Raw genomic sequence first — 56,775 nt, forward strand, 5'->3', positions numbered from 1 at the left:
GTCTGGTAGCTCGTCGGGCCCATAACCCGAAGGTCGTAGGTTCAAATCCTGCTCCCGCAATTGGTCGCATGGTCTAGCTGGTTAGGACGCCTGCCTGTCACGCAGGAGATCGCGGGTTCGAGCCCCGCTGTGACCGTTCATTGGAAGCAATGAGATGGCTCTGTAGCTCAGTTGGTAGAGCAATGCATTGAAGCTGCATGTGTCGGCGGTTCGATTCCGTCCAGCGCCATAGGGAGATGATCCCGAAGAAAAGCTTGCGAATGTAGTTCAATGGTAGAATTCCAGCCTTCCAAGCTGGCTATGCGGGTTCGATTCCCGTCATTCGCTTTTGTCTATGTAAGAGTGGGCAAGGGGAATAAGGGCCATTAGCTCAGTTGGTTAGAGCGCTGTGTTGATAACGCAGAGGTCCCAGGTTCGAGTCCTGGATGGCCCATTAAGATTAATAAGTAGGAGAGGTGTTCCTCTCCTTTTTTTGTTGCCTTTTGACAGATAATGGGTTAAAATGAGAACATCAGTTACCATAAGTAGCGCATTTTAGAAAATCATTGGTTGATGGAAAATGATACGCGTGAAACTCCAGTAACAAACAGTTTAGCGGGTAATGCTGCTCGGAATCACCGTTATCGATAATGAAGTGTTATGGTTTATTTATGATCATAAAAATTGGGTGGTACCACGGAAATGCGTTTTTCGTCCCTTGTTTAGCGACAAGGGAAGAACGCGTTTTTTATTTTATGAAAAAGAGGATATATTAAATGTTAGACATACGTTATATGCGTAAAAACAGCGCAGAAGTCAAGCAACGTTTAGAAAATCGTGGTGTTAACTCAGAAACAATTGACGAGTTATTGGAACTTGATCAAAAGCGACGGGATTTGATCCAAAAAGTTGAGTCTCTTAAGGCACAACGAAATGAAGTATCAGATAAAATTGCTTTTGCTAAGCGTCAAAAAGAAGATGCCAGTGAAGCAATTTTGCAAATGAAACAAGTTGGGGCAGATATTAAGAGTCTTGATAATGAGCAAACATTGCTGGATGAACAAGTTCGAGAAATTGCTGCTCATTTGCCAAATATGGCTGCTGTTGATGTACCAGTTGGCCCAGACGAATCTGCTAACGTAGAACAACGAAAGTGGGCCCCAGAGGAATACGGATCACGTCCTCATGCCTTAGAAGAAACATCGTGGGTTAAAGCTCATTATGAAATTGGAGAGAAGCTGGGGATACTTGACTTTGAGAGAGGCGCAAAAGTTTCTGGTGCCCGCTTCCTATACTACGTTGGCGATGGGGCAAGGCTTGAACGTGCTGTGTATAACTTTATGTTGGATGAGCATAGGCAAGAAGGTTACACTGAAATGATCACGCCAATTGTGGTGAATGATTCAGCAATGTTTGGAACGGGACAATATCCAAAGTTTCAAGATGATGCTTATCGTGTAGAAGGATTGAATCAAACATATATCCCAACAGCGGAAGTCCCTTTGACTAACTATTATTCAGGTGAAGAATTGCCAAGTGAGGACTTACCAATCAAGTTCACTGCGTTGTCACCTTCTTTCCGTAAAGAAGCGGGATCGGCAGGTAAAGATACGCGTGGATTAATCCGTTTGCATCAATTTAATAAGGTTGAAATGGTTAAATTTACCAAACCAGAAGATTCTTACAAAGAATTAGAAAAGATGACACTAGATGCGGAAAGTATTTTACAAAAATTGAATTTGCCTTATCATGTGATTGTATTGTCAACAGGTGACATGGGATTCTCAGCAGCAAAAACATATGATATTGAGGTCTGGATGCCACAACAAAATGTTTATCGAGAAATTTCTTCAGTATCAAACACTGAAGATTTCCAAGCTCGCCGAATGCACATTACTTATCGTGATGCAGATAATAAGTTACAGCTAGTGCACACATTAAATGGTTCTGGCCTAGCAGTTGGGCGAACAGTAGCGGCTATTTTAGAAAACTACCAAAATGAGGATGGTTCAGTAACTATTCCAGAAGTTTTGCGACCTTATTTAGGCGGACAAGAGAAGCTTAAACCAACTCCACACCATTAATTTACAGGAAGGGTCTATATTTTGGACTCTTTTTTTGGTATAATTAATCATATAATACACATATTTCGCAGTAATATACAAAAAATAGATTTCAGAGGAGAAACGAGCGAACTTACTACTCGCACGTTAAAAGTAATGGCCAATCCAATACGTAAATTAGTTGATAATTCAAAGCAACAACTAAAGAAATTAAATAAAATTGCCGATCAAGTCGAAAGTTATGCAGACACCATGGTTAGCATGTCAGATAGCGAATTACAGGCTAAAACTGGAGAATTCAAGTCAAAAATTGCTGATGCAATTGATGGTATTGAGGACAAGGATAAGCAAAATAAGGCTTTGGCAAAAATTTTAGATGAGCTGTTACCGGAAGCTTTTGCTGTGGCGCGGGAAGGAGCTAAACGAGTTCTTGGTTTGTATCCTTTCCATGTTCAAATCATGGGATCCATCGTATTACACGGTGGAAATTTAGCTGAAATGCGCACAGGTGAAGGTAAAACCCTGACAGCAACAATGGCTGTCTATTTAAATGCATTATCAGGTCGTGGTGTGCATGTTGTTACAGTGAACGATTATTTATCCGCCCGAGATGCGGAGCAAATGGGTCAATTATATAATTGGCTTGGATTGACAGTCGGTGTCAATGTTGGTGATGCGCCAGCAGAAGAAAAGCGTGCTGCTTACAACGCTGATATCACTTATTCTACCAACTTTAACATTGGGTTTGATTATCTACGTGACAACATGGTACGACGCGCAGACGAGCGTGTTATGCAACGAGGATTGAACTTTGCACTTATCGATGAAGCAGATTCAATTTTGATTGATACGGCTCGTACACCTTTGATTATTTCTGGACCAGGTTCAGGAGTCTCTCAACTTTATGCTCGTGCTGACCGTTTCGTGAAAACTTTGCAACGTGATGAGGACTTTAAGGTTGATGAAGAAGCCAAGGCGACTTTGTTAGCACCTGAAGGAATTCACAAAAGCGAAATATTCTTTAACTTGGACAACTTATATGATGCCGATGATACAGCCTTAACGCATCATATTGACCAAGCCTTGCGGGCTAATTTTAATTACATTAAGGATAAGGATTATGTTGTTCAAGATGGCGAGGTTAAGTTGATTGATCAGTCAACGGGCCGTATTTCTGAAGGAACACGTTTATCAGATGGCTTGCATCAAGCTATTGAAGCTAAAGAAAACGTTGAGATTCAAGAAGAAAATAAATCAATGGCGCAAATTACTTATCAAAATTTGTTCCGTATGTATAAGAAACTTTCAGGTATGACTGGAACCGCTAAAACTGAGGAAGAAGAATTACGCGAAATTTACAATATGGAAGTAATCAGTATTCCTACGAACCGTCCTGTTAGACGTGTCGATAAGCCTGATTTACTTTATACATCTATTCGTGCCAAATATAATGCGGTTGTAAAATTGATTGTTGAATTGCATGAAAAGGGACAACCCATTCTAATTGGTACGGGCTCTGTCGAGGATTCAGAATTGTTATCAAAAATTTTGATGACAAAAAATTTGCCTCATAATGTTTTAAATGCTAAAAATAATGCTAAGGAAGCTGAAATCATTGCCAATGCCGGACAACGTGGTGCAATAACAGTAGCTACAAATATGGCAGGCCGTGGAACAGATATCAAGCTTGGACCCGGTGTTGCAGAACTCGGCGGGTTAGTTGTTATTGCCACAGAACGTCATGAATCACGACGCATTGATAATCAGTTACGTGGTCGTGCAGGACGTCAGGGAGATGAAGGTTTTTCACAGTTCTTTCTTTCATTGGAAGATGATTTGATGATTCGTTTTGGTGCTGAACGTGTCCGCCTGATGATGCAGAGAATGAATTTGGATGAAGACACAGTGATTACCAATAGGTTTATTACTCGTTCTGTCGAATCAGCCCAAAAGCGTGTTGAAGGAAACAACTATGATACACGTAAAAATGTTTTACAGTACGATGATGTTGTACGTGAACAACGTGAATTGATTTATCATGAACGTGATATTGTTATTGACGAATCGGAGTCATTGGAATGGGTTTTGATGCCAATGGTTGAACGTACTATTAACCGTGTCGTGGATGCTCAAACAAAAGATAAAAAGTCTTCTGAATGGAATTTTCCACAAATTGTTGCTTTTGTTGGCAATGCCCTAGCACATGATGATGCCGTTACAGTGCAACAATTGCAGGGATTGACTCGTGATGAAATCAAAGCAAAATTATTAGAGTTAGCGAAGTTGAATTATAAAGAAAAGCAAAGCCAGCTTTATGATCCAGAACAAATGTTGGAGTTCGAGAAAGTTGTTATTTTGAGAGCTGTTGATCAACATTGGACAGATCATATAGATTCTCTTGATCGCTTGCGTCAAGGTGTTGGTTTACGTGGATATGGACAATTAAATCCACTCATCGAGTATCAAAGCGAAGCATTTGCGAACTTTCAAAAGATGATTGCAGATGTTGAATATGACACAACACGTACATTTATGAAAGCTGAAATTCGTCAGAATTTACGTTCTTAATATACAAATAAAAGCGAACTTTGTTCGTTTTTATTTTGAAAGGAATTAATATGGAAATTATCGATGCGAAGCATGCCGTTAGTGATATGCAGGAGAATATCGAACGTTTTCGCGGAACGCTCGATATGGAAGCACTTACGGAAGAAATTGCTGATTATGAAAATCGTATGACGGAACCTGATTTTTGGAACGACAATGAAAAAGCGCAAAAGGTTATTGAAGAAAATAATGTTTTAAAAAATCGTCGTGATTCATTTTTGAATTTGACAAATCAAGTTGAAGAATTAGAACTATTAATAGAAATGGCTGTGGAAGATCCTGAGGATGAGGACACGCTGGGTGAACTTGAATCAGGGGTTGAAAATGCGCAAAAAGATATTGATGCTTATAATTTAGAGCAACTATTAACTGAGCCGTATGATGCAAATAATGCCATTTTAGAAATTCATCCAGGATCTGGCGGTACTGAGTCGACAGACTGGGGTGCTAACCTATATCGTATGTACATGCGTTGGGCACAACAACATGATTTTCAAGTTGAAACCTTAGATTATCATGCAGGTGATGAAGCGGGTATTGATAGTGCAACGATTAAAGTAACTGGACACAATGCCTATGGCTTTTTACGAAGCGAGAAAGGTGTGCACCGTTTCGTAAGAATTTCTCCTTTTGATAGCGCTGGTCGACGTCATACGAGTTTCGTATCAGTTGATGTAATGCCTGAGCTAGATGATTCAATTGAGGTTGAGGTACGTGATGATGATGTTAAAATGGATGTGTTCCGTTCTGGTGGCGCCGGTGGACAAAATGTCAACAAAGTTTCCACAGGTGTTCGTTTAACGCATGAACCGACAGGGATTGTTGTTTCGTCAACTGTAGAGCGTACTCAGTATGGGAACCGTGATTATGCTATGCGTCTGTTAAAAAGTAAGTTATACCAGTTGGAATTAGAGAAAAAAGAAGCTGAGCGTGCGGCGCTGACCGGTGAAAAAATGGAAAATGGTTGGGGATCACAGATTCGCTCTTACGTTTTGCATCCCTATCAAATGGTTAAGGATCATCGAACAAATTATGAAACTAACCAACCACAAGCAGTGCTGGATGGCGATTTAGATCCTTTTATCAATGCGTACTTGCAGTGGCAGTTATCGCTTAAAAATCCTAATTAATAATTAGTCGAAACATTACTGTTTCGACTTTTTAAATTTTATAAGTATAAATAGACTAAACAAAAAAATTTCCTAATAAATGTTTAATAGGTTATAATATAAGTCAATATAAGACGTAGGCAGCCTAATTTTAAGGAGGCAAACATGGATAATAATTATACACCAAGTGCGCAGAATGTATTGGTTTTGGCACAGGAACAAGCAAAGTATTTTAAGCACCAAGCTGTGGGAACAGAGCATCTTTTACTCGCCCTAGCAATAGAAAAAGAAGGCATCGCTAGCAAGATATTAGGTCAATTTAATGTTATGGACGATGATATTCGTGAGGAAATTGAACACTTTACAGGATATGGTATCACTAGTCGTTATGATAAAAACATCTATTTACCTTATTCACCAAAAGCGGCAGATATTTTACATCAAGCGAGTGAAGAGTTGCGTGCTTTAGCACAATCAAAAGTTGGAACAGAGCATATTTTGTTAGCTTTATTACAGGATGAAAGCATACTATCTTCACGAATTTTACTAGCATTAGACGTTAATTTACAAGATATGCGCCGGGCAATTCTTCGAAAATTAGGCATTACTGATGTACGGAAGCAAATGAAGCAACAGGAGAAGCAGCAAGCATCAGCGGGAACACCTACTTTAGATGGATTGGCACGTGATTTGACTCAAATGGCGCGAGACAACAAAATTGATCCAGTAATCGGTCGCCCCAAAGAGGTTCGTCGCGTTATACAAATATTATCCAGACGAACAAAGAATAATCCTGTATTGATTGGAGAACCTGGCGTTGGAAAAACTGCCATTGCTGAAGGATTGGCACAAAAAATCGTAGATGGTGAAGTGCCTGAAAACTTAGCCAAAAAACGGTTGATGGCATTGGACATGGGGTCACTGGTTGCAGGAACAAAATACCGTGGAGAATTTGAAGACCGATTAAAAAAAATCATTGAAGAAATTTATAATGATGGTGAAGTTATTCTATTTATCGATGAGTTGCATACATTGATTGGTGCCGGTGGCGCTGAGGGCGCTATTGATGCATCGAATATTTTAAAGCCAGCATTAGCACGTGGTGAATTGCAAACTTTAGGTGCTACAACATTTGATGAGTATCAAAAATATGTCGAATCCGATGCAGCTTTGGAACGCCGCTTTGCATCAGTAACAGTTGATGAACCAACTCAAGATGATGCTATTGCTATCTTGAAAGGAATTCGTTCTCATTTTGAGCAACATCATCAAGTTCAAATTGATGATGCAGCTATTGAAGCGGCTGTGAAACTTTCAGCTCGCTATATTTCGGATAGATTTTTGCCTGATAAAGCCATTGATTTGATGGATGAAGCTGGAGCAAAAGTACGTATTGATGCCACTGGGAAAGCGACGCCAATATCGAAAGCCAAGGTTCGTTTTGCAGAAGTTCAAGCGGAAAAAGAAACTGCTATTACGTCATTGGATTTTGAAAAGGCAGCCCTGTTGCGCATTGAAGAAATGAAATTGAAGCAGAAACTGGCAAAGTCAGAAGCAAAAGATACTCAAAAAGAAACTACTGAACGATATTTGCTTCATGTTACAGAAGAAGATATTGCTGAGGTCATTTCACAACAAACTGGTGTCCCTGTTACGCAAATGGAAAAGAATGAGCAACAGCGATTGGTCAATTTGGAGTCAGTTTTAGGACGTCGTGTTATTGGACAAAAGACAGCTATATCCGCAGTGGCTAGAGCAATTCGTCGTGCTCGTTCTGGATTAAAAGACCCTAGTCGCCCGATTGGTACATTTATGTTTTTGGGACCAACTGGTGTTGGGAAAACTGAACTGGCTAAAGCGTTGGCTGAAGCAATATTTGGCAGCGAAGATAACTTGATTCGAATCGACATGTCAGAGTATCAGGAACGTTGGTCATCTAGTCGTTTGATTGGTTCAGCGCCTGGATATGTTGGTTACGACGAAGGTGGCCAATTAACAGAGCAGGTTCGTAATCATCCGTACTCTGTTGTCTTATTGGATGAAGCAGAAAAAGCACATCAAGACATCTTTAATTTAATGTTACAGGTGTTTGACGATGGTTATTTAACAGATTCAAAAGGACGAAAGGTTGATTTCAAAAACACCATCATCATTATGACTTCTAATCTTGGCGCGACACGATTACGTGATGAAAAATCGGTAGGGTTTGGTGCGGTTGATTTGAAAGACGATCACGAAGCAGTAGCTGCAAAAATACGTGAAACCTTAAAAGAAACATTCCGACCAGAATTTATTAACCGACTAGATGAAGCTATTGTGTTTGAAAGTTTGACGAAGCCTGAATTGCATGAAATTGTAAAGCTAATGAGTCGTTCGGTTCTACAGCGTGTCGCTGAACAAGGTATCAGTGTTAAGATAACGCCAGCAGCAATTGACGTAGTAGCTTCAGCGGGATTCGATCCTGAATATGGTGCGCGTCCAATTAGGCGTGCACTCCAAACTAAAGTTGAAGATGCATTAAGTGAAGAATTACTGCGAGGCAATATCACAACTGATGATGCGGTAACGATTGGTGCCAAAAATGGTGAAATCAGAATTAGCACAAAGCCATTAAAAAAAGATACGACAAAAGCATAATTTTTTAAAGTAAAAATAATATGTAAAGATTAGTGATTACCCAACCACCGCTTAAAAACGGTACAAAGGGTAATCTTTTTTGTTTTGAGTATAATAGATAGAGTAAAGCCAGACAACAACCGATAAGTAAAGTACAAGAAAAAATAACAGGTGTGTTTGATAGTACTAAACTTAGTAGTACCGGCATATCGCCACTACCTAATGTGCGTCGATGTTTTACGAGAATTATAGATAGTATTAAAATGAGAACTGTTAAACATAGATGTTCGGTATCATGATGAAGTACAAGTAGATAGCCTATCCAAGGGAATAAAATATTCGCGTGTATGCTTTGTTTCGAATAGTCTTCTAACGATAAAAATAATAATAAAACTCCTGTAACCCAAGTTACAGGTGCAGCCCATAGTAAGGTGCCGATTAATATGCAAAACAATTCGAAAATAGCATAATAGCGACCAAAAGGAGTATGGCAATAGCGACATTTATTGTGTAGAATACATGCCGAAATAACTGGTATAATATCAAACCAAGCCAAATTACGCCCGCAATAGAAACAAAAAGAGCGTTGGATTTTCAAAGAGACACTGTTGGACAAACGATCCGCGGTACATATAGTAGATGAGACGATAATGCTATTAAATAAAAAGATAAGTATATTTTCCATAACTTATCATACGTTGTCGCAATCATTTTTTCATTTAACATGGAAAGTTGTTAAAACCTATTGACACCACGTCTCAAAATGGTATTATATTGAACGTGCTTTTAAGTAATCTGTTCTGTGACATCGTCACACTGTGCTGAACGGCGCTGTAAAGGCAATTGTCAGCAGATTTTCAGTGTTTCGCTTTTTGAAAATATAAAAATGATACACCTGGAACTGTGAAATTAATGAAAATTTAAAGGAGACTGTAGCATGCCTACAATTAACCAACTGGTTCGTAAGCCACGTAAGTCAAAGGTTTCTAAGTCAAAATCACCTGCTTTGAACTTTGGCTACAACTCAATGAAGAAAAAGGCAACTAACAATGCCGCACCACAAAAGCGTGGTGTTGCTACTCGTGTTGGAACAATGACACCTAAGAAGCCTAACTCAGCTTTGCGTAAGTACGCCCGTGTGCGTCTTTCAAACTTATATGAAGTAACTGCATATATTCCAGGTATTGGACACAACTTGCAAGAACACTCTGTTGTTTTGATTCGTGGTGGCCGTGTTAAGGATTTGCCTGGTGTACGTTACCACATTATCCGTGGAGCTTTGGATACTGCGGGCGTTGATGGTCGTATGACTTCACGTTCAAAGTATGGCACAAAGGCACCAAAGAAGTAAGAAGGAGACTGACTAATGCCACGTAAAGGTTATACTAAGCGTCAGGAAATTTTGCCTGACCCAATTTACAACTCAAAGCTCGTTTCACGTTTGATCAACAAGTTGATGCTTGATGGTAAGCGTGGTACAGCTTCAACAATCTTGTACGACGCTTTTGATCGTATCAAGGAAGCAACTGGTAACGATCCATTAGAAGTTTTTGAACAAGCTATGGAAAACATCATGCCAGTATTGGAAGTTAAAGCACGCCGTGTTGGTGGTTCTAACTACCAAGTGCCAATCGAAGTTCGCCCAGATCGTCGCTCAACTTTGGGGCTACGTTGGTTGGTTAACTATTCACGTTTGCGTAACGAACATACAATGGATGAACGTTTAGCTAAAGAAATCATGGATGCTGCTAATGATACTGGTGCGTCTGTTAAGAAGCGTGAAGATACGCACAAAATGGCTGAAGCTAACCGTGCATTTGCACACTACCGTTGGTAAAAATTTGATACTAAGGTTAGTAGATAATGCTACCCTTGGTATGCAGATAGTGTACAATTGTCATAGACGGTGTTTGTAACACACAAGCATCGTCAAAAAGCGAACACAACTATGTGTCGCTTTTTGTTGCATATAGAACTAAACCAGGAGATAACTCACAATGGCAAAACGTGAATACCCACTAGAACGTACACGTAATATCGGAATCATGGCCCACATTGATGCGGGTAAGACAACGACTACTGAACGTATCTTGTACTATACAGGTAAAATTCACAAAATTGGTGAAACACATGATGGTGCTTCACAAATGGATTTCATGGAACAAGAAAAGGAACGTGGAATCACTATCCAATCAGCTGCTACAACAGCTGTATGGCACGGTTTCTTTGACCAATTCGCGAAAACACCTTATCGTGTGAACATCATTGATACACCAGGTCACGTTGATTTCACAATCGAAGTTGAACGTGCATTGCGTGTTTTGGATGGTGCCGTAGCGGTTTTGGATGGTGCTGCTGGTGTTGAACCTCAAACTGAAACAGTTTGGCGTCAGGCAACCACATATGATGTACCACGTATCGTATTCGTTAATAAGATGGATAAGATGGGTGCTGATTTCCAAATGTCAGTGGATTCAATCCATGAGCGTTTGCAAGTTAATGCTGAAGCTATTCAATGGCCAATTGGTGCCGAAGATGACTTCGAAGCTGTTATTGACTTGATTACACAAGAAGCATATTATCCTGAAGATGATTTGGGAGAAAAGTGGGCACCTCGCGAAATTCCTGCAGAGTTAAAGGAATTAGCAGAAGAAAAGCGCAATACATTGATTGAAGCTGTTGCTGATGTTGATGATGATTTGATGGAAAAGTATCTTGAAGGTGAAGATATTTCAATCGAAGAATTAAAAGCTGCAATTCGTCGTGCTACTTTGGCATTACAATTCTACCCAGTACTTGCAGGTTCTGCCTACAAGGATAAGGGTGTTCAAATGATGTTGGATGCGGTTGTTGACTATTTGCCAGGACCTTTGGATGTTAAGCCATATATTGCTAACGATCCAAAGACTGATGAAGAAATCGACTTAATTGCTGATGATTCAAAGCCATTCGCTGCTTTGGCATTTAAGATTATGACTGATCCATTCGTTGGTCGTTTGACATTTATGCGTGTGTATACTGGTACTTTGAAGTCTGGATCATACGTACAAAACACATCTTCTGATACTCGTGAACGTGTTGGTCGTTTGCTACAAATGCACGCTACTTCACGTACTGAAATCGAAGAAGTGTTCTCAGGTGATATTGCTGCTGCGATTGGTTTGAAGAATACCACAACAGGTGATTCATTGACAGATGTTGGTCATCAATTGATTCTTGAATCAATGGAGTTCCCAGAACCTGTTATTGAATTGGCTATTGAGCCAAAGACAAAGGCTGACCAAGACAAGCTATCAAATGCTATTCAAAAGTTAGCTGAAGAGGATCCATCATTCCGTGCAACCACAAACCAAGAAACTGGTCAAACTTTGATCGCTGGAATGGGTGAATTGCAATTGGATATCATGGTTGATCGTATGCGTCGTGAGTTTAACGTTGAAGCAACCGTTGGTGCGCCTCAAGTTGCTTATCGTGAAGCGTTCACTAAGACTGTTCAAGCACGTGGATTCTTCAAGCGTCAATCTGGTGGTAAGGGTCAATATGGTGATGTTTATATTGAATTCGCACCAAACGAAGAGGGTGCTGGCTTTGAATTCGAAGATGCTATTGTTGGTGGTGTTGTGCCGCGTGAATACATCCCTTCAGTTGAAGCTGGTTTGAAGGATGCATTAAATGCTGGTCCTTTGGCAGGATTCCCATTAGTTGACTTGAAGGCTAAGTTGTATGATGGTTCATATCACGATGTCGATTCTAGTGAAGCTGCCTTTAAGATTGCTGCATCATTGGCTTTGAAGGAAGCTGCAAAGACGGCTGGTGCGGTTATTCTTGAACCTATCATGGCTGTTGATATTGTTGCACCTGAAGACAACCTTGGTGATGTTATGGGACACGTCTCAGCTCGCCGTGGTATGATCGAAGGTCAAGAATCACGTGGACCTGTATTGGCTGTTAAGGCTAAGGTTCCTTTGTCAGAAATGTTTGGTTATGCAACTACTTTGCGTTCAGCTACGCAAGGTCGTGGTACATTCCAGATGGTATTTGACCACTATGAAGCTGTTCCTAAGAACATTCAAGAAGAAATCATCAAGACACACGGTCAAGAAGATTAATTCTAATATTTAACTGACAGATGGTTCAGTATAAACGGCGTCACTCAATATGAGTGACGCCGTTTTAATAGGAAAAATAAAATGTTGAAAAACAATAAAAATCATAGTAAATTTTTAGTACCTGGGATAATTGTTGTGGGAATGGTTTTACGCTTACCCTTCACGTCTATTCCACCGATATTGGGGAATATTGCGCGTTCATTGCATGTACCGGTTTCTAGTCTAGGAATCTTAACAACGATACCTTTACTGGCGTTCGCCATTTTTTCAGTTTTTGCGCCAAAGGTAGCACAAAAGTTGGGGTTAGAACGTGCTTTCACACTCATGCTTGGATTGCTTATTATTGGTTCGTTCATTCGAATCTTAAATACACCGCTTCTCTACATTGGTACTGCATGCATAGGAGTTGCGATTGCACATATGAACGTTTTATTACCTAGTGTGATTCGAACGTATTTCCCGCAAAAAGTTGGTTTTATGACTTCGATATTTACGTTTAGTATGATGCTAGCGACTGCTGTAGGGGCAGCGCTTTCGGCACCTATTACTGCTGTAACTGGTTGGCATACATTTATAATTTTGTTAACAGTTCTACTAATAATCGCATTATTTGTTTGGTTACCTAATCAAAATTTTGTTCATAATAACCAAACAACAGTTAAAACAAAATCTGAGAATGTTTTGAAACCCAGTATTTGGCGAAATAAGTATGCTTGGCTATTGTTGTTTTTTAGTGGTGTACAGTCAATTATGTTTTACATTCTATTAGCTTGGGGACCAACGATGGCAGTGCAGACTGGTTTGTCGGCTGCTACAGCAAGTTTGTTTGCTGGCTTGAATTCATTGATTGGTTTGCCATTTGCTTTGTTTATTCCATCAATTGTTGCCAGACTTAATAGTGTGCAACGGCAGTTGCTAGTGGGGACGTTCTCAATATTGGGCACTTTAGGGTACATGTTGTTACTTTTCCCGCAAGGAACGTTTACCTATTGGCTGATCGTTAACTTATTAATTGGGGTTGGTACGTCAGCATTATTCCCATACTTAATGACAACGCTTAGTCTAAAAACTAGTAATGCAGAACAAACAGCACAGTTGTCTGGCATGGCACAAAGCGGTGGTTATTTATTAGCTGCAACTGGGCCACTGTTATTTGGTTATGCATATGGTTGGTTTCATTCTTGGATTCCGCAAATTATTATGCTAATTATATTATTTATTTTGATGACAATTGCAATATTAATTGTGGAAAATCAAGATAAAATTTTGGATTAAAAAAGCGCAAGTCATCGCGCTTTTTTTGTTTTTATAATTAGTGTAAAATGTATTCTATTGAAAAGATTCGAGGGTGAGCAAGTGAGTGAGAAACAAGTACCAATTATTGCTTTTAATCAAGTGGATTTGTCTTTTGGAGATACACATGTTTTAAATAATGTTGATTTAGAGATTGAAGCTGGTAAATTTTATACTTTACTTGGACCATCTGGTTCAGGAAAATCAACTATTTTAAAACTGATTTCTGGACAGCTAACGGCTGACTCAGGAGATATATCTTTTGAGGGTCAACGTGTTAATGATGTACCTGCGGAAAAGAGAAAAGTGAATACTGTATTCCAAAATTATGCATTATTTCCAAATATGAATGTTTTTGATAACGTTGCTTTCGGTCCGACTTTAAAAGGAATGAATAAAACGGAAATTAAGAACAAAGTGAAAGAAATGCTTAATCTGGTCAAGTTAAGTGATTTTGTTGATCGCGAGATTGATGAGTTATCAGGAGGACAACAGCAACGCGTTGCGATTGCGCGTGCTTTGGCTAATGACCCAGAGGTTTTATTACTTGATGAGCCTTTGTCAGCTTTAGACTATAAGTTACGTAAAAGTATGCAATATGAACTTCGAGAAATTCAACAGCGCTTAGGGATTACATTTGTTTTTGTGACACATGACCAAGAAGAAGCATTAGCAATGTCTGATTGGATATTTGTAATGAATGATGGTGTTATTCAGCAAAATGGTTCACCAGAAGATATTTATGATGAACCAATCAATCACTTTGTTGCTGATTTTATTGGTGAAAGCAATATTGTTGATGGCATCATGAAAGCAGATTACGTGGTCCATTTTGTGGGTAAAGATTTTGAAAATGTTGATGCAGGAATGCGCCCCAACGAGAGAGTTGAAGTAGTGTTACGACCCGAGGACTTAGATTTGACGTCCATTGAAAATGGTAAATTAGTCGTTACTATTGAAGACCAATCGTTTCGAGGAGATTATTATGAAATTACGGCTAGAGATGATGATGGCAATGAATGGCAAGTTCAGGCAACAAATTCGGCAATAATTGGTGCTAGAGTAGGTTTAACATTTGATCCTGAGGATATCCACATTATGCGATTTAATGAGTCTGAGGACGATTTTGATGCGCGCTTGGAGAGTTATGAGGACGATGATGAAATCTAAACAACAACGTCAAATATTTTATATTGTTCCTTACGGCATCTGGTTATTACTATTTGTTATTGCGCCATTGATATTAATGTTATTTCAGTCATTTACTACTGCTAGTGGACATTTCACATTTAGCAATTATGCGACCTATTTTGGCAGTGGGACATATTTGCGAATGACATTCAACTCAGTATGGTACGCATTTTTAATAACAATGATTACTTTAGTGATCAGTTACCCAACAGCCTATTTATTGAATCAACTAAAACAAAAACAATTCTGGCTATTATTAGTCATATTGCCTACATGGATTAATTTACTGTTAAAAACGTATGCTTTTATTGGACTATTGTCCAAGACTGGGACTGTGAATAATTTTATTTCACTTTGGGGCATTGCGCCACAACAGCTCTTGTTTTCTGACTGGAGTTTTTTGCTGGTAGCGGCTTATATCGAAATTCCTTTTATGATTTTGCCCATTTTTAATTCGTTATCGGAGATTGATTCAAGACTTTCTCAGGCCAGTCACGATCTAGGTGCTAATAAGTGGCAGACACTTCGCTACGTTATTTTTCCGTTGTCGATGCCGGGTGTTAAGGCCGGCATTCAGGCAGTGTTTATTCCTAGTTTGTCATTATTTATGATTACACGCTTGATTGGAGGTAATCGAGTGATTACTCTAGGAACCGCGATTGAAGAGCACTTCTTGGTCACGCAAAATTGGCAAATTGGTTCAACGATTGGCGTAGTTTTGATTGCTGCAATGATTGCTACAATGCTGCTGACACGTGATCGTGCACGTAAAAATCTAAGAAAGTGAGGTATGGCTAATCATGCATAAAAAATTTAGATGGTCTAATTTGTATTTAGTTTTTGTATTTGTTTTGTTGTACTTACCTATTTTCTTTTTGATTATTTACTCCTTTAATGCAGGAGATGTTATGCAAGGATGGGATGGCTTTTCATTGAAGCATTACGCCGAGCTCTTTGTCGACACAAGAATTTTAGAGATTGTGGTTAACACATTTCTAGTTGCGTTATTATCTTCACTATTGGCTAGTGTGATTGGCACAGCAGGGGCCCTGTATATCTATAATCAGCGTCATCAATTAGCGAAAAATATTTTCTTATCACTTAATAATATTTTACTTGTTTCTCCGGATGTTATTATTGGCGCCTCATTTTTAATTTTATTTACCGTTGTTGGTTTTACACTCGGTTTTACTTCTGTTCTACTTTCGCATATTGCTTTTAGTATACCGATTGTTGTTTTGATGGTATTACCTCGTTTACAGGAGATGAATCCTTATTTAGTCACCGCAGCCAAGGATCTTGGTGCCAACAATTTTCAAATGTTGTCTAGGGTAGTATTACCGGTTATTTCACCGGGGATATTAGCGGGATTTTTTATGGCGTTTACTTACTCGCTGGACGACTTTGCAGTGACGTTCTTTGTAACAGGAAATGGTTTTTCAACTTTGTCAGTTGAAATATATTCTCGTGCGCGCCAAGGGGTTAGTTTAGAAATCAATGCGTTATCGGCAATGATGTTCTTGGTTTCACTACTATTAGTATTGATTTATTATTTTATTTCCAACAGATCTTCTAAAGGCAAAAAGCGCGGCGGAACAAACCTTGTAATGCCGGCTACGGAGGGACTGTAAAATGAAAAAATTATTATCCAGTGTAATGGGGATATTAATTGTTGTTGCTTTACTCATTAGTGCGCAACATTATTTTTCGGCACAGACAGGTACAGGAGACAAAAGTGGCAAAGTATTGAATTTATATAATTGGGGAGATTACATTGATCCCGCATTATTAAAAAAATTCACCAAAGAGACTGGCTATAAAGTTAGTTATGAAACTTTTGATTCAAATGAAGCGATGTACATGAAAATTAAGCAAGGTGGTACCTCCTACGATTTAGCGGTGCCTTCAGAATATATGATTGAAAAAATGAAAGCAGATGATTTACTATTACCACTTGATCATAGTAAATTAACTGGTTTGAAGAATTACGATAGTCGTTTTCTCAATCAATCTTTTGATAGAGGTAATAAATATTCGGTTCCTTACTTTTGGGGTACACTTGGCATTATTTACAATGACAAATATGTCAAAGCTAAAGACGTTCAACATTGGGATGATCTTTGGTCATCAAAGTTTAAAAATCAAATTATGTTAATTGACTCAGCAAGAGATGTTTTGGGCATCACCTTAATTACACAAGGGAAGTCTATGAATAACAAATCGGTAGCTGACTTAGCTGCAGCACAAGGAAAACTAACAACCTTGATGCCAAATGTCAAAGCGATTATTGCTGACGAGATTAAAATGTATATGGCTCAGGATGAAGCTGCAATAGCCGTAACTTACTCTGGTGAAGCTGCAGAAGCAATGGATAAAAATTCTCATTTGCATTATGTCGTACCTAGTGAGGGCTCGAATTTGTGGTTTGACAATATTGTGATGCCAAAAAATGCTAAACATAAAGCAGCAGCATATGCATTTTTGAATTTCATGAGTGAACCGAACAACGCTGCTCAAAATGCAGAGTATATTGGTTATGCTACACCAAATAAGAAGGCATTGGCGTTATTACCAAAATCAATTCGGGAAGATAAACAGTTTTATCCAGATGAAAAAACAATCCGTAATTTACAAACATATGATGATTTAGGACAAAAGTGGACAGAGAAGTATAATGATGCATTCTTAGAGTTTAAGATGACACAGCGATGAAATAAAGTTAATAGATTTAGTTGTGGAAATTCATTGAAAGAAGGTAATAAACATTTTTAAATTAAAAGAACAAAACCCTTGCAATGCAGGGTTTTTTTTGTTATTATATTTAAGTACGCTTTTGGAACAGTAGTAGTAAAACCCTACCGAAAGCCTAGTGTATCAATGTTTAGCGATGATGATTAAGGTTGCGACACGCGCGGCCGCGTTGCCATGGGCGCGCAAAACACAAGCAGTGTTGTCGGTTTTTAATCGAAGTTAGCTGATTTACAAAATCAACGAGGAGGCATGAAATAATGGCACAAAAGAAGATCCGTATCCGTTTGAAGGCATACGAACACCGTATCTTGGACCAATCAGCAGAAAAGATTGTTGAAACGGCCAAGCGTACGGGCGCAGAAATTGCTGGTCCTATTCCGCTACCAACTGAACGTACATTATATACAATTTTACGTTCACCACATAAGCATAAGGATAGCCGTGAGCAATTTGAAATGCGTACGCACAAGCGTTTGATCGACATTGTGAACCCTACTGACAAGACAGTTGACGCATTGCGTAAGCTTGAATTGCCATCAGGTGTTGCAATTGAAATCAAGTTGTAATCCATAACGGATATAACTTTCATGCCTTATTTGAGGCAAAATTAAAATAAGAAAAAATATTTAAGGAGATTAGTCATGACTAAAGGTATCTTAGGCCGCAAAGTCGGTATGACTCAGGTTTTTACAGAATCTGGTGAATTGATCGCCGTGACTGCTGTTGAAGCAACACCAAACGTCGTTTTGCAAGTGAAAAATGCAGAAACAGACGGATACAGTGCTATTCAACTTGGTTACCAAGACAAGCGCACAGTTTTGTCAAACAAACCTGAACAAGGCCATGCTTCAAAAGCAAATACGGCCCCTAAGCGCTACGTTCGTGAAATCCGCAATGCGGGAGACGAATTTAACGTTGGGGATGAGATTAAGGTTGACACATTCCAAGCGGGCGAATACGTCGACGTAACAGGAATCACGAAGGGACATGGTTTCCAAGGTGCTATCAAGCGTTTGGGGCAGTCTCGTGGTCCTATGACTCACGGTTCTCGTTACCACCGTCGCCCAGGTTCAATGGGTGCTATTATTAACCGCGTTTTCAAAGGTAAGCTTTTGCCAGGACGTATGGGTAATAACAAGCGAACAATGCAAAATATTGCTATTGTTCATGTTGATGTTGAAAACAATTTGTTGCTTTTGAAGGGTAACGTACCTGGTGCTAACAAATCACTTTTGACAATCAAATCAACTGTAAAAGTAAACGCAAAGCATCCTGAAGTTAAGATGGCTAATGCATCTGCATCTGCTACTAACTCAGAAGAAGCTTAATATAAATTATATAGAAAGGAGAACAATCAATCATGACTAAAGTTGCTGTATTAAAGCAAGATGGTAGTCAAGCTGCAGAAATCGAATTAAATGATGCAGTATTCGCCATCGAACCTAACAACGCCGTTATTACTGATGCAGTATTGATGCAACGTGCATCATTGCGTCAAGGTACACATGCTGTTAAGAATCGTTCTGCGGTTTCTGGTGGTGGACGTAAGCCTTGGAAGCAAAAGGGTACTGGTCGTGCACGTGCCGGTTCAATTCGTGAACCTCAGTTCCGTGGTGGTGGAATTGTTTTCGGACCTTCACCACGTTCATATGCTTACCGTATTAACCGTAAGGCATATCAATTGGCATTAAAGTCAGTTTTGTCACAAAAAGTCGCTGATAACAAGTTGGTAGTTGTTGATGCTTTGTCATTTGAAGCACCAAAGACACAAGACTTTAAGAAAGTTTTGGCAAACTTGTCAGCTGATAACAAGACATTAGTAGTTGTTGATGAAGACAACGAAAACGCAATCTTGTCAGCACGTAACTTGGCTAATGTTCAAGTTATGACAACAAAGGGTATCAACGTGCTTGATGTTGTTAATGCAGATAAGCTGGTGATTGTTCAATCATCAATCGAAGAAATCCAAGGAGGTCTTGCCTAATGGATGCACGCGATATTATCCGTCGCCCTATCATCACTGAAGCTTCAATGGCGCAAACAGAACGTAAGCGTTATGTCTTCGAAGTTGATACGCGCGCAACAAAGCCTGAAATTAAAAAAGCTATCGAAGAAATCTTTGAAGTTAAAGTTTCTGGTTTAAACACAGCAAACGTTCGTGGTAAGAAAAAGCGCCAAGGCCGTTATGTTGGTTACACACGTAAATTAAAGAAGGCAACAGTTACGTTGTCAAAAGATTCAAAAGATATTCAAATCTTTAACGAAGGTTAATCTAAATAGGAGGATAAGACATTGGCTATCAAGAGTTATAAGCCAACTTCTGCCGGACGTCGTAACATGACGACTTCAGATTTCGCTGAAATCACGAAGACGACGCCTGAAAAGAGTTTGTTGGCCAAAAAGTCAAAGACTGGTGCACGTAATGCATCTGGTCGTATGACAGTTCGCCACCATGCTGGTGGACATAAGCAAGCCTACCGTATCGTAGACTTCAAGCGTACTAAAGATGACAAGACAGCTACTGTAAAAGCTATCGAATATGATCCAAATCGTACTGCTAACATCGCTTTGTTAGTATACGAAGATGGTATCAAGTCATATATCTTGGCGCCAAAGGGATTGAAGGTTGGCGATAAAGTTCAATCTGGTCCTGATGCCGACATTAAGCCCGGCAATGCCTTGCCATTGAGTGCTATTCCTGAAGGTACTTTAATTCACAACATTGAATTGAAGCCTGGGAAGGGTGGGCAATTGGCTCGTTCAGCTGGTGCATCAGCACAAATTTTGGGACGTGATGGTAAATATATCATCATTCGCTTGACTTCAGGTGAAGTTCGTTTGGTATTAGCTACAAACCGTGCAACAATTGGTGAAGTTGGGAATGCTGAACATTCATTGATTAACTGGGGTAAAGCTGGTCGTAACCGCTGGCGTGGAAAGCGTCCACACGTTCGTGGATCAGTTATGAACCCTAACGACCACCCACACGGTGGTGGTGAAGGTAAAGCACCAGTTGGTCGTCCAAGTCCTATGTCACCATGGGGTAAGAAGACTGCCGGTAAGAAGACTCGCGATAAGAAGAAGGCTTCAACAAAGTTTATCGTTCGCGGTCGTAAGAGTAAGTAAGGGAAAGGAGACAACTAATGGCTCGTAGTTTAAAAAAGGGACCATTTGCGGACCCACACTTGCTTAAGAAGATTGAAGCGCAAGTTGATTCTGAAAAGAAATCAGTGATCAAGACATGGTCACGTCGTTCAACAATCTTCCCAAGCTTCATCGGCTTTACAATTGCCGTTTATGATGGTCGCAAGCACGTTCCGGTTTATGTGCAAGAAGATATGGTCGGACACAAGTTAGGTGAATTCGTACCAACTCGTACGTTCAAGGGACACAAGAACGACGATAAAAAGACTGGTAAATAAGGAGGAAGTGAAAAATGGCTGAACAAGTTACATCAGCTCGTGCGACTGCTAAGATCGTTCGCGTTGCCCCACGTAAGGCACGCTTAGTTCTTGACACTATTCGCCGTAAGAGCGTTAACGAAGCATACGCAATTTTGAAGTTCCTACCTAATACTTCTACTGAAGATATTTACAAGGTTTTGAACTCAGCAGTTGCTAATGCTGAAAATAACTTCTCATTAGACAGAGAAGATCTTATTGTGAAGGAAGCCTTTGCTAACGAAGGGCCAACGCTTAAGCGTTTCCGTCCTCGTGCTAAGGGTTCTGCTTCACCTATTAACAAGCGTACAAGCCACCTAACAATTGTGGTTGCTGAGAAGGAGGCAAAGTAATGGGTCAAAAGATTAACCCTACTGGATTCCGTGTCGGCGTTATTCGCGACTGGGATGCAAAGTGGTTTGCTGATAAGGCTGACTATGCTAACCAACTTCACGAAGACTTACGTATTCGTAAGTATATCGAGAAAAACTTAGCAGATGCCTCAGTTGATCGCATTGAAATTGAACGTACAACCAAGTCACGTGTTGACGTTTCTATCCAAACTGCCAAGCCAGGAATGGTTATTGGTAAGGGTGGTTCAGAAGTTGAAAAGCTTCGTACACAATTGGCAAAATTGACAGATACAGATGAAAAAGGTCGTTCAAAGCGTGTCTTTATTAACATCGTAGAAATCAAAAAGCCAGATTTGAGTGCACATTTGGTTGGACAACAAATCGCTGGTGATTTGGAACGCCGTGTGGCTTTCCGTCGCGCTATGCGTGGTGCTATCCAACGTGCTACTCGTTCAGGTGCTAAGGGTATCAAGGTTATGGTTTCAGGTCGTTTGAATGGTGCTGATATTGCACGTATTGAACAATATACTGAAGGTACAGTGCCTTTGCATACTTTACGTGCCGATATCGATTACTCATGGGATGAAGCAATGACTGCTTATGGAAACTTGGGTATCAAGACTTGGATTTACCGTGGTGATGTATTGCCACAAAAAAAGAACAGTAAGTAAGGAGGGAAGCAAACATGTTAGTACCAAAGCGTGTTAAGTTCCGTCGTGTACACCGTGGTCACATGCGTGGCGAAGCAAAAGGTGGCAAGACGGTAACATTCGGTGATTTTGGCTTGCAAGCAACAACTTCAAGTTGGATTACTAACCGTCAAATTGAAGCTGCTCGTATTGCAATGACACGTTATATGAAGCGTGGTGGTAAGGTTTGGATTAAAATCTTCCCTCATAAGTCATATACATCTAAAGGTGTCGGTGTTCGAATGGGTAACGGTAAAGGTGCACCCGAAGGTTGGGTTGAACCAGTTAAACGTGGCAAGGTAATGTTTGAAGTTGCAGGTGTTCCTGAAGCAACTGCTCGTGAAGCATTACGTTTGGCACAACACAAGTTGCCTGTACGTACAAAGATTATTGCTCGGGAGGCTGAATAATGGCTAAAGCAAGTGAATTGAAAGAATTGTCACTTGCGGATTTGCAAAAGCGCGAAGCCGAATTCAAGGAAGAATTATTCAACCTACGTTTTCAATTGGCTACTGGTCAACTAGAAAACACGGCGCGTATCGCACAAGTTCGTAAGGACATTGCACGAGTTAAGACAGTTATTCGTGCACAAGAATTGGCAAACGCCAACAAATAAGACGAAAGGAAGAAGCTGAAAAATGAGTGAAGAACGTAATACTCGTAAGGTTTACCAAGGACGAGTTGTTTCAGATAAGATGAACAAGACAATTACTGTTGCTGTTGATACTTATTTGACACATGATGTCTACGGTAAGCGTGTCAAGTACACAAAGAAGTTCAAGGCCCACGATGAAAACAATGCTGCCAAACAAGGCGATATTGTTCAAATCATGGAAACACGTCCTTTGTCTGCAACTAAGCACTTCCGTTTGGTTAAGATCGTTGAAGAGGCTGTTATTCTTTAATGATCTACCCAAAACGTCGTAATTAATTGCTAACAAGGAGGAAGAACCATGATTCAACAAGAGAGTCGTTTAAAAGTGGCTGACAACTCTGGCGCACGTGAAATCTTGACGATTAAAGTGCTCGGTGGTTCAGGCCGTAAGTTTGCTGGTGTAGGTGACATGATTGTTGCTACAGTTAAGCAAGCTATCCCTGGTGGTAACGTAAAGAAGGGTGACGTCATTAAGGCTGTTATCGTTCGTACTGTTTCTGACGTTCGTCGTGCAGATGGCTCATACATCAATTTTGATGAAAACGCCGCTGTTATCGTGAAGGACGACAAGTCACCAGTAGGTACACGTATTTTTGGTCCTGTTGCACGTGAATTGCGTGACAACGACTATATGCGTATCGTTTCATTGGCACCAGAAGTGCTCTAATACTGACAAGGAGGAGCCAAATCATGTTTGTAAAAACAGGTGATAAGGTTCGCGTCATTGCCGGCAAAGATAAGGGAAAAGAAGGCACAATCACTAAGACTGTTGCTGGAAAAGATCGCGTCGTTGTCGAAGGCGTGAACATCGTTAAGAAGCATCAAAAGCCTTCTAACGAATATCCACAAGGTGGTGTTATCGATATCGAAGCACCAATCCATGTTTCTAACGTGCAATTGCTTGACCCTTCAACTAACGAACCAACACGTGTTGGATTCAAGGTGGAAGACGGCAAGAAAATTCGCGTATCTAAAAAGTCTGGTAATGTACTAGGCTAATATTGAAAGGTGAAATCATTTTCATGGCTAATGCTTTAAAAGAAAAATATGTTAATGAAGTTCAACCTGCTTTGATCGAAAAGTTTAACTTTAAGTCATCAATGCAAGCCCCAAAGATTGATAAGATTGTCTTGAATATGGGTGTTGGTGATGCAGTTTCAAACTCAAAGAACTTGGATGAAGCGGTTGAAGAATTGAAGTTGATTGCTGGTCAACAACCAGTTATCACAAAGGCAAAGAAGTCAATCGCTGGGTTCCGTTTGCGTGAAGGTATGTCAATCGGAACAAAGGTTACACTACGTGGAGAACGTATGTATGACTTTTTAGACAAGTTGATCAACATTTCATTACCTCGTGTTCGTGACTTCCGTGGTGTATCATCAAAGGCCTTTGATGGCCGTGGTAACTACACACTGGGCATTCGTGAACAATTAATTTTCCCTGAAATTGACTTTGACAAAGTTAACCGCGTACGTGGTTTGGACATTGTTATTGTTACAACAGCGCAAAACGACGAAGAAGGTCGTGAGTTGTTAACACAAATGGGAATGCCATTTGCTAAGTAATTGGTAAATAAAAATGTTGTTGCTCTAAATGAGTGACGCGTTTTTAACTGTTATTGACAAAAATAGTCTATAATAGTTAAGAGCGTGTCATTTTGCATGATTACGTTCAAAATAAAAAGGAGGATATCGATAGATGTCTATGACTGATCCAATTGCTGATTTTTTGACTCGCGTTCGTAATGCCAATTTGGCACGTCACGAAGTAGTTGAAGCTCCAGCATCAAAAATTAAGAAGAGCATCGCTGAAATCTTGAAAGCAGAAGGTTTTATCCGTGACTTTGAATACATCGATGACAACAAGCAAGGTGTTATCCGTGTATTTCTCAAGTATGGAGAAGATCGTAATCGTGTGATTACAGGAATTCAGCGTATCTCTAAGCCTGGCTTGCGTAAGTATGCTAAGGCTGAGGAGTTACCAAAAGTTTTGAACGGTTTGGGAATTGCTATTATCTCAACTTCTGCTGGTGTTATTACCGACAAAGAAGCACGTTCTAAGCAAGTCGGTGGCGAAGTTATCGCTTACGTTTGGTAATATATCTAAGAAAGGAGACTTACCATGAGCCGTATTGGAAATAAAGCAATCACTTTACCAGCTGATGTAACTGTATCTCAAGAAGGTACAGTTGTGACAGTTAAAGGACCAAAAGGTGAATTGTCACGTGAAATCGTTTCAGCTATCACAATGACTGTTGAAGGAAACGAAGTTTCTTTCAGTCGTGATAGTGATGACAGCAAGACTCGAGCATTGCATGGCACAACTCGTGCTAACGTTGCAAATATGGTCGAAGGCGTATCTAAAGGTTTCACTAAGACATTGAAACTTGTTGGTGTTGGATATCGTGCAGCAAAGTCAGGATCAAAATTGACTTTGAGTGTTGGATATTCTCATCCTGTTGACTTTGAAGATCGTGAAGAATTGAGTGTTGAAGTACCAGATGCTTTGACAATCAAAGTTTCAGGAATTTCAAAGCAAAAGGTTGGCGATTTAGCAGCTGAAATTCGTGCCGTACGTTCACCAGAACCTTATAAAGGTAAAGGTATTCGTTACGAGGGCGAAGTTGTACGTCGTAAGGAAGGTAAGACAGGAAAGTAATTTATTACTTTTTGTCTGCCAAAACTTTATTAATAATAAACTTAAAATGGCAGTTGCCATAAGAAAAGGAAAGCACAGCTATGATTTCAAAACCAGATAAGAATAAGCTCCGCGTAAAGCGCCACAAGCGTGTTCGTGGAAAAATCTCTGGTACTGCTGCTCGCCCACGTTTGAACGTTTTCCGTTCTAATGCAAACATCTACGCTCAATTAATTGATGACGTAGCGGGTGTAACGCTAGCAAGTGCCTCAAGTCATGATGCCGAAGTAACGGGATCAAAGACAGAACAAGCAGTTAAGGTTGGTGAGTTGATCGCTTCACGTGGTAAAGCCGCAAACATCGAAGAAGTTATTTTCGATCGTGGTGGTTACGTTTATCATGGACGTGTTCAAGCACTAGCAGAATCAGCCCGTGAAAACGGCTTGAAGTTCTAAGGAAAGGAGGAATATAAAAATGGTTGAATTCGTTAATCCTAAGTCACTTGGTGAATTAGAAGAGAACGTTGTTGCTATTAACCGTGTCACAAAGGTTGTCAAAGGTGGCCGTCGCTTGCGTTTCGCAGCTTTGGTCGTCGTTGGTGATAAGCAAGGACACGTTGGTTTTGGTACTGGTAAAGCACAAGAAGTTCCTGAAGCTATCCGCAAGGCTATTGAAGATGCTAAGCGTAAGTTGATTACTGTGCCAACAGTTTCTACAACTATTCCTCATGATGTCCTTGGTGAATGGGGCGGCGGTAAGATTTTAGTTAAGCCCGCCGAAGAAGGATCTGGTGTTGCCGCTGGTGGTGCAGCACGTTCCGTTATGGAACTTGCTGGTATTGCCGATGTGACTGCTAAGTCACTTGGTTCAGCAACACCAATTAACGTTATTCGTGCTACTTTCGATGCTCTTACAAGCTTGAAAGATGCCGAAGAAGTTGCTAAGTTGCGTGGTGTTTCTTTAGAACACTTAGCTGAATAAGGAGCGATAAAATGGCTGATTTGAAAATCACTTTGATTAAGAGTGCGGTTCATCGCTTACCTAAGCAACGCGCGATCGTTAAGTCTCTTGGACTTGGACGCGTATCTAGTTCAGTGGTGAAGCCTAACAACGAAGCTACACGTGGTGCGATTTTCCATATTGCTCACCTAGTTAACGTTGAAGAAGTTAAGTAATTACACAATTAAAATAGGAGGTACCGAAAGATGAATTTGAACGAATTACAACCAGCTGCCGGTTCACGTCATGTACGTAACCGTGTTGGTCGTGGTACATCATCTGGAAACGGTAAGACATCCGGACGTGGTCAAAAGGGTCAAAAGGCTCGTGGCAAAGTGCGTTTGGGGTTTGAAGGTGGTCAAATGCCTTTGTACCGTCGTATTCCAAAGCGTGGATTTACTAACATTTCACGTAAGGAATTCGCAGTTGTTAACTTGAACAAGTTAAACAGCTTTGATGATGGTACAGAAATTACACCAACACTTTTGATTGAAAACGGTATTGTTAAAAATCAAAAGTCTGGTATTAAGATTTTGGCTGTTGGTCAACTTGAAAAAAAGTTGACTGTTAAGGCACATAAGTTCTCTGCAGCAGCGGTTGCTGCAATCGAACAAGCCGGTGGGTCAACTGAGGTACTTTAATGCTTAGCACGTTATTTAATGCAGTACGTGAAAAGGACATTCGCAAAAAATTAGGGTGGACGTTTTTTATTCTGTTTATTTACAGAGTTGGAACGCACATAACTGTGCCTGGTGTTAACCCTTCCGCTATGTCTGAGATGGCTAGTTCCGGATTAATGAACATTTTGAACATCTTTTCTGGTGGTGGCCTGACAAACTACTCGTTGTTCGCAATGGGCGTGTCACCATACGTGACAGCACAAATTATTGTACAACTTTTGCAATTAGATATCGTGCCTCGCTTTGTTGAATGGAGTAAGCAAGGTGAAGTTGGTCGCCGAAAGTTGAATAACGCTACGCGGTGGTTAACACTTGTCCTTGCGTTTGTTCAATCTGTTGGTATCACAGCTGGATTTAATTCATTGTCATCCTATGGATTAGTGAGTCAAACCAATAGCGTAATGTCATTTGTTGTAATCGGTTCTGTTATGACTATTGGAACTTTTTTTGCAATGTGGCTTGGGGAAATGATTACTGAAAAAGGCTTAGGAAACGGCGTTTCAATGATTATTTTTGCGGGTATAATCGCCCAAGCACCAGAAGGTTTCTATGAAATTTTCAAAGAAAATATTCTGCAATCAGACAGTAGTGACATACTTAATGGTTGGATATTTGTTGTTGTATTAGTTATAGCGATGATTTTAGTGGTTGCATTTACGACATGGTCTTATGAAGGAACTCGTCGTCTACAAATGCAGTATACGCGATCTGCCACATCATATGGTAGTGAAGCATATTTACCATTAAAAGTAAATGTTTCTGGCGTTATACCTGTCATATTTGCTTCATCATTTATTAGTACGCCACAAACGGTTATGTTAGCGTTTCAAGACAAATATTCATCAGCCCAGTGGTACCAAATTATGCAACAGATATTCAGTATGACGACTTTGCCTGGTGCAATTTTATATACTGCATTGATTGTTGTTTTCACATATTTTTATGCCTTTGTTCAAGTTAATCCTGATAAGTTATCAGAGAATCTACAAAAGCAAGGTGCATATATTGTTGGTGTTCGTCCCGGTGCAGAAACAAAAGCTTTCGTTTCAAAACTCTTGTTAAATTTGAGTTTTGTTGGATCAATTTTCTTGGGCGTTGTTGCGTTGGTTCCTTTGATTGCATCGGATGTCTGGGGACTTAATGAAAAGATAGGTCTTGGTGGTACAAGCCTGTTAATTTCAATAGGTGTCGCTTTGGATTTGATTCGCCAAATTGATGGTTTGATGCAGAAAAAAAATTACGTTGGATTTATTACAAAAGATCAGTTAGCAGCTCGGGAGGCAATCAATGGCTAAAAATTTGATTTTGTTGGGTTTGCCAGGTGCTGGTAAAGGCACACAAGCAGACTTTATTGTGAAGGATTATTCTATTGTTCATATTAGTACTGGAGATATTTTCCGTGCTAATTTGGCAGAAAATACCGAATTAGGACAAAAGGCGCGTCAATTCATGGATGCGGGCGACTTAGTTCCTGATGAAATCACAAATGCTATGGTTGCTGATCGTTTAAACCAACAAGACGTTGAAACTGGTTTCATGCTTGATGGATATCCTCGTAATGAAGCACAAGCAGTATTCCTAGATAAGTATTTATCAGATAACGGTAAATCTGTATCAGCAACATTATATTTTGAAGTTGCTGATACATTGTTGCGCGAGCGTCTTTTGGGACGTGGCCGAGCAGATGATACACCCGAAGTTATTGACAACCGTTTGGCAGTTAATAAGGCGGCTAACTTGCCCTTGGTAGAGTACTATCAAAAAGCAGGTGTGTTGCACACAATCGATGGCGGTCGTGAACTTGCTGATGTGTATCATGATGTTAAGGAAGTTTTGGACAATTTAAATTAATTATTCAAAACACCATTGTTGAGAGATATCAGTTTTTCTGGTATAATTTGATAGGTTAAGCACTTATCAACAATGTTGAACATTATAAGCACAGGAGGTTAAGTGCGTGGCCAACGATGTCATTGAAATCGAAGGTAAAGTGAAAGAAACTTTGCCAAATGCGATGTTCCAAGTGGAACTCGAAAACGGAGCTGTGATCTTAGCGCATGTATCTGGTAAAATTCGAAAGAATTTTATCCGTATCTTGCCAGGTGATCGTGTTACCGTTGAAATGTCACCATACGACTTAACGAAGGGTCGTATTACTTATCGTTTCCGATAAGTAAAAGATATAATAATCAGTTAACCGAATAGGAGGAATAGATTATGAAAGTACGCCCATCAGTTAAAAAGATGTGTGATGCTTGTCGTGTTATCAAGCGTAATGGTCGAACAATGATCATTTGTTCTGCTAACCCCAAGCATAAGCAACGCGCTGGAAAGTAATTTCTGCGTGTTATAAATATTGATTGAATAAAGACATAACTGTCATTTTCAAAAATACTAAAGGAGGTAAATTGTTATGGCTCGTATAGCAGGTATAGATTTGCCACGTGACAAGCGAATTGTCATTGGCTTAACTTACATCTACGGAATCGGTAATACTACTGCACAAAAGGTCTTGGCTGAAGCTGGCGTTTCTGAAGACGTTCGCGTTCGCGATTTAACGTCTGACCAAGAAGATGCCATTCGTGCAACAGTTGACAAGTTAAACTTGCAATTAGAAGGTGACCTACGTCGTAAGGTATCACTTGATATTAAATCATTGCAAGAAATTGCATCATACCGTGGCATTCGTCATCGTAAGGGCTTGCCCGTTCGTGGACAAAACACGAAGAACAACGCTCGTACACGTAAAGGCCCAGCTAAAGCAATTGCTGGAAAGAAAAAGTAATTTACTTTTTCTTGTTGTATCCTCATCGATGCGACACATGATTATCGCAACCAAAGTTGCGTAATGTTGGTTAATTTATTTTAACCCGAGAAATTATAAGAAAGTATTGAAAAGGAGGCAAATAAATGGCAGGTCGTACAACGCGTAAGCGTCGTGTGAAGAAGAATATTGAATCTGGTGTGGCTCACATCCATTCAACATTCAACAACACTATTGTAATGATTACTGATGCACAAGGTAACGCAGTTGCTTGGTCATCAGCTGGTGCACTTGGCTTCAAAGGAAGTCGTAAGTCAACACCATTCGCTGCTCAAATGGCGGCGGAAGCTGCAGCAAAAAGTGCCATGGAAATTAACATGCGTACAGTTGCAGTAACTGTTAAGGGTCCTGGCTCAGGTCGTGAATCAGCTATCCGTGCTTTGGCAGCAGCTGGCTTGGAAGTAACATCAATTAAGGATGTTACACCAGTTCCCCATAACGGATCACGCCCACCAAAGCGTCGTCGTGTTTAATTGAATTTCATTGCTCTTGCTGTGAAAGAAGGGGTAAGAATTTACAGATGATTGAATTTGAAAAGCCAAATATTCATAACATCGAAGAGGATGCCCGCTACGGCAAATTTGTTGTAGAGCCTCTTGAGCGTGGATATGGTACGACACTTGGTAACTCATTGCGTCGTATCTTATTGTCTTCGCTTCCTGGCGCAGCCGTTAATACGGTGCAAATTGACGGCGTGGTTCACGAGTTTTCAACCGTGGATGGCGTTGTTGAAGATGTCACACAAATTATCTTGAACCTCAAGAAGGTTGTGTTGGCGATTGACTCAGATGATGAACGCTCACTTGAAATTGATATTCAAGGGCCGGCAGATGTAACAGCTGCAGATTTGCAGGGTGGTGCTGATGTTGAAGTTTTGAATCCTGATTTACATATCGCTACTGTGGCAGCTGGTAAGTCATTACATATGACAGTCACGGCGGTCAAAGGTCGTGGATATACATCAGCTGATGAAAATAAGAAGCTACGTGATGAAATGCCTATTGGTGTTTTAGCCGTCGATTCTATTTATACACCTATCGAACGTGTAAACTACCAAGTAGAAAATACACGTATCGGTGCGCGTGACGATTATGATAAGCTTACTTTTGATATTTGGACAAATGGTTCTATCAAACCAAGTGATGCTTTGAGTTTGGGTGCTAAGATCTTAGCTGAGCATCTTGGTTTGTTTATGGATATTTCTCCTGTAGCTGCTGAAGCTAGTGTTATGGTTGAAGCAGAGCCTGTTGCTGCTAGTGCATCAGATTCTGCCCCAATTGAAGATCTAGATTTATCTGTTCGCTCATATAATTGTCTCAAACGGGCCGGTATCAACACTATTGTAGAGTTGACGGATCGCACTGAAGCTGACATGATGAAAGTGCGTAACCTCGGTCGGAAATCACTTGACGAAATCCAAGAAAAGCTCACTGATATGAACTTAGGATTTCGCAAGGAAGATTAACACATGTCTTTAAATTAAAAAAAGGAGGATTCACCAATGGCATATCGTAAATTGGGTCGTACATCTTCACAACGTAAAGCTATGTTGCGTGATTTGACAACTGATCTTTTGATCAATGGTCGTATTACTACTACTGAAGCACGCGCTAAAGAAGTTCGTAAGACAACTGATAAAATGATTACATTAGGTAAGCGTGGCGACTTAAACGCTCGCCGTCAAGCAGCTACTTTTGTTCGTAACGAAGTTGCGGATGTTATAGAAGATGGCGACGATGTTAAAGTGCAATCAGCTTTGCAAAAGTTGTTTGATGATGTTGCACCTCGCTTTGCAGAACGTAATGGTGGTTATACACGAATTCTCAAGACAGTCCAACGTCGTGGCGATGCTGCGCAACTGGTTATCTTGGAGCTCGTTGATTAACAATAACAAAAAAACTTGAGAATTTATTTCTCAAGTTTTTTTTTCTAATTTTTACGATTTAATAATAATGTGGCAAGATGACTTAATTTTTGGCGTAATGCATTATTTGGTAATTTATTCAGTAGATCATCAAGCTCTTGACTATATTCAGCTAAAAGAGAATTTAGACGCGACATGGCACCACTTTCAATAACAATATTGTGAATGTGTACGAGTTGATTATCAGTAATTCCATCTCTCAAAGCCAGTAGTTCTTTCAATTCTGCATTGATATCTGGATTTTCTAAGGCAAATAAGATAGGTGCTGTGTAGATGCCATTTCGAATGTCTTGACCAGCAGGTTTACCGAGTGAGAGCTGTTCAGTAATTGACTCAAAATCAAGATAGTCATCTAATAACTGAAAAGCAATGCCAAGATTCTCACCAAGTTTACTTACAACATCAAGTAATTGAGAATTTACACCCTCTGAGCTTGTGGCTCCGAATAGGACACTGAGTTTAAATAAAGCAGCTGTCTTACCGGTGATTTGAGTGAGATAGTTATCAAAAGAAGTGTCAGTCAAATATCGGTTGTGTTTTTGTGTTAACTCACCAAATAAGATATTTCTTAAAGCTTCTAATGCCAGCTTATTTGCTTGAATATTGTCAGCATCATTTAATAATGATAACATTCCAGTAAGCAAGTAATCACCAGCATAAACAGCTGTATCCTTACCAAAATGTGCTTGAATACTATCTTGTCCACGTCTCAGTTTGGATTCGTCAATGATATCATCGTGTATTAGTGTAGCAAGGTGCAAAAGTTCAACACTTGCTCCTAATACGATAGCCTTCTGATTATATGGCGCATCAGTTAATTCAGAGAAAAGTAATGTCAGTGCAGGACGAACTAATTTTCCAGCACTAGCTTGTGAACGAATGGCACTATCGATTTCTGAAAAACCAATGTGCCAACTTTCAGACATTTCTATTAATACTTTTTGAAGTGGTGGATTTAATTCTGGGAAAGTGTCCCAAATTTTTGGTAACGACGGCATTGCCATGGGAGTCTCTTTTCATTGATTATGTACAAAGTGCGAGAATAATGATCCTCGCACTTTATTATTATAACTTATTTTTCTAATTCATTATATGTTGATTTTGCTTTACCATACCAGAGGCCACCAAAAGTCTTTTGGAGTAGTGGTACAACATAAAAATCTAAACCAAATCCACGACCAGAACCGTTCATGATTGCCAAACTGCTCAACATGACAAACCAGTGCGTGAGTTCAAACGAATGTGTTGCTCCGGAAACAATCGTAAGGAGGATTGATAACAAGCCCAAAGGCCACGTAAATAGTCCAAGTAAGATGCCTGCGCCAGTGACAATTTCAATAAAGCTAGCAAGACCACTTTGCCAGAAGAAACTGTTTAAATCACCGGCATTTCCTAGTGCAACTAAAATCCAAAATACACCTAAAAACAGACGTAATGGTGTTGACCATAGGACATTGCCAAGACGTGATATGCTTCCCTTGAACGGATTGCGGCCGTCTTCTGTACGGAAGAATTCATCCAACATATAATGGAAGATAGAGTAGGCTGAACGGATTTGTGAGTAGAAGAAGAGATTGATACCGTGCTTTGCAATGCTGGCGATGAATCCTGAAAAGTTAAGACCCATCAAGCTAGCGACAGTGTAATGAGATCCAATCGAAACCGCGAAACCGTGATACTTTACCGCTTCAGAAAATGTTTTGGCTTTGCCCAGTCCAAAATCAGCAAGGATATTAGCAGACGCTGCACGAGCAGCACTTTCGGCACCTTCAACGGTTTGTGGGATTGGTCCTGTTTTTTCATCAACGTAAGAAAGCGTATCTCCAGCCACATAAATGTCCTTTTCTGGAGTGCCATCTTCTTTAGTGGCGCGCATATAATCATCAGCCTCAATACGACCACCACGACCGTATTTGAATCCCCAGTTTGATATGAATGATTTGGCTTTGACACCAGCAGTCCATATTAATGATTTTGTTGGTAATGTCGATCCGTCTTGGAAGAATACACCGTTCTCATCGACCCCAGTGACTCTTGAGTTCAATCTTATATCAACACCATTGTCTTCCATATATTTGAAAGCCTTGTCAGCTAATTTACGATCTTTTAACATATTTAGGATAGAAGGAGATGCCTCAAGCAGGACAAGCTTAATCTCGCTCTCATCTAATTTGTAGGTTTGAGCCAATACTTTACGTTGCTCGATAAATTCGCCCATCAGTTCGGCGCCCGTGAAACCAGATCCTACAACGGCAATAGTTAACATTTGTTCACGCTTGTCAGGATCAAGCTCAGCGGCTCCTTGGCCAATAATGTTTTCAATATGATTTCGAATTTTGAGTGATTCTTCCATTGACCATAATTCAAATCCGTGTTCTTTAACGCCTGGCGTACCAAAATCGTTTGACTGCCCACCAACTGCTAAAACAAGTTTTTCGTATGGAATATCACCCTGTGTTGTTGAGATTGTCTTCTTATCTTTATTGATATTTGTTACTTCTGTCGTTAATAATTTAACATTCTTATCTTGGTAGAAGAGATGTTCTAAATCTTCTTGCACGTGTTTTGGTTTAACACGTTGAGAAGCAACTTCATGTAACTCTGTCATGTATGTAAAGTATGAATGCTTATCAACTAAGATGATATTATACTCTTTATGACTTCTTAGCTTTTTAGACAATGTTTTTGCTGCGAAGACGCCACCAAAACCGGCGCCGACAATGACGATATTTTTCTCGTTCATGGGATGCTTCCTTTGTGAAATTTATTGTTTATTAGCGTTTTACCTCTTCTAGTATAGACTAGTTTATGCTAATTTACTAGGTTTATGAGAGTAGTTCTTTGTGAAAATATGGAATTTGTATTGTGAAATGGTTCCACCTATTTTTTAGAGGAAAATATGCTAAAATAAGTAGTAATGGTTAACGCGATAAAGATAGACAATTTAAAATATAGTTATGACGAACGCTCCTTATTCAACGATTTTAATTTAGAGATTGATGCTGGACAATGGGTTGCTTTGGTGGGACACAATGGCTCTGGTAAATCAACTTTGGCAAAATTGATTTTAGGGCTTTTAGTGGCAGAACAAGGTGATATTGATGTTTTTGATGAACGTCTGACTGTCGAAACTGTGCACCATGTCCGATCAAAAATTGGCATGGTTTTTCAAAATCCAGACAACCAATTTGTTGGTGCAACTGTTGCTGACGATGTTGCTTTTGGTCTAGAGAATATCCAGGTTGAAAGCTCGGAAATGCCTCAAAAAATAGATAATGCACTGACTATTGTTGGCATGCAAGAATTTAAAAATCGTGAGCCACATACACTGTCAGGTGGACAAAAGCAACGCGTTGCCTTAGCAAGTGTGTTAGCATTACAACCCAAGATTATTATTTTAGATGAAGCGACTGCAATGTTAGATCCTGATGGCCGTGCTACGGTCATGGAGACATTACAGGAATTAAAAAAGCAGTTTGGTAAAGAATTAACATTAGTGACTATTACGCACGATATGGATGAAGCAACACTCGCTGACCGAGTAGTGGTTATTAATGACGGGCAAAAAATCCTAGATGGTACACCAGCTGAAGTTTTTTCACAGCGGAAAACGCTACATGAAAATGGATTAGAACTACCTTTTGCTAATGAGTTAGCATTTCATTTAAACGAGAAACCTGATAAATATATGGACGAGAGAGAACTGATACAGTGGCTATCAACTTTGAACAAGTGAATTTTAGTTATGGTGCTGGTACAACTTTAGCGCAGCCAATTTTGCATGATATTAATGTAACGATACCGGATGGACAAGTAACGGCAATTATTGGTCAGACTGGTTCAGGTAAGTCAACTTTCATACAACATTTAAATGGTTTATTGAAACCCACAACAGGACGAGTAGTTATTGATGATTTTGTTTTGACGAGTGATTTGAAGGAAAAAAACTTGACCTCTTTGCGGGCCAGAGTGGGTATGGTTTTTCAATTTCCAGAAAATCAGTTGTTCGCAAATACAGTCTTAGAAGACGTCATGTATGCCCCAATAAATTTTGGTTATGCTAAAGCAGATGCTGAGAATGCGGCCAAAACTGCCTTAAAACGGGTGAATGTCTCTGAAAAGTTATGGCATAAATCACCTTTTGAACTTTCAGGTGGACAGATGCGTCGTGTTGCTATGGCAGGAACGTTGGCAAGTGACCCAGATATCATTGTTTTAGATGAGCCAGCTGCTGGCCTAGATCCAAAAGGGCAAAAAGAATTACTTACGATTGTGAGAGACCTGAAAGAAGCGGGTAAATTGGTAGTTTTCATTTCTCATCAGATGGATCATGTAATCGCTGTAGCTGATCATGTTATTGTAATGCATGAAGGTGGTGTTGCAGCAGAAGGAACCCCAGTTGAAATATTCAATAAGGATCTGGCATGGTTTAAAACGGTTGCTTTGGATTTGCCTAAGGCTGGACAGTTTGCGGAGCAGCTGCGTCAAAAGGGACATGTATTGCGTCATCGTCCATTATTATTGACGGAATTAGCGACTATGTTAAATGAGGAAAAACGGCATGAATAATATTATGATTGGCCGTTTTGTGCCAGGAGATTCTTGGATTCACCGTTTAGATCCAAGAACTAAAATGATTGGAACTTTTATTTTTATTTTTGTGATGTTGTGGTCAACATCATGGGCGACCTATGCATGGGCAGCGGCTTTCGTTGTTTTAGCAATACGCTTAACAAAGCAGCCATTTAGACTTTATTGGGATGGATTAAAACCAATTTTTTGGCTAATTCTATTTACAGTGATCTTACAGCTTTTTTTTACGCCAGGAACACCAGTATTATTACATGCTGGACCACTAAAAGTGACGGTTCCGGGAATTATTAATGCTATTTATGTTATGATTCGTTTTGTTTTAATCATTTTGATGTCAACAATTTTGACGTTAACAACGCCACCGACAAGTATTGCGAATGCGTTAGAATCTTTATTGAAGCCTTTGAAAAAGATCCACGTACCAGTAGCTGAACTTTCATTGATGCTATCGATTGCGCTACGTTTTGTACCACTGCTAATGGATGAAACGCAAAAAATCATGAATGCACAAAAGTCACGTGGTATGAGCTTTTCAACAGGGGGACCAATTAAAAGAGCCAAAGCTATTGTGCCATTACTTATTCCGCTGTTCGTGGGTGCATTACAACGAGCACTAGATTTAGCCAATGCGATGGAGGTTCGTGGGTTTCAAGACGCCACTCAACGAACAAAGTATCGTGTACTATCATACGGCAGCAATGATCGCATTGCGTTTATAGGATTAACCGGGTTTACGGTTATATTTATTGGTATTAAATTTTTTATAAAATGAGGCAATAAGAGGAGAAATCTATGCCGCGATATAAAGCAATTATAGCTTACGATGGTGCTGAATTCTTTGGGTTTCAATTGCAAACAAAAAACGGTGTTGAGTCTGTACGTACAGTTCAAGGAGAGCTTAATAAAGTCATCAATAAAATGGCAAAGAATCCATCACCGCAGATTAAAGTAGTAGGTGCATCGCGCACTGATACGGGAGTTCATGGTTTTGGTCAAGTAGTTCATTTTGATTTGCCATTCAATATTGATCCAGAAGGCGTGCGCAAGGGGATGAATACGTTGTTGCCATTTGATGTGGTTGTAAATCATGTAGAACATGTTTCTGATGACTTCCATGCACGATTTAATACACATTCCAAGCGGTATATTTATCGTGTATCTACGACTGACTACAAGGACCCCTTTAAACGCAAATATACAGGACATTTCCATTGGAAACTGGATATGAGCAAAATTAAAGCTGCTTTACCTGACTTATTAGGTGAGCATGATTTTGCTAGCTTTGCTGCCTCAGGAAATGAAACGGCTACAACTATTCGTTTGATTACTCGGGCTGACGTTGATGAGAAACCAGAAGAGCATGAGATAGTATTCACCTTTGAAGGGAATGCTTTCTTATATAATCAAATTCGTATTATGGTTGGTGTACTACTAGAAATTGGTACCGGAAAACGACCTGTACATGATATCGTTCGACTGATAGAAGTTAAGGATCGGGAACAAGCTAGGTATACTGCGCCAGCAAGTGGCCTATACTTGGACGAGATTGATTACAATTGAACAATATTTGTTATAATGAAACCAGTACTACTTTAAGGGGGAGTAATTATGACATTTTTTGAAGAATATATTCAAGCTTCGCGAGGGCTTGTTTTCGTGGCAACCACTAGAGATAATCAACCAAGTATTCGAATTATGGGATTTGCGGTCAGTCCAGAACGTGAAAATCTATGGTACTTTAACGTTGATCCGACATCATATAAAGTTCATGATATCGATAATAATGACAAGGTAGCTATCATTACGCCATTTAATGAAAATGGCGCACGTATTGAATCAAATAATGCAACTATGAGACGTTCTGATAAAACATGGGCAGATGTTAAACCATTATTTATTGACAACAAATCTTATATGCAGGGGCACCCAGATATCGAAAATGAGATTGTACTGGAACTCGACATTCATTCCGCTAGTCTTGCGTCATATGGGTATAAAAAAGATGTTAATTTTGAGTAAATTAATTGACATGAGACGCTTTTTTGGTTAAGATAGAAGACGGTATTGTTTACCTCACGATAAGCCCCGGAAACTTATTGTAAATGCTTAGCAAGGAACGGCTGAGTCAGTAAACAACTAATCAAAGGAGCGCAAACATGCGTACAACATTTTTAGCAAAACCAGGTGAAATCGAAAAGAAGTGGTATATTATTGATGCAAAAGACGTCGTTTTGGGACGTTTGTCAACAGTAGTAGCTTCAATTTTGCGTGGTAAGAACAAGCCAACGTTCACACCAAACGTTGACATGGGTGACAATGTCATCATCATCAATGCAAGCGAAGTTAAGTTGACTGGTAAGAAGGCCACTGATAAGGTTTATTATCACCACTCAAACCACCCAGGTGGTTTGAAGGCTCGCACAGCTGGAAACTATCGTGAATTCAACCCTGAAAAGTTGCTTGAATTATCAATCCACGGTATGTTGCCAAAGAACACTTTGGGACGTAAGCAAGGCTTGAACTTGCACGTGTATGCAGGATCAGAACACGATCACGCCGCACAAAAGCCCGAAGCACTTGACATCAACAAGTTAGTTTAAGAAAGGAGAATCTCAATTATGACTACAGCAGTACAATATGCCGGCACAGGTCGTCGTAAGAACTCAGTTGCTCGTGTACGTTTGGTTCCAGGTAATGGCCAAATCACAATGAACGGCAAGTCAATCGAAGAATATATTCCTTTTGCTAACTTGCGTGAAGTTGTTTTGCAACCATTTAACGTTACTGAAACATTAGGTAACTATGACGTATTAGTTAACGTTATTGGTGGTGGTTATTCTGGTCAAGCTGGTGCAACACGTCACGGTATCGCCCGTGCTTTGTTGACAGTAGATCCTGATTTCCGTGCAGCATTGAAGGCAGCAGGTTTGTTGACTCGTGACTCACGTATGAAGGAACGTAAGAAGCCAGGTTTGAAGAAAGCCCGTAAGGCATCACAATTCTCAAAGCGTTAATATTCTTATTATATCAGCGTTTAAAAAACACTTTTCTTTTATTGAAAAGTGTTTTTTTGATTTGCTATCACGTTGCTAATAATTAAAATATGATATACTGTTCATGAATTTAATCTTCATTTTGAAGCGCTTAAAGCTCTGTTTTTTCGTTTTTGTTTAGATACAGATAAATCATCTGAGGAGTACATCTATGAATTTTGACCAACTACTTTACGCTGAAGTTTTGGCTCAGCATAAATCTATGCAGAAAGCCGCTGATGTACTACACATCAGTAAGTCTGGACTAAGCATAGCCGTACATCAACTCGAAAATGAATTAGAAGTAACTCTTTTTGATAAATCATCATCTGGAACTAAGCTAACCTCCGAAGGAAGACAATTGTTGTCTTCTATTTCCGATATTTTACGTTTTAAAAATAATCTTGAGAAAACTGCTGCGATTGTTGCTAATCCTCAAAAGCATCAAAGGGTTTCAATTCATTACATGAACACAATGTTAAAACCTTTTATCAGCACCTTTATTGATAATTATGTCACTAAATTTGAAAATGTTCAGGTAAATATTAGTTGTCATGAATTTGAATCCATTGTTCATCGTGTACGTAGTCAAGAAATTGATGCAGGTTTTATCGCAATAAATAACATTAATGATGAAAGCATTGAAAATTTAGATTTTACACCAGTTTGTGATAGTAAGTTAGTTTTATTTTGCGCACCGGATAATCCGCTAAATGATTTGAATCGTCCGATATCTTTAACAGATTTAAAAAAACAAAAATTTAGTCTTTTCAATGATAAATTTCACGATGAAATTTTCGAAAGATTACAATTTCAGTGTGGACCATTATCACTTGTGTTAAGAGTGGATGATGCTTGGGCAATGAACCAAGCAATAATTGATTTAAACACCGTCTGTTTTGGTAGAATTGTTCAAGGAAACTTATCTAGTAATACAGATTTTTCGAAGCTTAAGATCATTGATATTGGTCATATTTTTGATGATGATTTCAAGCTCGGTTGGTTAACTAACCCAAATTATATGATATCCGAGAAAGCCCAAGAATTACTGAGAGATATTACTGCAGAAGTAAAAAAGGATGCTCAATAAAGAGCATCTTTTTAAGTTAATTTATTTTGTTCCGTCGTGTGTTACAGTGTCACCTAGCTTAACATCTGTGAGCGTTTTAAGATAGTCTATGCCAGGCATATCGAAATATGCTGTGTTTGCAAGTAGATCGATTAACCCTGGTGTTAGATGTGATTCTTTGACTGATTCTTCGTTGAATTCTAAGAAAATATGGTCAGCTTGACCTTTTTTGATTTTATAACCAATTTGATTGTCAATTAAAGTGGGGCGGCCTAAACTTACAATATCAACATATTGCAGAGCATCCTTCATTTTCTCAACTGTGTGGATACCGCCAGCAATCATCAGAAGAGCTGGATTTTTTACTCGTTCTCCGAGTAGTTGTGCATAGTTTTTATCAGAATCGGTTGGCGTCGCAGTATAGTCATTTGTTGAAAGGTGGATATAGTCAAATTCGAAATTTTCAGTCAATTGGTTAACTAGTGATTGAGCTTCGTGCCACGTATAGCCGATATTATCTTCGTGAACCTCTTCGGGGCTAATTCGATAACCGATAATAAAGTCTTTTGAGGCGTTTTCCTTGGCTACCTTGAATACTTCTCGTGCGACCTCGAGGGCAAAATTCATCCGTTTTTCAAGACTACCGCCCCAAAAGTCAGTGCGAACATTAGAATAAGCAGAAAAAAATTCTTGATGCAAATAATGATTTGCTCCGTGAATTTCTATACCATCAAAGCCACTATCAATTGCACGTTTTGTTGCGGTACCGAAATCTTTTACAATTTGCCAGACTTCATCTTCGGACAATTCGTGTAAAGGATAACTAATCCATGGAAAATCAATGTTTGAAGGTACCTCTACTTGTCCGCCGAGTGTATAGCGATACTGTGCCTCACGTCCAGAATGGACTAGTTGAAGAATAGCTTTATTGCCATCTTTTTTTAATTTCTCAGCAATTTTTTTAAATCCTGGGACAAAACTATCGTCATAAATTGCTAATTGTTCACGGTCGGGTGCCCAAGAACGTGATGGACCGCCATTAGGGCTGACACTCGTGTACTCAACAATTACCATACCAGCTGATTGTGAACGGGCATTATAGTAATCGATTGTGTCTTGTGTTACTTTTTCATTTAAGCCACTATTTGTCAGCATAGGTGACTGGGCAGTTCTAGTATCTATTGTTGCGCCATGCCGAAAAGTTACCTTGTCTGTTAATTTTTTCATTATAAGAACCTCCGTTTCATAAACAAAGTATAACACTTCACAAACTTTTGGGAATTTCTGAAAAATGAATGGATCATCAACTTTTATTGAACACAACAGAATTTGAACTTGATGCGATGTTTAATAATATATTCATTTTATATTCTTAATACATTAAAAAAATGGCTTCCTCACATGAAAAGATAGCTTTTTAAATTTTAAAATAATTATGCTTCATTCGATGTATTATGTCATTCGCTCATAAATGGTCCAAGCGATTAAGCATGTCAAAAACACAAGAATAAGCATATTTGTTAACATTACAATAACAAAAATGCTTATTCTTGTGATTTTTGTACTTATTGATAGACTGAAAAAGAATGTGGTTATGATTGTCAAAATCAAAAAAAGAGTAATGCTTGGTATGCTATTTTAAGTGTCAAACGGCTATTTTTTTCTTTCGTCACTGCTACTTAGATCAGCTGTTTTGATTTGATAGCCATCTTTCAAGCATTTTTGATACAGATGTTTGAGTAAATAAAATAATGCTCCCCTTGAAACACCAATTTTTTTTGCTAGAGATTCTTGCGTCAATTGAATCGGTTTTTTAACGAGTTGAACATTGTTATAAATTTTGATTGAGGGCTCTTGCAGTATTGAAGAGCAATCTACTTCACTTTTTTATGTAATCATAACATGTAATTATCAAAAAATGCTTGCCATGTGTCTCAGTATTTGGTATACTATTATAGTTGTTTGAGATATGGGAGTGTAGCGAAGTCTGGCTAAACGCGACGGACTGTAACTCCGTTCCTTCGGGTTCGTAGGTTCGAATCCTACCGCTCCCATTGCCGATAAAAGCTAACGGCAAAATAAATTAGCTATTGCCCCTTCGCCAAGTGGTAAGGCATCGGTTTTTGGTACCGACATGCGCTGGTTCGAATCCAGCAGGGGCAACTAATAAAGGGATCCGAAAGGATTCCTTTTTTTGTGCAAAATTTATTATAATATAAAGAAAAAAGCTATACAATTAAGTATAGCTTTTTAACGATGCAGCTGGCGGGAGTCGAACCCGCACGCCCTAAACGGGCACAGGATCCTTAATCCTGCGCGTCTGCCAATTCCGCCACAGCTGCAAATATGAATTGACAACTATATAATTATACCCATTAAATCTAATCTCGTCAATAGATATTCAATGACAGCGAGCGTGTAATTTTGATAGAATAGAAGTAATGGAGAAAATACATGAGATTTTTTAATCGAAAAAAAACAGAAGTAATCACACCAGAAATACAAGCTCATAATGAAGCTTTACAAAATGAAAATGATGATTTATTAGATCAAATTGAAGCTTTGAAATTAGATGTTTCAGAACTGAAATCGGAAAACCAACATTTGACCGAACGCCTTTCACGTAGCAAGTACCAGCAAAAGTTAACTAAAACAGGTGGCGGGCTGGCCGTTTTGTTCATTAGCTACATGTTGCTATCTTTACTTGGTGAACCTTCTCGTTATATGATTTGGTTATTATTAATTGAAGCGGTCTTTATTTTTATGATGCTTAGAGGAGACGAAAAATGAGTCAACATAATGCTTCACGAGTACCTTTTGTTGTTGCAAATTGGAAAATCAATAAGTTACATGCAGATGTAGCAGATTTTTTAAATAAAGTAAATGGTAAGGTGCCAGCCCAAAATATTGTAGAAACAGGCATTGCAGCACAAGATTTATTTTTATCAGACATGGTTCGTGCCACGGCAGACTCACCTATACATATTGTGGCCGAAAACGTCCATTGGGAAGACAGTGGTGCTTATACAGGAGAGACATCGCCAAAGGCTTTAAAAGACATAGGTGCAACTTATGTTTTGATAGGCCACTTTGAACGTCGTAAGTTTTTCAACGAAACTGATTCAACAGTTAATTTGAAAGTTACCGCAGCACTTAGAAATGGGTTGCGTCCAATCATTGATGTTGATGAAGATATGAGTACTTATGCACAGTTTATGGATGCAGAACCATCCGTTGCTCAGGTAGCCGCGGCATTGGCAGGAGTGTCTGTCGATCAAATTCGTAATGTCACACTTGCTTATGAGCCTACTTGGGCAATTGGTTCTGGAGAAGCTGCGAGTGCTGTGCAAGCACAAAAAGCGGCCCATTTGATACGACAAACACTAGCTAAGTTATATTCACCAGTTATTGCCGAACAAGTACGTGTTTTGTACGGCGGTTCTGTTACACCTGATAATGCGCGTGAAATTATGTTGCAAAAAGATATTGATGGCGTTTTGGTAGGTACATCGGCACTTGATCCAGAAAAGTTTTTGCAGCTTGTTGCAATCGCACAAGATCCTGAAGTACCTGATTTTAACATTGAAAATACATGAAGAAAGCCAACAGTTTCTGAACACTACATCTGTTTATGTGTTTAGTAAATTTTTGGCTATGACTCTTGCCCTGTGATATAATATACATGGTATATAACCGAAAACCAAAGGAGAATTAAAACATGTCTTTAATCACTGATATTATCGCACGTGAAGTCCTTGACTCACGTGGAAACCCTACACTTGAAGCTGAAGTTATCACAGAATTAGGTGGCTTTGGTCGTGGAATGGTGCCTTCAGGTGCATCAACAGGTGAACACGAAGCTGTTGAATTACGTGATGGAGACAAGTCACGTTTTGGCGGCAAGGGAACAACAAAGGCTGTTGCCAATGTTAACGATGCTATCGCTAAGGCTTTGGTTGGTAAGTTCGACGTAACTGACCAACGTGCAATCGATCAAGCTATGATCGAACTCGACGGTACAGAAAACAAGGGTAAGTTGGGTGCAAACGCTATTTTAGCAGTTTCAATCGCAGCTGCTCGTGCAGCTGCTGATGAATTAGGTGTACCTTTGTTCTCATACCTGGGTGGTGCAAATTCATACGTATTGCCAACACCTATGATGAACGTTATCAATGGTGGTGCTCACTCAGCAAACAAGGTTGACTTCCAAGAATTCATGATTATGCCTGTTGGTGCACCAACAGTTAAGGAAGCAATTCGTTACGGTTCAGAAACTTTCCATGCTTTGAAGAAGTTATTAGAAGCTGATGGTAAGGCAACTTCAGTTGGTGATGAAGGTGGATTTGCACCTGACTTCGCTGATAACGAAGAACCTTTGAAGTATTTGATCCGTGCGATCGAAGCCGCTGGTTACAAGCCTGGTAAGGACATCGCAATTGCTGTCGATGTTGCTTCATCAGAATTGTATGATGCAGAAACAAAGACATATAAGTTGCGTTGGTCAACTGGAGAAGAATTCACAACACCTGAATTCATCAAGTATCTTGAAGATTTGGCAGATCGTTACCCAATCATTTCAATCGAAGATCCTATCGACGAAAACGAATGGGAAGACTGGGCTACAATTACTGCAGAATTGGGCAAGAAGGTTCAATTGGTTGGTGATGATTTCTTCGTTACTAACACACAATACCTTGAAAAGGGTATCAACATGGGCGCTGCTAACTCAATCTTGATCAAGGTTAACCAAATCGGTACTTTGACAGAGACTTTCGAAGCTATCGAAATGGCTAAGGAAGCTGGTTACACGGCTATTGTTTCTCACCGTTCAGGTGAAACAGAAGACACAACAATTTCTGACTTGGTTGTTGCTACAAACGCTGGTCAAATCAAGACAGGTTCATTGTCACGTACTGATCGTATTGCTAAGTACAACCAATTGATCCGCATCGAAGAATTGTTGGACACAACTGCTAAGTATAAGGGTATCCATTCATTCTATAACTTGTCAGCTGCTGCTCGCGAAACAATTGAAAACAAGTAAAAAATTAAATCGGCCATTTGGCCGTTTTTTTATACATAAAATTTTGATATGAACATATGATCGGAAAGAAGAATAATATGGTCGCTAAAATAAAACGTTGTGCGTGGGTGAATAATTACCAATACTCAAAACTTATGACAGATTATCATGATAAAGAGTGGGGCCAACCAAATCAATATAGTGATAGTCAGTTATTTGAATTGTTAACGTTGGAGGTGTTTCAGGCAGGATTGAGTTGGGAAACTTCTTTAAAACGACGTTCTGCAATGATTAAAGCTTTTTACGCGTTTGATATAGATCGAGTTGCGGAAATGACCGAGAAAGATATTTTACGACTAAAAACTAATCCCGAGATTATTAATAATACGTTGAAAATTACTGCCACTATTCATAATGCCAAAATAATCAAGCAATTATCTAGTTATGCATTTGATAGCCTTTCTGACTATATGTGGTCATTTACCGATGGTCAAGTTATTAATCACCACATTACTGATAGTATCGAAGTTCCAAGTCAAAATGAATTGTCACAACGTGTTTCAAAAGATATGAAAAAGCGCGGGTTTAAATTTATTGGTCCTGTAATTGTTTATTCTTATATGCAGGCAATGGGCATTATTAACGATCACGAACAAACTTGTAGTTTTAATCCAGATCATTTTTAATCATTGTTGCCTTTACATTTTTCTAACACAACTACAATATCAAATGTGATAAACTTACCTTAGAGGGCTCAATATATGGCAAAATTACAGGGCGTTATTCTTCTGAACACTGATGCTGCTGCGTTGCAGATTGTTGATAGTCATGGGCGTCAAATTGAGCATGTTAAACGTGAGTATAGTGAAAATGACCTAGCATTGGCAAGCTTTTCTACTGAAGTCATGCAACGTGCATTGACACAATTACAACGGTTTCAACAATTACTCCGTGATTATGGTGTAGTTGACGTTAAACTATATGGAAGTGAAAATCTTTCTAAAATGCTCAATGCTATCTACTTCGTTGATCAGGTCGAGAATTTGACCGGTCTTGAATTACTTTGGCTTAATGCGAACCAAGAGAACTATTATCGGCAACTTGCATTACGTATAAATGATGAAAAAATTTTAAATGAACGATATGCTTTTGTTTTAGGTATTAGTTCTACACGAATTGATTTGTCTTATTTTGAAAATAATCAATTTAAATTTTCACAGCATTCAGCAGTAGGACCGGTTCGATTGACACAATCTATTCGAAATATGGCAGCGGAAATCACCGAAATACCTGATTTAATACCAGAATTTATTGACAGTAAATTGGCTGATTTCTGGCATATGTTACCTCCTTTTCAACCAACAGATACAGTGGTTTTACTTGGTGCAGATGTTTTAAACCATCTCTTTCTTAACAAAAAAAATAAAACGACAATCTTAAAGTCAGAGTTACAGTCATTGATTGCTAGTTTTAGCCAGATGAATAAGCAAGCTTTTGCTGAACAATATAATATTGAACCAAATGACATTTGGATGGTCTTTATGGAGGCTGTTTTGGTAGTACAGGTTATGACAGCTGTTGGAGCAAATAATCTTCATATTAGTAATTTAACTGTGTTAGATGGCTTGGTAATTAAAGATAATAATGCGCAAAACGATATTATTACTGCAGCACGAGGAATTGCCGATCGTTATATGGTTGAAGAGAAGCACCGTGAAATTGTACTTAAGTATGGTTGGCGTCTATTTGATCGATTGAAGAAAATCCATCGTTTGAACGCTCGAGATCGTTTATTATTAGGTGTCGCTGCTTTGACACATGATGTTGGCAGTTTTATTAATTCTCAAAAACACTATCAATACTCGGAAGAGATTCTCGAAGGTATTGATTTTCATGGCTTATCTACATCGGAACAACGAATAATTGCATCGATTGCACGTTACCACAGCGCTGAAACACCGGATAATGCATTAAGGTCAACTCAAGATTTTTCACCACGACAACGAATTCGTATTGCTAAAATGGCCGCTTTATTACGTTTAGCTGATGCACTAGATGATAGTAGACTTCAAAAAATAAGTAAGCTAACGGTGTCTATTACTTCAGAAAAAGTCACCGTTACAGGGCAAACGACAGCAGACCTACAGCTAGAAATTTATATATTTACCCAAAAAGCACATTTTTTTGAGGCGGTTTTCGGATTGCCAATCGTTTTGAAACGTCAAGGGAAAAGGAGCTGAGAAAATATTATGACCGATTTAAAGCAATCTAAATACTATGTGAATCGTGAAATTAGTTGGTTAGGTTTCAATAAACGTGTGCTTGAAGAAGGCCGTGATACTCAAAATCCAATATTAGAAAGAGCTAAGTTTCTAGCCATCACTCAGAAAAACATGGACGAATGGTTTATGGTTCGGGTAGCTAGTTTACAACAGCAAATGCTTGTTGGTCATGATAAGTTAGATGCGTCTGGTTTGTCTCCGAAACAACAACTGGTCAAAATTGCTGCGGTAGCGGGAGAACAAATTAAAAATCAATATCAAGTGTTAACTAGAAGTATCATTCCTTCAATGAAGAAATTGGGATTTGAAATGCTTCATGCTGATGACTTAACTGATCAACAATTTAATTTCTTAAGAGAATTTTTTGAAAGAGAACTCCGACCTGTTTTGACGCCGATGGCCATTGATAGCACACGACCATTTCCTTTTTTAGCAAACGACACCTTAAATATTGGTGTTCGTTTAAAAAAGAATGATGAACAATCAGAAAAGCATATTGCTGTGTTGCAAGTGCCTGAAACTTCTGGACGTGTTATTGCATTGCCTGAAGAAAATAAAATTATTCTAGTTGAAGAGGTTGTGCAACTATTTTTAGATGCCCTTTTCCCAGGATACACTATCAAAGAATCGAATGTTTTTCATATTTTGCGTGACATGGAGTTAGATGTTGCTGATGATGAGGATACGCCTAACATTTTGCAAGAAGTACAAACTAAGTTACAGGAACGCGAGCGAGGCCGTGTAATTCGTGTAATTGTTAGTGCTAATACTGGCAAAATGCTGATGTCAAAACTCATTAAAGCATTACAAGTTCCTGATGATCGGATTTATGAAGTAAGTGGACCAATTGATTTAACTTTTATTAATTCATGGTTAAAACTAATCGATGCTCCTTCATTAGAATATGCACCATTTCATGGCTATGAAAATCCAGATTTGTCTTCTGAAAAAATATTTAATAGTATTCGAAAACGTGATTATTTGTTGCACCATCCGTATGATTCTTTTAAACCAGTGGTTCAATTTATCAAAACAGCTGCAAAGGATGACAATGTTCTTGCTATTAAAATGACTTTGTATCGGGTATCTGGAAACTCACCCATTATTAAAGCCTTATCAGACGCCGCACAAAGAGGAAAACAAGTAACTGTTTTACTTGAGATTAAGGCTCGTTTTGATGAAGAGAATAACGTTCATTGGGCTCGTGAACTGGAACAAAAAGGTGTTCATGTTGTCTATGGTTTACGTGGCTTAAAAGTGCATGCTAAAATGGCTATGGTTGTGCGACGTGAAGATGATACAATTAGGCGCTATGTTCACTTGGCTACTGGCAATTATAACGATGTTACGGCAAACTTTTATACAGATCTTGGACTACTAACTGTTGATAGTGAGTTGGGCGCCGATGTGGCTGCGATTTTTAATATTTTAACGGGATATTCTGACCCTAGCTTTTTTCATCAATTGCATATGTCACCAAATGGCATTCGTGAGTTTATTTATGAAAAAATAAATATTGAAATTATGAACGCCAAAGCAGGTAAATCTTCGGGTATTAAAATGAAATTTAATTCTTTATCTGATGAAAGGATGGTTAGACATTTATATGAGGCAAGTGAAGCAGGGGTTCCAGTTGAATTAATTGTTCGTGGAATTACAATGCTTAAGGTTGGAATTCCAAAAATTAGTGAGACAATTAAAGTGCATTCAATTGTGGGGCGTTTTTTGGAGCACAGTAGAATCTTCATTTTCAATAATGATGATAATCCATTGGTTTACTTGTCATCAGCTGATTTAATGGCAAGAAATTTGAACCGCCGTGTTGAGTTATTGTTTCCTATTCGAAATACAAATCTGTCTCAAAAAGTGATTAATATTTTTGAGATTATGTGGGCAGATAATGTTAAAACCCGTGTGCTACAAGCGGATGGTTCGTTTGAAAAAATTGATAGAAGGGGGCTTGCCTCTGTTAATGCCCAAGAAATGTTCGTAGCAGAATCTATGGCAAAACAAATTGAATTAAAACAGCAAGAAGAACGGGAAAACGCTCAAAAAGAATTTGAGCCGATTAATAACCCGTTTATAGGAGGTGAAGAATGACTGTTATAGCAGTAATTGATTTAGGGTCAAACTCAGTACGTATGACGATTAGTAAATATCATCAAGATGGTCATTATGAAGTGTTGAGTCGATTGCAAGAGATGGTACGTCTTTCTGAAGGAATGGGTGAAAACAAAGTTTTACAACCAGAAGCAATCAAACGAACGCTAAATGCCTTAAAAAATTTTAAGAAAACACTTGAAGAATATCCAAAAGCAAACATACATGCTGTTGCTACAGCCGCTGTAAGGCAGGCCACAAATCAAGAAAACTTCTTATCAGAGTTTGAAAAAACGATGGATTTCCCACTTCAAGTTTTAACTGGTGAGGAAGAGGCACACTATGATTATGTTGGAATTGTTAACACATTAAGTATTAATGATGCTTTGATTTTGGATACAGGTGGCGCATCCGCAGAGTTGATTTTAGTTAGAAACAAAGAATCAGTACACGAAATTAGTCTTCCTATTGGCGCAGTGACGATTAGTGAAATGTTTCTTGAAAAAAATGTTGTTAACGCGGCATCATTGTTTAAGGCAACAGTTGCAATAAGACAAATGTTTGGGGATGTTTCGTGGCTGAATGATGCCATGCATTTACCTTTAGTTGCATTGGGAGGCAGCAATCGTACCTTGGCTAAAATTTCTCGACGCCAGAGAAAAATTACTGATATGCCGATTCATGGATATCATTTAAGTATGCAAGATGCGACCAACATATATCAAGAAATATTAAGCAAAAATCTAGTTGAACGTCAAAAGATGGCTGGCTTGGCTAAGGATCGTGGCGACATTATTGTTGGTGGGTTGTTACCGTTGATAGAATTACTGATTTTACTCGGTGGACAACAAGTCATTTTTTCACAAGCAGGATTGCGTGAAGGTATATTATTTGAAACAATTAGACAAGAGACAGGCCAACAAGTTATTGCACCAGAACCTGCTTCAATGACGGTAGATTAATAAAAAGCAACCAAGAATCTCTTGGTTGCTTTTTATTTTAATTAATGATCTACCCGGGAGTCGAACCCGGATTTCAAGAACCGGAATCTTGCGTGCGATCCATTACACTAGCAGATCATAACTATTCAATTATAGCTTATTTTACTGGAATTTCAAAGTAAGTTTCATCACCAACATTAAATGATACGTTCCCAGAGAACTGATTGGTCAAACTTGTTTGAAACCGAGTTAATTCTTCCTCAGATACTGGTACTACGATGTGAATATTTGTATCATATTGGGTGTCTATTATTTGATAATTATGGTTGTTTAGCCAATAATTTAGTGTTTCACCATGCTTATAATCAATGCTGATAGTAACTTTCAAACGAGTCAATCGTTCTACAAAATCAATCGATTCAAGACCTTGGGAAACTGTTCCAGAATAAGCACGAATTAGTCCGCCAGCACCTAACTTGATGCCACCAAAGTAGCGGGTTACAACGGCGACAACATCATGCAGTTCTTTTTTCTGTAAGACTTCTAGCATAGGGACACCAGCAGTACCGCTGGGTTCACCATTATCACTATAGCGTTTAATGCTATTATTGTCACCTAAAACATAAGCAAAAACATTATGGCTGGCTTTATAGTGAATTTTATTTATTTTTTCTATAAAATCTTGAGCATCATTTTCGGAAGTGACACGTGCCATGTTTAAAATGAAACGTGATTTTTTAATTTCTTTTTCCCATGTGAATGTTTTGGGCTTAATTGTGAAATATTTTACCATATAACGTATTATACAGCATGAATGATGAATATTTCTATGGTCGTCAAATTGTCCAGCCAAAAGTGGAAACAACGACTAAACATATTATTGAACCTTTTTTTGGAAAGAAGTGTCAACGGTGCGGACAGAAGAACACCGAAGAATTGCCTAACCAACATTATTATTGTAATGCTTGTTTGATATTAGGGCGAGTTAGTTCTCTTGATAATTTAGTTTCGTTACCGGAACCAAATCAATTTTCTGGTACTGCTAAAATGACGTGGCAAGGTGAATTGACGCAACAACAAGAAAAAGTTAGCAATGAACTATTGGTGACTTTGTCTCAAAAAGGGGAACATTTAGTGTGGGCGGTTACTGGTGCGGGTAAAACTGAAATGTTATTTCCGGTTATCCACAAAGCATTGTGTCAAAGACTTCGTGTAGCGATTGTTTCACCACGCGTAGATGTCATTGTGGAGTTAGCACCACGAATTCAGTCGGCATTTAAAGAAACTGAGCTAATGATATTACATGGCAACCAAAAAGAGAACTATCAATATACGCAGTTAGTTTTAGCGACCACGCATCAGATGTTGCGATTTTATCATGCATTCGATCTTCTTATCGTCGATGAAGTTGATAGTTTTCCGTTTGCAGGGGATGCCATGCTGGCTTATGCGGTGAATAAAGCCCGAAAGGGAAACAGTGCCTTAATTTATTTAACTGCGACACCAACAATAGCAATGCGAAAAAAAGCAGGTAAAAAATTACCGACCTCTTATTTGCCATTAAGATTTCACCAGCATGTCTTACCTGAAATAAAAGTAAAATTAGTTAATAACTGGCGTAAAAGGCTACCGAACGTCATCAAGAAACAAATTATTCAGCTCATTACATCTAAACAACGATTTTTAATTTTTGTGCCAAAAGTTTCTGATTTGAAACCGCTACATCAAAAATTGCATCAATTATTTCCAAATGTCCAAAGTGATTACGTACATGCAGCTGATCCATTTCGACAAGATAAAGTTAAAAAAAATGCGTAATGAAAAGTTACAATATTTAATTACGACTACAATATTAGAAAGAGGGGTTACTTTTCCAAGAATAGACGTATTAATTATAGGAGCGGACGATAAAACATTTAGTGAAAATGCGCTTGTTCAAATTGCAGGTCGTGTAGGACGTAGCGCTGACCGACCCACTGGTTTAGTACAAGCATATGTACAACATATTAATTTAAAGGTTAGGGCAGCACAAAAACAGATTGTCATGATGAATCGTCGTGGGAAAAAATTAAAGTGTAGAATGGACAGCTAAAAAAGGAGAAGCTATGCATTGCGCATTGTGTCAAACACAAATATTTGAAGTAAATTCATTTTTGCAGTTTTTTGGCCTAATAAGACATGAAAATAGTGTGTTGTGTGAAAGTTGTCGTCACACTTTTGATGCAATCAATGATCAACGTTGTCCAGCGTGCGGACGACAGCAACTAAATACTGGCACATGTTACGACTGCCAAAGATGGCAATTGAATAATAGACCCATCCTTCATCATCGGGCACTGTATCAATACAACGACGCCATGCGACTATTTATGCAACAATATAAATTTAATGGTGACTACAAACTACGTAAAATTTTTAATCGTGAGTTAATAAACTTAGTTCATACTTCAGATATGGATTTGGTAGTAGCAATTCCTGTTAGCCATCATACGATGATGACACGTGGATTTAATCAAGTAGCTAGTCTGTTAGAGGGCATTGAATTGACAGATGCCTTACAAGTTAAGGTAACGAAAAAAATGCAACAATCACATTTTAATCGTAGAGCTCGCATGAAAAGGGAACAGCCATTTTCCATAATCGACGAAAAAATTATTGAAGGACAAAGTATTTTACTTGTAGATGATGTATATACGACGGGTAATACATTGCACCATGCCGCCGACTTATTATTAACACATGGCGCTGATTCTGTGAAAAGCATTTCATTGGCACGATAAAAATGAAGAAATTGTAATTTCACGGTAAACGCTTACAGATATGTTATAATGATGATAGAACCAATATATAATAACTGACTTGATGATAATATTTAGAATTTTATCATTAAAGAAGGAAATTTGGAGGAATTAGTTTATGTTAGATTACAATGTACGTGGTGAAAATATCACAGTCACAGATGCAATTCGTGAATATGTGGAAAAGCGCTTGACGAAATTAAATCGTTATATCGAAGAAAATGCCAAGGCCAACGTTAACTTGCGCACATACAAGTCTGACAATTCTGGTAAGGTTGAAGTTACTATTGTGTTACCTTATGTAGTTTTGCGAGCTGAAGATACTAATCAAGATTTATATGCAGCTGTTGATAATGTTTCTGAAAAAGTAGAACGACAAATTCGTAAGTATAAGACAAAGATTAATCGTAAATCCAGAGAAACTGGATTTAAAGGTATTGATTCAAAGGGTGAAATTCCTGAGGAAGAGGTAGATGACTCTGCTCTACAAATTGTTCGTACTAAGCAGGTTGATTTGAAACCTATGTCACCTGAGGAAGCTGCCTTGCAAATGGATTTACTAGGACATGTGTTCTTTATCTTCAAAGATGCAGAGTCAAATACTGATTCAGTAATCTATAAGCGAGCTGATGGAAAGTATGGCTTGCTTGAAACAGCTGAATGATATTCGTCATTGTGTGTTATAAATTGCAAAGTGGGGAACATTTTTCCATAATTTAGTTAAGAAACGTAAAAGTTTATAAAGTTATCCACAAGGCCACTTCAATTGCGTATGCTATATTAAGCAGAGTTTAAATTGAAGAGGTCTTTTATGTTTGGTTGGCAAACGATATTAAAAAATAAACACAGTTTAGTTAAGTGGCTATTAGCAATGGTGATTCCAGTAATTTTAGTTGCTGGGTACCTTGGGGCAACTAGTCATGTAACACAGCATGCGAACCGTTTAAAGGTCGCTGTTGTTAATTTGGATAAGCCAGCGCGGTTTGAAGGTGAACAACAAAGCGTTGGTGCTAAATTGACTGATCAATTTAAGGCAAGTAAAAAGTTAGCGGTCAAAAATTATGGCTCAGAAAAGTCGGCTCGAGAAGCTTTAAAGTTGGGACAGGTTAGTAGCATTATTGTTTTCCCAAATAAGATGACTCAGCAGTTGGCCAATTTTAAGAGTTCAGGCAAGAACGTGAATGTTAAGCAAGTCATAGCTACTGGTAATAATCAGTTTGCTACACAATATACGAGACGTGTACTCGAAGACTTGGTTAATGAAGCCAATGTAAAGCTGAGCATGGGTATCTCAAACGATTCTACCTTGAAAAATTTAGCAAAGCAAAGCAATAGTCTAGCGGACAAAACATCCGATTTGCAAGCCAATTTACAGGCCGTTGGGAATGCTATTGATACAGATACAGCTAAAGATTTGCAAACAGATGCGAGTGATTTAGCAACACAGTTAGCAACTTATTCTGTTGAGCTTAATACGGCCATTAGTAATAGTGATACCGACAAAATTAAAGAAGCAGCAGCTAAGATAAACGACGTTTCCTACAAAATGCAAACAACGGTAGTAGGAGGAATTAGTAATATTGTTGTGAATTTGAATAATACACAAGCTTTGAGCCAGAAGTCTGGTATTATCCAAATCGAAGCTACATCCGTAAAAAATGGTCAAACTGCTGTCTCCAATAAATTAAAATCATTGCTTGGAGATAAATCCGAGACGACCACTACCTTGACGCAGATGCTTACGCTAAACACAACTGACATTAAGTCAGTTAAAAACGATGGGCAAGTTATTTTGCCACAGGTATTGGCAGTTGGTGTGACAGTAATGGCAATACTATTTGGTTTGGTATTACCAATTAAACCAGAAAAACCAGAAGCACTTGCACTTGAACAATGGTGGGATAATTTCCAAATTGCTGGCATAATGAGTGTTGTAGGGGCTTTGTTAATGACAACCAGTGTAATATTTTGGAAAATACCAATGACTCATTTTTGGCTCATTGTAGGAGTTGTCGTACTAGCTCAGTGGACAATGTTGAGTTTCGTTTGGTACTTGAAACAACTATTTGGTCAAGCAGGCTGGTGGTTAGCTACAGGAATCTCTGTTTTACAACTGATTATAGTTGCTGTTGGTTATCCGGCAATTGTACAAGATATGGTATTTAGTATTTCTAGACCATTTTGGCCGTTAACAGCATTAACAAGTGCTGTCAACCACATTACTTTTGGTGGCGAAATACAGCAAAACGTAATGATATTAGTAATTTGGTGGATTATACTTACTATCTTATTAGTCTCACAGTATCGTTTTAGACAACGAAAAAGTTTGACAGAAAAAATTGCTGAATAAAAAGCGAGCACATTTGAGCTCGCTTTTTTATTGTCAATAAATTATGAATTAAACATAGTTGAATCATCATTAAAGTTAGTAATTTTAGCATGGTCAGCAGCTAATTCAAGCTGCATAACAGCACCATTTTTAACACTAATCTTGGCAAAATCATGATAGCCAAAATAATCAGCAATAGCACGAATAGTTGTACCATGAGAGACAATTAGTACATTATCTCCATCTTGATGACGAGAAAGGATATCGTCAAAACCGTGTTGTATACGGTGTATAAACTGTTGATAATCCTCTGCGATTTTGAAAGGGTCTCCTTCACGGATCAAATCCATTGCTGCAGGCATACCATATTTAGCGATAACATCGGAAAAATCTGAGAAGGTATCATTTTTATAAGCACCAAGAGTTGTTAATGCTAAACCAGTGTGTACACCTTCAAAATAGCCAAAGTTTTCTTCACGGAAGTCTGGTAATTGGATAGCTTGATTGGGTGAATCAGATTTATTGTTGGCTAAGATATATTGTGATGTGTGGATAGTTCGTGTTAAGCCAGATGAATAAGCACCATCGAAGTGTACGTTGGCCAGCCGAGTACCGGCCGCATAACCGTCTTGAATTCCTTTTTTTGTTAAGGGTGCATCAGACCAACCTTGGAAACGATGCAAAAGATT

Annotated in this window: 64 protein-coding genes, 8 tRNA genes and 1 pseudogene (2 of these 73 only partly in view); 66 read left to right on the top strand and 7 right to left on the bottom strand. The window is 38.9% G+C overall.

Annotated features, from left to right (window positions below):
- The 9 genes from JNUCC76_RS00765 to JNUCC76_RS00805 all read left to right on the top strand — a co-directional run.
- Positions 1-60: transfer RNA gene (locus JNUCC76_RS00765), tRNA-Met, on the top strand; it begins 14 nt to the left of the window's first position.
- Between the two features lie 2 nt (positions 61-62).
- A tRNA-Asp gene (locus JNUCC76_RS00770) sits at positions 63-136 on the top strand.
- Positions 137-156: 20 nt separating this feature from the next.
- A tRNA-Phe gene (locus JNUCC76_RS00775) sits at positions 157-229 on the top strand.
- A gap of 27 nt (positions 230-256) precedes the next feature.
- Positions 257-327: transfer RNA gene (locus tag JNUCC76_RS00780), tRNA-Gly, on the top strand.
- 32 nt (positions 328-359) lie between these two features.
- Positions 360-433: transfer RNA gene (locus tag JNUCC76_RS00785), tRNA-Ile, on the top strand.
- Positions 434-755: 322 nt separating this feature from the next.
- Positions 756-2,063 (top strand): serine--tRNA ligase, encoded by a 1,308-nt coding sequence (gene serS / locus JNUCC76_RS00790; RefSeq protein WP_454155022.1) that lies wholly within the window; start codon positions 756-758, stop codon positions 2,061-2,063.
- Between the two features lie 135 nt (positions 2,064-2,198).
- Positions 2,199-4,610, top strand: a complete 2,412-nt coding sequence (gene secA, locus JNUCC76_RS00795) for a preprotein translocase subunit SecA (protein ID WP_454155024.1) — start codon at positions 2,199-2,201, stop codon at positions 4,608-4,610.
- Between the two features lie 50 nt (positions 4,611-4,660).
- Entirely contained in the window at positions 4,661-5,779 is a 1,119-nt protein-coding gene (gene prfB / locus JNUCC76_RS00800) for a peptide chain release factor 2 (RefSeq protein WP_454155026.1), read from the top strand.
- Positions 5,780-5,923: 144 nt separating this feature from the next.
- Positions 5,924-8,395 carry an ATP-dependent Clp protease ATP-binding subunit gene (locus JNUCC76_RS00805; protein ID WP_454155028.1) on the top strand — a complete coding sequence of 824 codons (2,472 nt, stop codon included), beginning with the start codon at positions 5,924-5,926 and terminating at the stop codon, positions 8,393-8,395.
- 4 nt (positions 8,396-8,399) lie between these two features.
- On the opposite strand, the gene JNUCC76_RS00810 is transcribed toward JNUCC76_RS00805, so the two are convergent.
- The gene (locus tag JNUCC76_RS00810) at positions 8,400-9,059 is read right to left on the bottom strand and encodes a prepilin peptidase (protein ID WP_454155030.1); all 660 of its coding nucleotides are present in this window, start codon (positions 9,057-9,059) and stop codon (positions 8,400-8,402) included.
- Positions 9,060-9,311: 252 nt separating this feature from the next.
- Here JNUCC76_RS00810 and rpsL point away from each other — a divergent pair, with 252 nt between their 5' ends.
- From rpsL to rplQ, 36 genes are all read left to right on the top strand, one after another.
- Positions 9,312-9,725: a 30S ribosomal protein S12 gene (gene rpsL / locus JNUCC76_RS00815; protein WP_004911305.1), complete on the top strand. Its 414-nt coding sequence runs from the start codon at positions 9,312-9,314 to the stop codon at positions 9,723-9,725.
- A gap of 15 nt (positions 9,726-9,740) precedes the next feature.
- Positions 9,741-10,211: a 30S ribosomal protein S7 gene (rpsG, locus tag JNUCC76_RS00820; protein ID WP_011679126.1), complete on the top strand. Its 471-nt coding sequence runs from the start codon at positions 9,741-9,743 to the stop codon at positions 10,209-10,211.
- A 160-nt stretch (positions 10,212-10,371) separates the two neighbouring features.
- A complete protein-coding gene (gene fusA / locus JNUCC76_RS00825) occupies positions 10,372-12,483 on the top strand; it encodes an elongation factor G (RefSeq protein WP_454155032.1) in 2,112 nt (703 codons plus the stop codon).
- 81 nt (positions 12,484-12,564) lie between these two features.
- The gene (locus tag JNUCC76_RS00830) at positions 12,565-13,758 is read left to right on the top strand and encodes a CynX/NimT family MFS transporter (protein ID WP_454155034.1); all 1,194 of its coding nucleotides are present in this window, start codon (positions 12,565-12,567) and stop codon (positions 13,756-13,758) included.
- Positions 13,759-13,839: 81 nt separating this feature from the next.
- Entirely contained in the window at positions 13,840-14,946 is a 1,107-nt protein-coding gene (locus JNUCC76_RS00835) for an ABC transporter ATP-binding protein (RefSeq protein ID WP_173674453.1), read from the top strand.
- A complete protein-coding gene (locus tag JNUCC76_RS00840; RefSeq protein ID WP_454155035.1) occupies positions 14,933-15,754 on the top strand; it encodes an ABC transporter permease in 822 nt (273 codons plus the stop codon). Before JNUCC76_RS00835 ends, JNUCC76_RS00840 begins: the two co-directional genes overlap by 14 nt.
- 13 nt (positions 15,755-15,767) lie before the next feature.
- Complete coding sequence (locus tag JNUCC76_RS00845) at positions 15,768-16,598, top strand: ABC transporter permease (RefSeq protein WP_454155037.1); 831 nt, start codon at positions 15,768-15,770, stop codon at positions 16,596-16,598.
- 1 nt (position 16,599) lies between these two features.
- A complete protein-coding gene (locus JNUCC76_RS00850) occupies positions 16,600-17,679 on the top strand; it encodes an ABC transporter substrate-binding protein (RefSeq protein ID WP_454155039.1) in 1,080 nt (359 codons plus the stop codon).
- Between the two features lie 296 nt (positions 17,680-17,975).
- Positions 17,976-18,284: a 30S ribosomal protein S10 gene (gene rpsJ / locus JNUCC76_RS00855; RefSeq protein ID WP_002816040.1), complete on the top strand. Its 309-nt coding sequence runs from the start codon at positions 17,976-17,978 to the stop codon at positions 18,282-18,284.
- A 75-nt stretch (positions 18,285-18,359) separates the two neighbouring features.
- A complete protein-coding gene (gene rplC, locus JNUCC76_RS00860) occupies positions 18,360-19,046 on the top strand; it encodes a 50S ribosomal protein L3 (RefSeq protein ID WP_025267687.1) in 687 nt (228 codons plus the stop codon).
- 32 nt (positions 19,047-19,078) lie between these two features.
- A complete protein-coding gene (rplD, locus tag JNUCC76_RS00865; RefSeq protein WP_072612946.1) occupies positions 19,079-19,702 on the top strand; it encodes a 50S ribosomal protein L4 in 624 nt (207 codons plus the stop codon).
- A complete protein-coding gene (gene rplW, locus JNUCC76_RS00870; protein WP_002816036.1) occupies positions 19,702-19,989 on the top strand; it encodes a 50S ribosomal protein L23 in 288 nt (95 codons plus the stop codon). Before rplD ends, rplW begins: the two co-directional genes overlap by 1 nt.
- 21 nt (positions 19,990-20,010) lie before the next feature.
- Positions 20,011-20,844, top strand: a complete 834-nt coding sequence (gene rplB, locus JNUCC76_RS00875; RefSeq protein ID WP_454155042.1) for a 50S ribosomal protein L2 — start codon at positions 20,011-20,013, stop codon at positions 20,842-20,844.
- Positions 20,845-20,861: 17 nt separating this feature from the next.
- On the top strand, positions 20,862-21,140 hold the full coding sequence (gene rpsS / locus JNUCC76_RS00880) for a 30S ribosomal protein S19 (RefSeq protein ID WP_002816034.1): 279 nt from the start codon (positions 20,862-20,864) through the stop codon (positions 21,138-21,140).
- Positions 21,141-21,154: 14 nt separating this feature from the next.
- A complete protein-coding gene (rplV, locus tag JNUCC76_RS00885) occupies positions 21,155-21,511 on the top strand; it encodes a 50S ribosomal protein L22 (RefSeq protein ID WP_002816032.1) in 357 nt (118 codons plus the stop codon).
- On the top strand, positions 21,511-22,182 hold the full coding sequence (gene rpsC, locus JNUCC76_RS00890; RefSeq protein ID WP_002816031.1) for a 30S ribosomal protein S3: 672 nt from the start codon (positions 21,511-21,513) through the stop codon (positions 22,180-22,182). The genes rplV and rpsC overlap by 1 nt, the downstream gene beginning before the upstream one ends.
- A gap of 14 nt (positions 22,183-22,196) precedes the next feature.
- Positions 22,197-22,610: a 50S ribosomal protein L16 gene (gene rplP, locus JNUCC76_RS00895; RefSeq protein ID WP_002816029.1), complete on the top strand. Its 414-nt coding sequence runs from the start codon at positions 22,197-22,199 to the stop codon at positions 22,608-22,610.
- The gene (gene rpmC / locus JNUCC76_RS00900) at positions 22,610-22,816 is read left to right on the top strand and encodes a 50S ribosomal protein L29 (protein ID WP_002816028.1); all 207 of its coding nucleotides are present in this window, start codon (positions 22,610-22,612) and stop codon (positions 22,814-22,816) included. Before rplP ends, rpmC begins: the two co-directional genes overlap by 1 nt.
- Before the next feature lie 22 nt (positions 22,817-22,838).
- A complete protein-coding gene (rpsQ, locus tag JNUCC76_RS00905; protein WP_002816027.1) occupies positions 22,839-23,105 on the top strand; it encodes a 30S ribosomal protein S17 in 267 nt (88 codons plus the stop codon).
- Between the two features lie 48 nt (positions 23,106-23,153).
- Positions 23,154-23,522, top strand: a complete 369-nt coding sequence (rplN, locus tag JNUCC76_RS00910) for a 50S ribosomal protein L14 (RefSeq protein WP_002816026.1) — start codon at positions 23,154-23,156, stop codon at positions 23,520-23,522.
- Between the two features lie 23 nt (positions 23,523-23,545).
- A complete protein-coding gene (gene rplX, locus JNUCC76_RS00915; RefSeq protein WP_011679135.1) occupies positions 23,546-23,854 on the top strand; it encodes a 50S ribosomal protein L24 in 309 nt (102 codons plus the stop codon).
- 23 nt (positions 23,855-23,877) lie between these two features.
- Complete coding sequence (gene rplE / locus JNUCC76_RS00920; protein ID WP_002816024.1) at positions 23,878-24,420, top strand: 50S ribosomal protein L5; 543 nt, start codon at positions 23,878-23,880, stop codon at positions 24,418-24,420.
- A 133-nt stretch (positions 24,421-24,553) separates the two neighbouring features.
- Positions 24,554-24,952 carry a 30S ribosomal protein S8 gene (gene rpsH, locus JNUCC76_RS00925; protein ID WP_002816023.1) on the top strand — a complete coding sequence of 133 codons (399 nt, stop codon included), beginning with the start codon at positions 24,554-24,556 and terminating at the stop codon, positions 24,950-24,952.
- A 24-nt stretch (positions 24,953-24,976) separates the two neighbouring features.
- On the top strand, positions 24,977-25,513 hold the full coding sequence (gene rplF, locus JNUCC76_RS00930) for a 50S ribosomal protein L6 (RefSeq protein WP_454155047.1): 537 nt from the start codon (positions 24,977-24,979) through the stop codon (positions 25,511-25,513).
- Positions 25,514-25,593: 80 nt separating this feature from the next.
- Positions 25,594-25,947 (top strand): 50S ribosomal protein L18, encoded by a 354-nt coding sequence (gene rplR, locus JNUCC76_RS00935; RefSeq protein ID WP_454155049.1) that lies wholly within the window; start codon positions 25,594-25,596, stop codon positions 25,945-25,947.
- Between the two features lie 19 nt (positions 25,948-25,966).
- A complete protein-coding gene (rpsE, locus tag JNUCC76_RS00940; RefSeq protein WP_002816020.1) occupies positions 25,967-26,473 on the top strand; it encodes a 30S ribosomal protein S5 in 507 nt (168 codons plus the stop codon).
- An 11-nt stretch (positions 26,474-26,484) separates the two neighbouring features.
- Positions 26,485-26,667 carry a 50S ribosomal protein L30 gene (rpmD, locus tag JNUCC76_RS00945; protein WP_002816019.1) on the top strand — a complete coding sequence of 61 codons (183 nt, stop codon included), beginning with the start codon at positions 26,485-26,487 and terminating at the stop codon, positions 26,665-26,667.
- A 30-nt stretch (positions 26,668-26,697) separates the two neighbouring features.
- Entirely contained in the window at positions 26,698-27,132 is a 435-nt protein-coding gene (rplO, locus tag JNUCC76_RS00950) for a 50S ribosomal protein L15 (protein WP_010292117.1), read from the top strand.
- Positions 27,132-28,466, top strand: coding sequence for a preprotein translocase subunit SecY (gene secY, locus JNUCC76_RS00955; protein ID WP_454155052.1), 1,335 nt, complete (start codon positions 27,132-27,134; stop codon positions 28,464-28,466). The genes rplO and secY overlap by 1 nt, the downstream gene beginning before the upstream one ends.
- On the top strand, positions 28,459-29,022 hold the full coding sequence (locus JNUCC76_RS00960) for an adenylate kinase (protein WP_454155054.1): 564 nt from the start codon (positions 28,459-28,461) through the stop codon (positions 29,020-29,022). Before secY ends, JNUCC76_RS00960 begins: the two co-directional genes overlap by 8 nt.
- Positions 29,023-29,128: 106 nt before the next feature.
- The gene (infA, locus tag JNUCC76_RS00965; RefSeq protein WP_002816015.1) at positions 29,129-29,344 is read left to right on the top strand and encodes a translation initiation factor IF-1; all 216 of its coding nucleotides are present in this window, start codon (positions 29,129-29,131) and stop codon (positions 29,342-29,344) included.
- Between the two features lie 44 nt (positions 29,345-29,388).
- Entirely contained in the window at positions 29,389-29,508 is a 120-nt protein-coding gene (rpmJ, locus tag JNUCC76_RS00970; protein ID WP_002816013.1) for a 50S ribosomal protein L36, read from the top strand.
- Positions 29,509-29,584: 76 nt separating this feature from the next.
- Positions 29,585-29,956 (top strand): 30S ribosomal protein S13, encoded by a 372-nt coding sequence (rpsM, locus tag JNUCC76_RS00975; protein WP_002816010.1) that lies wholly within the window; start codon positions 29,585-29,587, stop codon positions 29,954-29,956.
- A 125-nt stretch (positions 29,957-30,081) separates the two neighbouring features.
- A complete protein-coding gene (rpsK, locus tag JNUCC76_RS00980; RefSeq protein ID WP_011679137.1) occupies positions 30,082-30,468 on the top strand; it encodes a 30S ribosomal protein S11 in 387 nt (128 codons plus the stop codon).
- A 47-nt stretch (positions 30,469-30,515) separates the two neighbouring features.
- Entirely contained in the window at positions 30,516-31,460 is a 945-nt protein-coding gene (locus JNUCC76_RS00985; protein ID WP_011679138.1) for a DNA-directed RNA polymerase subunit alpha, read from the top strand.
- A gap of 36 nt (positions 31,461-31,496) precedes the next feature.
- A complete protein-coding gene (gene rplQ / locus JNUCC76_RS00990; protein ID WP_002816006.1) occupies positions 31,497-31,880 on the top strand; it encodes a 50S ribosomal protein L17 in 384 nt (127 codons plus the stop codon).
- A gap of 44 nt (positions 31,881-31,924) precedes the next feature.
- On the opposite strand, the gene JNUCC76_RS00995 is transcribed toward rplQ, so the two are convergent.
- Positions 31,925-32,923, bottom strand: a complete 999-nt coding sequence (locus JNUCC76_RS00995; protein ID WP_454155058.1) for a polyprenyl synthetase family protein — start codon at positions 32,921-32,923, stop codon at positions 31,925-31,927.
- A gap of 68 nt (positions 32,924-32,991) precedes the next feature.
- Positions 32,992-34,662 (bottom strand): FAD-dependent oxidoreductase, encoded by a 1,671-nt coding sequence (locus JNUCC76_RS01000; RefSeq protein ID WP_454155060.1) that lies wholly within the window; start codon positions 34,660-34,662, stop codon positions 32,992-32,994.
- Between the two features lie 174 nt (positions 34,663-34,836).
- Between JNUCC76_RS01000 and JNUCC76_RS01005 the strand changes: the two genes are divergently transcribed.
- The 8 genes from JNUCC76_RS01005 to JNUCC76_RS01040 all read left to right on the top strand — a co-directional run bounded on the left by JNUCC76_RS01005 (position 34,837) and on the right by JNUCC76_RS01040 (position 40,634).
- A complete protein-coding gene (locus JNUCC76_RS01005; RefSeq protein WP_454155062.1) occupies positions 34,837-35,655 on the top strand; it encodes an energy-coupling factor transporter ATPase in 819 nt (272 codons plus the stop codon).
- Positions 35,631-36,488, top strand: coding sequence for an energy-coupling factor transporter ATPase (locus JNUCC76_RS01010; protein ID WP_454155064.1), 858 nt, complete (start codon positions 35,631-35,633; stop codon positions 36,486-36,488). Before JNUCC76_RS01005 ends, JNUCC76_RS01010 begins: the two co-directional genes overlap by 25 nt.
- The gene (locus JNUCC76_RS01015) at positions 36,481-37,284 is read left to right on the top strand and encodes an energy-coupling factor transporter transmembrane component T family protein (protein WP_454155066.1); all 804 of its coding nucleotides are present in this window, start codon (positions 36,481-36,483) and stop codon (positions 37,282-37,284) included. Before JNUCC76_RS01010 ends, JNUCC76_RS01015 begins: the two co-directional genes overlap by 8 nt.
- A gap of 20 nt (positions 37,285-37,304) precedes the next feature.
- A complete protein-coding gene (truA, locus tag JNUCC76_RS01020) occupies positions 37,305-38,072 on the top strand; it encodes a tRNA pseudouridine(38-40) synthase TruA (RefSeq protein ID WP_454155068.1) in 768 nt (255 codons plus the stop codon).
- A 48-nt stretch (positions 38,073-38,120) separates the two neighbouring features.
- The gene (locus tag JNUCC76_RS01025) at positions 38,121-38,531 is read left to right on the top strand and encodes a pyridoxamine 5'-phosphate oxidase family protein (RefSeq protein ID WP_454155070.1); all 411 of its coding nucleotides are present in this window, start codon (positions 38,121-38,123) and stop codon (positions 38,529-38,531) included.
- Between the two features lie 137 nt (positions 38,532-38,668).
- Complete coding sequence (gene rplM / locus JNUCC76_RS01030; protein WP_002815997.1) at positions 38,669-39,112, top strand: 50S ribosomal protein L13; 444 nt, start codon at positions 38,669-38,671, stop codon at positions 39,110-39,112.
- A gap of 18 nt (positions 39,113-39,130) precedes the next feature.
- Complete coding sequence (gene rpsI / locus JNUCC76_RS01035) at positions 39,131-39,526, top strand: 30S ribosomal protein S9 (protein ID WP_002815996.1); 396 nt, start codon at positions 39,131-39,133, stop codon at positions 39,524-39,526.
- Between the two features lie 190 nt (positions 39,527-39,716).
- Positions 39,717-40,634: a LysR family transcriptional regulator gene (locus JNUCC76_RS01040; protein WP_454155073.1), complete on the top strand. Its 918-nt coding sequence runs from the start codon at positions 39,717-39,719 to the stop codon at positions 40,632-40,634.
- A 21-nt stretch (positions 40,635-40,655) separates the two neighbouring features.
- Here JNUCC76_RS01040 and JNUCC76_RS01045 read toward each other — a convergent pair whose 3' ends face one another.
- On the bottom strand, positions 40,656-41,840 hold the full coding sequence (locus tag JNUCC76_RS01045; RefSeq protein WP_454155075.1) for an oxidoreductase: 1,185 nt from the start codon (positions 41,838-41,840) through the stop codon (positions 40,656-40,658).
- 744 nt (positions 41,841-42,584) lie between these two features.
- Between JNUCC76_RS01045 and JNUCC76_RS01050 the strand changes: the two genes are divergently transcribed.
- Positions 42,585-42,667 (top strand) — tRNA-Tyr (locus JNUCC76_RS01050).
- A 37-nt stretch (positions 42,668-42,704) separates the two neighbouring features.
- A tRNA-Gln gene (locus JNUCC76_RS01055) sits at positions 42,705-42,776 on the top strand.
- 94 nt (positions 42,777-42,870) lie between these two features.
- On the opposite strand, the gene JNUCC76_RS01060 is transcribed toward JNUCC76_RS01055, so the two are convergent.
- Positions 42,871-42,955, bottom strand: a tRNA-Leu gene (locus tag JNUCC76_RS01060).
- A gap of 112 nt (positions 42,956-43,067) precedes the next feature.
- On the opposite strand from JNUCC76_RS01060, the gene JNUCC76_RS01065 reads away from it, so the two are divergent.
- The 7 genes from JNUCC76_RS01065 to ppx all read left to right on the top strand — a co-directional run bounded on the left by JNUCC76_RS01065 (position 43,068) and on the right by ppx (position 50,980).
- Positions 43,068-43,403, top strand: coding sequence for a hypothetical protein (locus JNUCC76_RS01065; protein WP_011679147.1), 336 nt, complete (start codon positions 43,068-43,070; stop codon positions 43,401-43,403).
- Complete coding sequence (gene tpiA / locus JNUCC76_RS01070) at positions 43,400-44,209, top strand: triose-phosphate isomerase (protein WP_072612966.1); 810 nt, start codon at positions 43,400-43,402, stop codon at positions 44,207-44,209. Before JNUCC76_RS01065 ends, tpiA begins: the two co-directional genes overlap by 4 nt.
- 122 nt (positions 44,210-44,331) lie before the next feature.
- On the top strand, positions 44,332-45,657 hold the full coding sequence (gene eno, locus JNUCC76_RS01075) for a phosphopyruvate hydratase (RefSeq protein ID WP_454155077.1): 1,326 nt from the start codon (positions 44,332-44,334) through the stop codon (positions 45,655-45,657).
- Positions 45,658-45,791: 134 nt separating this feature from the next.
- Complete coding sequence (locus tag JNUCC76_RS01080) at positions 45,792-46,322, top strand: DNA-3-methyladenine glycosylase I (RefSeq protein ID WP_454155079.1); 531 nt, start codon at positions 45,792-45,794, stop codon at positions 46,320-46,322.
- A gap of 75 nt (positions 46,323-46,397) precedes the next feature.
- Entirely contained in the window at positions 46,398-47,876 is a 1,479-nt protein-coding gene (locus tag JNUCC76_RS01085; RefSeq protein ID WP_454155081.1) for a Ppx/GppA phosphatase family protein, read from the top strand.
- Positions 47,877-47,885: 9 nt separating this feature from the next.
- Positions 47,886-50,018: an RNA degradosome polyphosphate kinase gene (locus tag JNUCC76_RS01090; RefSeq protein WP_454155083.1), complete on the top strand. Its 2,133-nt coding sequence runs from the start codon at positions 47,886-47,888 to the stop codon at positions 50,016-50,018.
- A complete protein-coding gene (gene ppx / locus JNUCC76_RS01095; protein ID WP_454155085.1) occupies positions 50,015-50,980 on the top strand; it encodes an exopolyphosphatase in 966 nt (321 codons plus the stop codon). The genes JNUCC76_RS01090 and ppx overlap by 4 nt, the downstream gene beginning before the upstream one ends.
- 136 nt (positions 50,981-51,116) lie before the next feature.
- Here ppx and JNUCC76_RS01100 read toward each other — a convergent pair whose 3' ends face one another.
- Positions 51,117-51,752: a YigZ family protein gene (locus JNUCC76_RS01100; RefSeq protein WP_454155087.1), complete on the bottom strand. Its 636-nt coding sequence runs from the start codon at positions 51,750-51,752 to the stop codon at positions 51,117-51,119.
- A 17-nt stretch (positions 51,753-51,769) separates the two neighbouring features.
- Between JNUCC76_RS01100 and JNUCC76_RS01105 the strand changes: the two are divergent.
- The 4 genes and pseudogenes from JNUCC76_RS01105 (at position 51,770) to JNUCC76_RS01120 (ending at position 56,107) form a co-directional block, all read left to right on the top strand.
- Positions 51,770-53,051, top strand: a pseudogene (locus JNUCC76_RS01105) (ATP-dependent helicase ComFA).
- Positions 53,052-53,328: 277 nt separating this feature from the next.
- Positions 53,329-53,739, top strand: coding sequence for a ComF family protein (locus JNUCC76_RS01110; protein WP_454155088.1), 411 nt, complete (start codon positions 53,329-53,331; stop codon positions 53,737-53,739).
- Between the two features lie 136 nt (positions 53,740-53,875).
- On the top strand, positions 53,876-54,421 hold the full coding sequence (gene hpf / locus JNUCC76_RS01115) for a ribosome hibernation-promoting factor, HPF/YfiA family (RefSeq protein WP_010291116.1): 546 nt from the start codon (positions 53,876-53,878) through the stop codon (positions 54,419-54,421).
- A 147-nt stretch (positions 54,422-54,568) separates the two neighbouring features.
- The gene (locus tag JNUCC76_RS01120) at positions 54,569-56,107 is read left to right on the top strand and encodes a YhgE/Pip domain-containing protein (protein ID WP_454155090.1); all 1,539 of its coding nucleotides are present in this window, start codon (positions 54,569-54,571) and stop codon (positions 56,105-56,107) included.
- A gap of 41 nt (positions 56,108-56,148) precedes the next feature.
- Here JNUCC76_RS01120 and JNUCC76_RS01125 read toward each other — a convergent pair whose 3' ends face one another.
- Positions 56,149-56,775, bottom strand: the 3' portion of a protein-coding gene (locus JNUCC76_RS01125; RefSeq protein ID WP_454155092.1) for a histidine phosphatase family protein. It continues 45 nt past the right edge of the window; 627 of the gene's 672 nt are visible here — the last part of the coding sequence; the start codon falls outside the window, past its right edge — the gene reads right to left on this strand; the stop codon is at positions 56,149-56,151.

Source organism: Leuconostoc sp. JNUCC 76 (genome assembly GCF_053667755.1).

Coding starts and splice junctions, on each gene's coding strand:
- serS (WP_454155022.1), top strand. CDS start 756: ATGTTAGACATACGTTATATGCGTAAAAACAGCGCAGAAGTCAAGCAA.
- secA (WP_454155024.1), top strand. CDS start 2,199: ATGGCCAATCCAATACGTAAATTAGTTGATAATTCAAAGCAACAACTA.
- prfB (WP_454155026.1), top strand. CDS start 4,661: ATGGAAATTATCGATGCGAAGCATGCCGTTAGTGATATGCAGGAGAAT.
- JNUCC76_RS00805 (WP_454155028.1), top strand. CDS start 5,924: ATGGATAATAATTATACACCAAGTGCGCAGAATGTATTGGTTTTGGCA.
- JNUCC76_RS00810 (WP_454155030.1), bottom strand. CDS start 9,059: ATGGAAAATATACTTATCTTTTTATTTAATAGCATTATCGTCTCATCT.
- rpsL (WP_004911305.1), top strand. CDS start 9,312: ATGCCTACAATTAACCAACTGGTTCGTAAGCCACGTAAGTCAAAGGTT.
- rpsG (WP_011679126.1), top strand. CDS start 9,741: ATGCCACGTAAAGGTTATACTAAGCGTCAGGAAATTTTGCCTGACCCA.
- fusA (WP_454155032.1), top strand. CDS start 10,372: ATGGCAAAACGTGAATACCCACTAGAACGTACACGTAATATCGGAATC.
- JNUCC76_RS00830 (WP_454155034.1), top strand. CDS start 12,565: ATGTTGAAAAACAATAAAAATCATAGTAAATTTTTAGTACCTGGGATA.
- JNUCC76_RS00840 (WP_454155035.1), top strand. CDS start 14,933: ATGATGAAATCTAAACAACAACGTCAAATATTTTATATTGTTCCTTAC.
- JNUCC76_RS00845 (WP_454155037.1), top strand. CDS start 15,768: ATGCATAAAAAATTTAGATGGTCTAATTTGTATTTAGTTTTTGTATTT.
- JNUCC76_RS00850 (WP_454155039.1), top strand. CDS start 16,600: ATGAAAAAATTATTATCCAGTGTAATGGGGATATTAATTGTTGTTGCT.
- rpsJ (WP_002816040.1), top strand. CDS start 17,976: ATGGCACAAAAGAAGATCCGTATCCGTTTGAAGGCATACGAACACCGT.
- rplC (WP_025267687.1), top strand. CDS start 18,360: ATGACTAAAGGTATCTTAGGCCGCAAAGTCGGTATGACTCAGGTTTTT.
- rplD (WP_072612946.1), top strand. CDS start 19,079: ATGACTAAAGTTGCTGTATTAAAGCAAGATGGTAGTCAAGCTGCAGAA.
- rplW (WP_002816036.1), top strand. CDS start 19,702: ATGGATGCACGCGATATTATCCGTCGCCCTATCATCACTGAAGCTTCA.
- rpsS (WP_002816034.1), top strand. CDS start 20,862: ATGGCTCGTAGTTTAAAAAAGGGACCATTTGCGGACCCACACTTGCTT.
- rplV (WP_002816032.1), top strand. CDS start 21,155: ATGGCTGAACAAGTTACATCAGCTCGTGCGACTGCTAAGATCGTTCGC.
- rpsC (WP_002816031.1), top strand. CDS start 21,511: ATGGGTCAAAAGATTAACCCTACTGGATTCCGTGTCGGCGTTATTCGC.
- rplP (WP_002816029.1), top strand. CDS start 22,197: ATGTTAGTACCAAAGCGTGTTAAGTTCCGTCGTGTACACCGTGGTCAC.
- rpmC (WP_002816028.1), top strand. CDS start 22,610: ATGGCTAAAGCAAGTGAATTGAAAGAATTGTCACTTGCGGATTTGCAA.
- rpsQ (WP_002816027.1), top strand. CDS start 22,839: ATGAGTGAAGAACGTAATACTCGTAAGGTTTACCAAGGACGAGTTGTT.
- rplN (WP_002816026.1), top strand. CDS start 23,154: ATGATTCAACAAGAGAGTCGTTTAAAAGTGGCTGACAACTCTGGCGCA.
- rplX (WP_011679135.1), top strand. CDS start 23,546: ATGTTTGTAAAAACAGGTGATAAGGTTCGCGTCATTGCCGGCAAAGAT.
- rplE (WP_002816024.1), top strand. CDS start 23,878: ATGGCTAATGCTTTAAAAGAAAAATATGTTAATGAAGTTCAACCTGCT.
- rpsH (WP_002816023.1), top strand. CDS start 24,554: ATGTCTATGACTGATCCAATTGCTGATTTTTTGACTCGCGTTCGTAAT.
- rplF (WP_454155047.1), top strand. CDS start 24,977: ATGAGCCGTATTGGAAATAAAGCAATCACTTTACCAGCTGATGTAACT.
- rplR (WP_454155049.1), top strand. CDS start 25,594: ATGATTTCAAAACCAGATAAGAATAAGCTCCGCGTAAAGCGCCACAAG.
- rpsE (WP_002816020.1), top strand. CDS start 25,967: ATGGTTGAATTCGTTAATCCTAAGTCACTTGGTGAATTAGAAGAGAAC.
- rpmD (WP_002816019.1), top strand. CDS start 26,485: ATGGCTGATTTGAAAATCACTTTGATTAAGAGTGCGGTTCATCGCTTA.
- rplO (WP_010292117.1), top strand. CDS start 26,698: ATGAATTTGAACGAATTACAACCAGCTGCCGGTTCACGTCATGTACGT.
- secY (WP_454155052.1), top strand. CDS start 27,132: ATGCTTAGCACGTTATTTAATGCAGTACGTGAAAAGGACATTCGCAAA.
- JNUCC76_RS00960 (WP_454155054.1), top strand. CDS start 28,459: ATGGCTAAAAATTTGATTTTGTTGGGTTTGCCAGGTGCTGGTAAAGGC.
- rpmJ (WP_002816013.1), top strand. CDS start 29,389: ATGAAAGTACGCCCATCAGTTAAAAAGATGTGTGATGCTTGTCGTGTT.
- rpsM (WP_002816010.1), top strand. CDS start 29,585: ATGGCTCGTATAGCAGGTATAGATTTGCCACGTGACAAGCGAATTGTC.
- rpsK (WP_011679137.1), top strand. CDS start 30,082: ATGGCAGGTCGTACAACGCGTAAGCGTCGTGTGAAGAAGAATATTGAA.
- JNUCC76_RS00985 (WP_011679138.1), top strand. CDS start 30,516: ATGATTGAATTTGAAAAGCCAAATATTCATAACATCGAAGAGGATGCC.
- rplQ (WP_002816006.1), top strand. CDS start 31,497: ATGGCATATCGTAAATTGGGTCGTACATCTTCACAACGTAAAGCTATG.
- JNUCC76_RS00995 (WP_454155058.1), bottom strand. CDS start 32,923: ATGGCAATGCCGTCGTTACCAAAAATTTGGGACACTTTCCCAGAATTA.
- JNUCC76_RS01000 (WP_454155060.1), bottom strand. CDS start 34,662: ATGAACGAGAAAAATATCGTCATTGTCGGCGCCGGTTTTGGTGGCGTC.
- JNUCC76_RS01005 (WP_454155062.1), top strand. CDS start 34,837: ATGGTTAACGCGATAAAGATAGACAATTTAAAATATAGTTATGACGAA.
- JNUCC76_RS01015 (WP_454155066.1), top strand. CDS start 36,481: ATGAATAATATTATGATTGGCCGTTTTGTGCCAGGAGATTCTTGGATT.
- truA (WP_454155068.1), top strand. CDS start 37,305: ATGCCGCGATATAAAGCAATTATAGCTTACGATGGTGCTGAATTCTTT.
- JNUCC76_RS01025 (WP_454155070.1), top strand. CDS start 38,121: ATGACATTTTTTGAAGAATATATTCAAGCTTCGCGAGGGCTTGTTTTC.
- rplM (WP_002815997.1), top strand. CDS start 38,669: ATGCGTACAACATTTTTAGCAAAACCAGGTGAAATCGAAAAGAAGTGG.
- rpsI (WP_002815996.1), top strand. CDS start 39,131: ATGACTACAGCAGTACAATATGCCGGCACAGGTCGTCGTAAGAACTCA.
- JNUCC76_RS01040 (WP_454155073.1), top strand. CDS start 39,717: ATGAATTTTGACCAACTACTTTACGCTGAAGTTTTGGCTCAGCATAAA.
- JNUCC76_RS01045 (WP_454155075.1), bottom strand. CDS start 41,840: ATGAAAAAATTAACAGACAAGGTAACTTTTCGGCATGGCGCAACAATA.
- JNUCC76_RS01065 (WP_011679147.1), top strand. CDS start 43,068: ATGAGATTTTTTAATCGAAAAAAAACAGAAGTAATCACACCAGAAATA.
- tpiA (WP_072612966.1), top strand. CDS start 43,400: ATGAGTCAACATAATGCTTCACGAGTACCTTTTGTTGTTGCAAATTGG.
- eno (WP_454155077.1), top strand. CDS start 44,332: ATGTCTTTAATCACTGATATTATCGCACGTGAAGTCCTTGACTCACGT.
- JNUCC76_RS01080 (WP_454155079.1), top strand. CDS start 45,792: ATGACAGATTATCATGATAAAGAGTGGGGCCAACCAAATCAATATAGT.
- JNUCC76_RS01085 (WP_454155081.1), top strand. CDS start 46,398: ATGGCAAAATTACAGGGCGTTATTCTTCTGAACACTGATGCTGCTGCG.
- JNUCC76_RS01090 (WP_454155083.1), top strand. CDS start 47,886: ATGACCGATTTAAAGCAATCTAAATACTATGTGAATCGTGAAATTAGT.
- ppx (WP_454155085.1), top strand. CDS start 50,015: ATGACTGTTATAGCAGTAATTGATTTAGGGTCAAACTCAGTACGTATG.
- JNUCC76_RS01100 (WP_454155087.1), bottom strand. CDS start 51,752: ATGGTAAAATATTTCACAATTAAGCCCAAAACATTCACATGGGAAAAA.
- JNUCC76_RS01110 (WP_454155088.1), top strand. CDS start 53,329: ATGCAACAATATAAATTTAATGGTGACTACAAACTACGTAAAATTTTT.
- hpf (WP_010291116.1), top strand. CDS start 53,876: ATGTTAGATTACAATGTACGTGGTGAAAATATCACAGTCACAGATGCA.
- JNUCC76_RS01120 (WP_454155090.1), top strand. CDS start 54,569: ATGTTTGGTTGGCAAACGATATTAAAAAATAAACACAGTTTAGTTAAG.